General features: G+C 70.2%; 28 protein-coding genes and 2 pseudogenes (2 of these 30 only partly in view). 21 read left to right on the plus strand and 9 right to left on the minus strand.

Annotated elements, in window-relative coordinates; translation table 11 throughout:
- The 8 genes in view from OHA17_RS03785 to OHA17_RS03820 are tightly spaced (at most 54 nt apart) and all read left to right on the plus strand, a layout consistent with a single transcriptional unit that may run on beyond the window.
- Positions 1–789 carry the final stretch of an amidohydrolase family protein gene (locus OHA17_RS03785; protein ID WP_406504020.1) on the plus strand. 972 nt of this gene lie to the left of the window's left edge, so only the last 789 of its 1,761 coding nucleotides appear in the window; its start codon lies off the left edge, out of view; its stop codon occupies positions 787–789.
- Positions 786–1,823, plus strand: coding sequence for an NAD-dependent epimerase/dehydratase family protein (locus OHA17_RS03790; RefSeq protein ID WP_406504022.1), 1,038 nt, complete (start codon positions 786–788; stop codon positions 1,821–1,823). The genes OHA17_RS03785 and OHA17_RS03790 overlap by 4 nt, the downstream gene beginning before the upstream one ends.
- A gap of 37 nt (positions 1,824–1,860) precedes the next feature.
- Positions 1,861–4,482: an aminotransferase class III-fold pyridoxal phosphate-dependent enzyme gene (locus OHA17_RS03795; RefSeq protein WP_406504024.1), complete on the plus strand. Its 2,622-nt coding sequence runs from the start codon at positions 1,861–1,863 to the stop codon at positions 4,480–4,482.
- A complete protein-coding gene (locus OHA17_RS03800; RefSeq protein ID WP_398873379.1) occupies positions 4,479–5,555 on the plus strand; it encodes a 3-oxoacyl-[acyl-carrier-protein] synthase III C-terminal domain-containing protein in 1,077 nt (358 codons plus the stop codon). Before OHA17_RS03795 ends, OHA17_RS03800 begins: the two co-directional genes overlap by 4 nt.
- Positions 5,552–5,806: an acyl carrier protein gene (locus tag OHA17_RS03805; RefSeq protein WP_406504026.1), complete on the plus strand. Its 255-nt coding sequence runs from the start codon at positions 5,552–5,554 to the stop codon at positions 5,804–5,806. Before OHA17_RS03800 ends, OHA17_RS03805 begins: the two co-directional genes overlap by 4 nt.
- Positions 5,803–7,512, plus strand: a complete 1,710-nt coding sequence (locus tag OHA17_RS03810) for an AMP-binding protein (protein ID WP_406504028.1) — start codon at positions 5,803–5,805, stop codon at positions 7,510–7,512. The genes OHA17_RS03805 and OHA17_RS03810 overlap by 4 nt, the downstream gene beginning before the upstream one ends.
- 30 nt (positions 7,513–7,542) lie before the next feature.
- The gene (locus OHA17_RS03815) at positions 7,543–9,699 is read left to right on the plus strand and encodes an MMPL family transporter (protein WP_406504030.1); all 2,157 of its coding nucleotides are present in this window, start codon (positions 7,543–7,545) and stop codon (positions 9,697–9,699) included.
- Between the two features lie 54 nt (positions 9,700–9,753).
- The gene (locus tag OHA17_RS03820; protein ID WP_406504032.1) at positions 9,754–10,725 is read left to right on the plus strand and encodes a class I SAM-dependent methyltransferase; all 972 of its coding nucleotides are present in this window, start codon (positions 9,754–9,756) and stop codon (positions 10,723–10,725) included.
- 42 nt (positions 10,726–10,767) lie between these two features.
- On the opposite strand, the gene OHA17_RS03825 is transcribed toward OHA17_RS03820, so the two are convergent.
- The 5 genes from OHA17_RS03825 to OHA17_RS03845 form a co-directional block, all read right to left on the minus strand.
- A complete protein-coding gene (locus tag OHA17_RS03825; RefSeq protein WP_406504033.1) occupies positions 10,768–11,421 on the minus strand; it encodes a DUF6629 family protein in 654 nt (217 codons plus the stop codon).
- Between the two features lie 158 nt (positions 11,422–11,579).
- Positions 11,580–13,166 (minus strand): purple acid phosphatase family protein, encoded by a 1,587-nt coding sequence (locus OHA17_RS03830; RefSeq protein WP_406504035.1) that lies wholly within the window; start codon positions 13,164–13,166, stop codon positions 11,580–11,582.
- Between the two features lie 245 nt (positions 13,167–13,411).
- Positions 13,412–14,995: a UDP-N-acetylmuramoyl-L-alanyl-D-glutamate--2,6-diaminopimelate ligase gene (locus OHA17_RS03835; RefSeq protein ID WP_406504037.1), complete on the minus strand. Its 1,584-nt coding sequence runs from the start codon at positions 14,993–14,995 to the stop codon at positions 13,412–13,414.
- A gap of 516 nt (positions 14,996–15,511) precedes the next feature.
- Positions 15,512–15,634 carry a hypothetical protein gene (locus OHA17_RS03840; RefSeq protein WP_406504039.1) on the minus strand — a complete coding sequence of 41 codons (123 nt, stop codon included), beginning with the start codon at positions 15,632–15,634 and terminating at the stop codon, positions 15,512–15,514.
- 57 nt (positions 15,635–15,691) lie between these two features.
- Positions 15,692–17,143, minus strand: coding sequence for an amidase (locus OHA17_RS03845; RefSeq protein WP_406510624.1), 1,452 nt, complete (start codon positions 17,141–17,143; stop codon positions 15,692–15,694).
- A 701-nt stretch (positions 17,144–17,844) separates the two neighbouring features.
- Here OHA17_RS03845 and OHA17_RS03850 point away from each other — a divergent pair.
- From OHA17_RS03850 to OHA17_RS03860, 3 genes are all read left to right on the plus strand, one after another.
- Complete coding sequence (locus tag OHA17_RS03850) at positions 17,845–19,353, plus strand: RICIN domain-containing protein (protein ID WP_406504041.1); 1,509 nt, start codon at positions 17,845–17,847, stop codon at positions 19,351–19,353.
- Positions 19,354–19,519: 166 nt separating this feature from the next.
- The gene (locus tag OHA17_RS03855; protein WP_406504043.1) at positions 19,520–20,101 is read left to right on the plus strand and encodes a hypothetical protein; all 582 of its coding nucleotides are present in this window, start codon (positions 19,520–19,522) and stop codon (positions 20,099–20,101) included.
- 77 nt (positions 20,102–20,178) lie between these two features.
- Complete coding sequence (locus tag OHA17_RS03860; RefSeq protein ID WP_406504044.1) at positions 20,179–20,316, plus strand: hypothetical protein; 138 nt, start codon at positions 20,179–20,181, stop codon at positions 20,314–20,316.
- Between the two features lie 207 nt (positions 20,317–20,523).
- On the opposite strand, the gene OHA17_RS03865 is transcribed toward OHA17_RS03860, so the two are convergent.
- Together OHA17_RS03865 and OHA17_RS03870 are read right to left on the minus strand one after the other, a co-directional pair.
- Complete coding sequence (locus OHA17_RS03865; RefSeq protein ID WP_406504046.1) at positions 20,524–20,988, minus strand: hypothetical protein; 465 nt, start codon at positions 20,986–20,988, stop codon at positions 20,524–20,526.
- A 766-nt stretch (positions 20,989–21,754) separates the two neighbouring features.
- Positions 21,755–21,918: pseudogene (locus OHA17_RS03870) on the minus strand (pirin family protein); the annotation flags it as partial.
- Between the two features lie 343 nt (positions 21,919–22,261).
- Between OHA17_RS03870 and OHA17_RS03875 the strand changes: the two are divergent.
- The 10 genes and pseudogenes from OHA17_RS03875 (at position 22,262) to OHA17_RS03920 (ending at position 36,402) form a co-directional block, all read left to right on the plus strand.
- Positions 22,262–22,933: a hypothetical protein gene (locus OHA17_RS03875; RefSeq protein ID WP_406504047.1), complete on the plus strand. Its 672-nt coding sequence runs from the start codon at positions 22,262–22,264 to the stop codon at positions 22,931–22,933.
- Positions 22,897–23,172 (plus strand): tyrosine-type recombinase/integrase, encoded by a 276-nt coding sequence (locus tag OHA17_RS03880; RefSeq protein WP_406510625.1) that lies wholly within the window; start codon positions 22,897–22,899, stop codon positions 23,170–23,172. The genes OHA17_RS03875 and OHA17_RS03880 overlap by 37 nt, the downstream gene beginning before the upstream one ends.
- A gap of 59 nt (positions 23,173–23,231) precedes the next feature.
- A pseudogene (locus tag OHA17_RS03885) lies at positions 23,232–23,339 on the plus strand (IS5/IS1182 family transposase); the annotation flags it as partial.
- Between the two features lie 425 nt (positions 23,340–23,764).
- A complete protein-coding gene (locus tag OHA17_RS03890; RefSeq protein ID WP_406510626.1) occupies positions 23,765–25,375 on the plus strand; it encodes a GMC oxidoreductase in 1,611 nt (536 codons plus the stop codon).
- A gap of 375 nt (positions 25,376–25,750) precedes the next feature.
- A complete protein-coding gene (locus tag OHA17_RS03895) occupies positions 25,751–27,139 on the plus strand; it encodes a glycosyltransferase (RefSeq protein ID WP_406504049.1) in 1,389 nt (462 codons plus the stop codon).
- A gap of 58 nt (positions 27,140–27,197) precedes the next feature.
- Entirely contained in the window at positions 27,198–28,256 is a 1,059-nt protein-coding gene (locus OHA17_RS03900; protein ID WP_406504051.1) for a DegT/DnrJ/EryC1/StrS family aminotransferase, read from the plus strand.
- Positions 28,257–28,368: 112 nt separating this feature from the next.
- A complete protein-coding gene (locus OHA17_RS03905; protein WP_406510627.1) occupies positions 28,369–29,526 on the plus strand; it encodes a cytochrome P450 in 1,158 nt (385 codons plus the stop codon).
- Positions 29,527–29,613: 87 nt separating this feature from the next.
- A complete protein-coding gene (locus OHA17_RS03910; RefSeq protein WP_053723824.1) occupies positions 29,614–29,805 on the plus strand; it encodes a ferredoxin in 192 nt (63 codons plus the stop codon).
- An 80-nt stretch (positions 29,806–29,885) separates the two neighbouring features.
- Entirely contained in the window at positions 29,886–35,114 is a 5,229-nt protein-coding gene (locus OHA17_RS03915; RefSeq protein WP_406504054.1) for a beta-ketoacyl synthase N-terminal-like domain-containing protein, read from the plus strand.
- Between the two features lie 163 nt (positions 35,115–35,277).
- On the plus strand, positions 35,278–36,402 hold the full coding sequence (locus tag OHA17_RS03920) for a tyrosine-protein phosphatase (protein WP_406504056.1): 1,125 nt from the start codon (positions 35,278–35,280) through the stop codon (positions 36,400–36,402).
- Between the two features lie 114 nt (positions 36,403–36,516).
- On the opposite strand, the gene OHA17_RS03925 is transcribed toward OHA17_RS03920, so the two are convergent.
- Positions 36,517–56,976, minus strand: coding sequence for a type I polyketide synthase (locus OHA17_RS03925; protein WP_406504058.1), 20,460 nt, complete (start codon positions 56,974–56,976; stop codon positions 36,517–36,519).
- Positions 56,977–57,121: 145 nt separating this feature from the next.
- A protein-coding gene (locus OHA17_RS03930) for an SDR family NAD(P)-dependent oxidoreductase (RefSeq protein WP_406504060.1) crosses the window boundary here: on the minus strand, positions 57,122–57,671 show its 3' portion. 8,606 nt of this gene lie beyond the right edge of the window; 550 of the gene's 9,156 nt are visible here — the last part of the coding sequence; its start codon lies off the right edge, out of view; it ends in the stop codon at positions 57,122–57,124.

Here is a 57,671-nt window from a genome sequence, read left to right on the forward strand (position 1 = left end):
GTGGTGTTCGAGGAGTTCGGCGCGACCGCCGCCGCGCTGCACCTGCGCACCGAGGCGGAGCGACGCGCGCTGCTCCTCGACGACGGCTTCCGCAAACGGTTCCGGCGCGAATACCGGCGCCCCCTGCCACCCCGCGCCTGGCACCGCGACCTGTACGACGCCGAGATCGTCTCCTGCCCCGAACCCGGCCTCGCGGGCCGGAGTTTCGGCGCGGTCGCGGACGAACGCGGGCAGCACGTGGTGGACACCTTCCTCGACCTGGTCGCCGCGCACGGCACCCGGGTGCGCTGGCGGACCACCCTCGCGAACCACCGCCCGGCCGTCCTGGACCGCCTGGCGGCAAGCCCCGTCGTGCAGTTCGGGTTCGCCGACTCCGGCGCCCACCTGCGGAACATGGCGTTCTACAACGCGCCGCTGCGGCTGCTGAAGCGGGTGCGGGACGCCGAGCGCGCGGGCCGTCCGATCCTGTCCGCGGAGGCCGCCGTGCACCGCCTGACCGGGGAGCTCGGCGCCTGGTTCGGCCTGCCCGCGGGCACCCTGCGCGAAGGGGACCGGGCCGACCTGGTGGTCGTGGACCCGGCCGGCCTCGACGACGAACTGGCCGCCTATCACGAGGCGCCGGTGGCGGCGTACGGCGGTCTTTCCCGCATGGTCAACCGTAACGACGCCGCCGTGGACGCGGTCTGCGTCGCCGGCGAGGTGGTCTTCGAGGCGGGCAAGTTCGCGGACGGCTACGGCACCACCCGGGCCACCGGACGGTTCCTGCGGCACGGCGAGGTCACGCGATGAGGGTCCTGGTGACCGGCGGGGGCGGCTTCCTGGGGGGAGCGGTGTGCGCCCAACTCGCCGCGCGCGGCGACCGCGTGCGCTCCTTCCAGCGCCACCACCAACCCGCCCTGGCGGAGCTCGGCATCGAGCAGCACCTCGGCGATCTGCGCGACGCGGACGCCACCGCGCGAGCAGTCGAGGACCAGGACGCCGTGATCCACTGTGCCGCGCTGGCCGGGACGTGGGGCCCGGCCCGCACCTACTTCGCCGTCAACGTCACCGGCACCGCGCACATCCTGGACGCCTGTCGCTCCCGGGGCGTCGGGCGTCTGGTCCACTGCTCAAGCCCGGCGGTGGTGCACACGGGCGGCGACCTGGAGGGCGCCGACGAGTCGCTGCCGTACGCGGCCCGGTTCCTCGCCCCCTACCCGCACAGCAAGGCGCTCGCCGAACGGCTGGTGCTGGGCGCGAACTCCGCGCACCTCGCCACGGTGGCGCTGCGCCCGCACATCGTGTGGGGGCCCGGCGACCCGCACTTCGTGCCCCGCCTCGCCGAGCAGGCGCGGCGCGGCCGGCTGCGGCGGATCGGCGCGGCCACGAAGCGGATCGACACCGTCTACATCGACAACGCGGCCGAGGCCCATCTGCTCGCCCTGGACCGGCTCGCCCACGGCGCTCCCCCTGCTGGGCGGGCGTACTTCATCACCCAGGGCGACCCCCGCCCGGTCGGCGAGACCATCGACCAACTGCTGTGGGCGGCCGGAGTCGGGCCGGTGACCCGCGAACTGCCCGCGTGGGCGGCCCGCCCGCTGGCCGCCGCCCTGGAGTACGGGGCGCGGGCCCTGCGGACGGGCGAGCCGCCGCTGACCCGCTTCCTGGCCAACCAGCTCACCACGGCCCACTGGTTCGACATCACCGCCGCCCGGCGCGACCTCGGCTACGAGCCCCGGGTCACGACGGACGAGGGGCTCCGGCGGCTGCGCGCCGCGCTGCACCGGGCGAGGCGTGCCGAATCCGGGGAGCGGCCGCCGAAGCACGCCCCGACCGCCGAGTGAGCGACCGCGCGGTGACCGAAGCCAAGGAGGAGGACCGGTGAAGGCTGTCCTGGAGAGCTTCCGTGTGGCCTGGTGGACGGCGGTGCTCGTCGTGGGGTTCGGGCTCGGGCGGCGGGACAGAGTACGGGCCGCACGGCTGCTGCGACGGTATCTGCTGCGGATGGGGCCGCTTTACATCAAGGCCGGGCAGGTGCTTGGCACCCAGTCGGGGCTGCTGCCGCGTCAAGTGACCGAGCAGTTCCGGGAGTTCTTCGCGCAGCTGCCGCCGATGCGGGACGCGGCACTGGAAAGGGTGCTGCGGCGGGCGCTGGGGCGGCCGCCGGAGGAGGTGTTCGACTCCTTCGAGCGCACCCCGGTCGCCGCCGGTTCGGTGGCGCAGGTGCACCGGGCCGTCTTGAACGGGCGGCCCGTCGCGGTGAAGGTCGTGAAGGCAGGCGTGCGCGGTCGCTTGGAGGCGGGCTCGGCGGTGATCGGCCGGCTCGCGGCAGTCGCGCACCTGCTGCCCCGGCTGCGCGGCTACGACCTGCCCGGGCACTTCGGCGAGCTGCGGCCGCTGCTCGTCGGGCAGTGCGACCTGGTCCAGGAGGCCGCCCGGCAGCGGGAGATCGGCGAGAACTTCCGCAACCACCCGTTCGTAGGGGTGCCGTGGGTGCACGAGGAGTCCTACGGCCCGGATCTGCTGGTCATGGAGTACGTGGACGGGGTGCCGGGCGACCGCGTGGACGAAGTGACGCTCGGGCGGCCGGAGTTGGCGGCGCGCCTTCAGGACGCCTTCTACTGCATGGTCTACTTCCACGGCGTCTTCCACGTCGACCCGCACCCCGGCAACATCCTCTTCCGCCCGGACGGCCGGATCGTGCTGCTCGACTTCGGGCTCGTCGGGCGGCTTTCCGAGGACGACAAGTGGGACCTCGCGTCCTTCTACTACGCGTGCATGCGCGGCGAGTGGGACCTGGCGGTGCGGCGCTTCACCCGTGCGTTCGCGGTGCACCCGCAGAAGGTGCTCGGCCACGGGGCGTACGAGGCGGAGCTCGGCGAGGTGCTGCGGCGGCACTTCGAGGAGGAGGCCTCGCGCTGGTCGACGCTGGCGTTCCTCGACGACGCGATCCGGCTGCTCGGCCGGCACGGCACCAGGATCACGACGACGTTCTCGGTGCTCGCCCTGTCCCTGCTGACCGGCGAGGGCTTCATCTCGGCCGTCGACCCGGACATCGACCTGTGGGCGACGACCCGCCGCTTCACGGGCCGCTTCTCGCCGTACCTGAACGACGACCTGCGCCAGGCCTTCCGCACCGAGATCGCCGAGCGCTCGCCGCGCACGGCGGCCCTGCGGGAGGAGGCCGCCCGGCATCTGGTCGCGCCCACGCACTTCGACCGGTTCGTGCTGCCGAGCCCGTTCCCGCTGGCGGTCGCCGGGGCGAGCGGCTCGCGGCTGCGGGACCTGGACGGCAACGAGTACATCGACCTGTCCGGCGGGTACGGGCCGCACATCCTCGGCTACGCGCACCCGGCGGTGGTGACGGCGATCCAGGAGGCGGCGGCCCGGGGCGCGGTCAACGCGATCGGCAACCCGGACGAGGTGCGCCTCGCCGCGCTGATCGCGGAGGCGTTCGGCGCCGACCACAAGGTGGTGCTCGCCAATTCGGGCACCGAGGCCGTGCAGATCGCCCTGCGGATCGCCCGCGCGTACACGGGCCGCCAGCAGGTCGCCAAGTTCGAGGGCCACTACCACGGGTTCTCCGACCAGGGCCTGGTCAGCTCCTGGTTCCGCTACCGCGGCGAGGCCGAGGCCCCCGAGCCGGTCGGCAACTGCGCCGGCATGCAGCAGACGGTGGTCGACGACACGCTCGTCCTCCAGTACGGCGAGCCGGCCTCGCTGCGCCGGATCGAGGCGTACGGCGACCGGCTCGCGTGTGTGATCGTCGAGCCGATGCCGTCGGCGCTCGGCGACTTCGACGCGGCGTTCCTGCGGGAGCTGGCCCGGGTGTGTGCGGCGCACGGGGTCCTGGTCGTGCACGACGAGGTGGTGACCGGGTTCCGGGTCCATTACGGCGGGGTGCAGCACCTCGCCGGGGTGCGGCCCGACCTCACCTGCCTCGGCAAGATCATCGGCGGTGGGCTGCCGGCCGGAGCGGTGGTGGGCCAGGCGGATCTCGTCGACACCGCGCGCACCAGCGGTGACCCGTTCCGGGACGTCGACAGCCGGGCGTTCGCGGGCGGCACGATGAGCGGCAACTCGGTGACCTGCGCCGCGGGCGCCGCGACTCTGAGCGTGCTGCGCGACCGCCCGGAGGTCTACGCCCGGCTGCGCGAGCGGACCGCGTGGCTGGTCGCCGACCTCACCGCGCAGGCCGCCGACTGCGGGGTGCCGTGCGCGGTGCGAGGCCGGGACTCGATCTTCTCGGTCGCCTTCGACCACGCCGCGCCGCACCGGGTCCGCGACCGTCTCGCGGGCCTGGACGTCACGGCCACGCTGGCGCTCGCCTACCACATGCGCCGCTACGGGGTCTTCCTGCCGGAGCTGCACACGATGCTGCTCAGCGCCGCACACTCCGACAGCGATCTGGAACAGGTTTCGACGGCATTCGGCAAGAGCCTGCGCGACATGCTCTCGACCGGTTTTTTCGACGCTCATCAGAACTCAGGGGGGATCGAGTGAAATTCCTGGCGATCGAGCACAGCTTCCCGACCCGGGTGGTCACCAACGAGGAGGTGCAGGCGCGGGTCCGGGAGGCGAGCGCCCCGCATCTGTCCACGTCCGAACTCGCCACTGTGGAGAGCTTGGTCGAGGCGTGCTTCGCCTCCAGCGGCACCACCGTGCGCCGCCACCGGGCCCCGGGCGAGACGCCGAGCGGCTTGGCCGTGGACGCCGGGCGCCGGGCGCTCGCGTCGGCGGGCCTGGACCCGTTGGACGTCGATCTGCTGCTGTACGCGGGGATCGGCCGGGGCGTGATCGAGCCTGCCTCGGCGACCACGTTCCAGGATCTGCTGGGCCTGCGCCGGGCCAGCGCCTTCGACGTACTGGAGGCGTGTGCGAGCTGGGTGCGGGCCCTCCAGGTCGCGGACGCCTTCCTGCGCACCGGCCGCTACCGCACCATCATGATCGTGAACGCCGAGTTCGGGGCGGCCGACGTCTACCGCTACGAGCTGCGCTCGCTCGCGGAGTTCGCGCACTGGCATCCGACGGTGACCCTGGGCGAGGCGGCCACCGCCACCATCGTCACCGCGCAGCCACCGGGCGAGGAGGACGACGGATTCGACGCGGACTTCCGCACCCATGGCGAGGCACGCGACCTGTGCTTCGTGCCGCTGCCCGGTTTCGACGCCTACTTCGCCAAGAAGCCGGCGGCCGCGGGCGAGCCGCGCCCGCTCCAGTTCGTGTCGTTCGGGCTGAGCCTGATGGAGTTCGGCACCCGCAAGCTGATCGAGCACTACCGGGAGGAGCCCCGGTTCGAGGAGTTCAAGGCGGACCTGGTCTTCGGGCACTCCGCGAGCGACGGGGCGAGCCGGCACGTCGTGACGGAGTGCGGCATCGACGCCGCGAAGTACCGCTTCCACCATGCCCGGCACGCCAACACGGTCGCGGCCGCGGTGCCGGTCAGCATGTCCGAGGCGTTGCGGGACGGCGAGTTGGCGGAGGGCGACCGGGTGCTGCTGCTCGTGGCCTCGGCGGGGATCACCACGGCGCTGGCCAGCTTCGTCTTCCACGGACCGCGAAGGGATGCGGCATGACCAAGAACATGATCTTCGAGCGGCTCGTCGAGACTGTCTCGGCCGTGGACGACGGCGTCGACACCTCGGTGCTCCGGCTAGACGAGACGCCCTTCCAGGCCTACGGGCTGAACTCGCTGAGCCAGTTGCGCGTCGGCGTCAGGCTCGCCGAAGTGTGCGGCGTGCCCTTCGAGGACAGCGACTCGCTGCTCGCGATGTCCCCACTGGGCCTGGTGACCCTGGTCGAGCGACGGCTGGCAGGTGCGGCATGAACTTCCTGGACGCGGTCCGCGATGCCGTACGGGACGCCGATCCCGGCAGCGGTGTGCACTTCTTGTCCCCCGGCAGGCCGGAGGTGTTCCTCTCGTACGACAGGTTCCTGCGCACCAGCGCGCTGCTCGGCCGCAAGCTGCCCGAGGACCGGGTGGTGGTGATCGCGGCCGATGATCAACTGCCCACGCTGCAGGCGTTCTTCGCCGCGCTGTGGGCCGGCGGGCGGCCGCTGATCCTGCCGTCACCGCGCGCGCTCGGCGGCGAGGAGGCGTTTCGCCGGCACATCGAGCGGACGCTCGCGATGTTCCCGCCGGGCCAGGCGGTCCTCGCACTTCAGGAGGGCCTGACCGAGACCGAGTTCCCGGACCCGGTGGTGATGCTGCCCCGCGAGGCCGACCGGTACGACGCCCTCGACTTCCTTCCCGCGGCGGCCGGGCCCGGCGGTGACGCGGTCGCCTTCCTCCAGGCCACCAGCGCCTCCACCGGCGACTCCAAGCTCCTCGCCGTCTCGCACGCCAACGTCTGCGCCAATCTGCGCGCGCTGTACGTCTCCCTGCACGCCGGGCACGACGACCGGGTGGTGTCGTGGCTGCCGCTCTTCCACGACATGGGCCTGGTCGGCATGGGACTGCTGAGCTTCTTCCACGCCTGGCCGCTGTACATGATGAAGCCCACCGACTTCATCGTGCGCCCGCACCTGTGGGCGCAGGCGCTCAGCACCTACCGGGGCACGATCACCGCAGCGCCGAACTTCGGCTACGACCACGCCCACCGGGCCGTCGACCCCGGCGAGTTGGAGGGCTGCGACCTGTCGGCGCTGCGCTGCGCGGTGATCGGCGCGGAGCCCATCCGGCTCACCACCATGGCCGGCTTCCACCGCGCCTACACCCCCTACGGCCTCCGCGACGGCAGCCTGATCCCCAGCTACGGCATGGCCGAGTCGACGCTCGCCAGTTCCATGTGGACGCCGGGCGAGACCCCGCGCTACGTGGTCGTCGACCCGGTCGGCCTGGAGAGCGGTGCCTCGCTGCGGCTCCTCGGCGAAGGTCTCCTCGGCGAGGAGCCACCGGCGGGCCCGGGCATCCCGGTGTTCTCCGTGGGACGGGCCCTCGACGGACTGACGGTCACGCTCATCGACGAGGAGAGCCGCCCGGTCGAGGCGGAGGGCGTGCTCGGCGAGATCATCCTGCGCGGCACGAGCGTGGCCCTCGGCCGGCTCGACCCGGCGACCGGCAGCCCCGAGCCCTTCCCCGAAGGACTGCCCACCGGCGACCTGGGCTTCTGGCACCGGGACGAGCTGTTCGTCCTGGAGCGCCGCAAGCACGTCATCATCCGGCAGGGCCGCAACCACCTCGCCACGCTCCTTGAGGAGCAGGTCTCGCGCATCCTGGACCACCCCGCCCACGAGATCATCGTGTTCGAGGCCGACATCCACGACCCGGCGAGCGACATCACCGCGCTCGTGGAACACGACGGCGGAGCCCATGAACTGACGGCTCATCAGGCCAGGCAGCTGCGCCTGCTCGACCTTCCCGTCGACGTCGTCCTGTTCGCCCGCCGCCGGGTCATCCCGCGAACCACCAGCGGAAAGAAGCGCTACCACACCACCCGGCAGCGGCTGTCCGACGGAAGCCTCAAGGCCGAGCGGACGCTACGGACGCTGCTCGAACCGACGGCTCCGCACGGCCCGTCGCACCGCGAATGACGTACACGTACACGAGATGAGGACGTTCCCTTGCCCGACCCACCCCGTGGCCCCTCCCCGCTGTATCGCTGGGGCGGGCTCATGGCCCGGTACCGCGCCGTGGTACTCACCGCCTGGCTCGGTCTGCTGATCGCGTCGGCGCTGTTCTACCCGAGCGTGGAGTCACGGCTGGCCGCTCCCGACTACACGGTGCAGAGTTCGCAGTCCGGTCAGGCACAGCGGCTCATGGAGCGCCACTTCCCGGACGCGGGGGCGGAGCACGGCGTGGTCGTGTTCCGCTCCGCGCGCCTGACGGCCGACGATCCGGCGTACCGGCGCTCGGTCGAACACGTCCTGGCCGCGCTGCCCGCGGACACCGTGCGGCCGACCGGGCCGTACGGCGCGCCGGGGCAGATCTCGGCGGACGGGCATGCGGCGGTGGCGACCTTCCCGATGACGGGCAGCCTCTCGAAGCGCTCCGACCAGGCGGCGGATCTGCAACGCCGCATCCGGGAGGCGGCCGTGGGCCAGCCGGTGGAGGCCTACCTCACCGGCCCCTCGGCACTCACCGACGACCTGTCGGCCGTCGAACTGCGCGACCAGTCCGTCGCCGAGGCCATCGGACTTCCGATCGCGCTGCTCGCGCTGCTGCTCGCGTTCGGCGTGCTGGTCGCGGCGCTCGTGCCGGTGATGATGGCGGTGGGCGCGGTCCTCGTGTGCACGGCGCTGCTCGGACTCCTCGCGGAGCCGCTGAGCCTGGACCGGTTCGTGACGGTCGTCGCGACGGTCATCGGCATCGGGATCGGCATCGACTACGCACTGTTCGTGATCAGCCGGTTCCGCGAGGAACTGGCCCGGCTCGGGGACGACAGGGCGGCCGTCGACACCTCGGTGTCGATCGCACTGCGCACCTCGGGCCGGACCGTGCTGACCGCGGGGCTGATCGTCGGGGTGGCGCTCGGATCGATGGTCCTCATCCGGGGCCACATCTTCATGGAGATCGCCGTCGCGTCCGGCCTGATGGTCCTGTGCTGCCTGTTCACCTCGCTCACCGCGCTCCCGGCGCTGCTCGCGGTGCTGGGTCCGCGGGTGAACAAGGGCCGGCTGCCGCGCTGGCTGCGCATGGCCAACGACCGTGGCCGCTGGGCGAGTTGGGCCTCCATCGTGCTGCGCCATCCCTATCGGCTCGGCGTTCCGGCACTGTGCCTGCTGGTGTTGCTGGCGACGCCGCTTGCCTCGATCAAGCTGGGCGTCGACTGGGGTCTCGCGTCCCTGACCGGCACCCCCTCGGGCAAGGGCCAGCGGATCGTCGCCTCGTCCTTCGGCCCGGGCGCGGTCGGCCCGGTGCAGGTCGTCGCCTGCGGGCCGGCCGCCGAGCCGGGGGTGGGACGGCTGGTCGCCGACGTCAGGAACGACCCGCGGATCGCCCAGCTGTTGCCCGTCGAGCGCTCGGGAGACTGCGCGAGCGTGCAGATCGTGACGACGAAGCGCGTCGACTCCCCCGAGGCCAGCACCTTCGTCCGCGACCTGCGGTCGGGTCCGGTGCGGGCCGCGTTCACCGATTCCGGCACCCAGGTACGGGTGGGCGGGCTCAGCGCGCAGTACGTCGACCTGGCCGACGAGACCTCCGGCAAGCTGCCGCTGGTCGTACTCGTCATCCTGGTCCTGTCGTTCTGCTATCTGCTGGTGGTCTTCCGCAGCGTGCTCGTACCGCTCAAGGCGGTCCTGCTCAACCTGGTGGCGACGGCCGCCGCCCTCGGCTCGACCACCGTGATCTTCCAGTTCGGGTGGGGCGAGCACGTCCTCGGCTTCACCAGTTCGGGCACGCTCCAGGCGTACCTCCCGGTCGCCCTCTTCGCGGTGCTCTTCGGTCTTTCCATGGACTACGAGATCTTTCTCGTCAGCCGGATCATGGAGGAGCGGCTGCGCACCGGCAGCGACCGGGAGGCCGTCCCCGCGGGCCTGGCGCGCACGGCCGTGCAGATCACCACGGCCGCCGCCATCATGGTGATCGTCTTCGGCAGCCTGCTCTTCGCCCGGGTCCTCGAACTCAAGCAGTTCGGCTTCGGCCTGGCCTTCGCGATCCTGCTGGACGCCACCGTCGTACGGCTGTTGCTCGTCCCCGCGGTGATGGCCGTGGCGGGCGGCGCCAACTGGTGGCTGCCCCCCTGGCTGGAGCGGCGGCTTCCGGCCGTGTGGAAGGAATGACCTTCGCCGGGCTTCCCCGGCGCTCCGACCGATCTCCCTGTCGAGAGGTGGACCATGTCCCGTACGAACGGCTATCGCGGCGTCTCCCGGGCGGCCGCGGCCAAGCACTACGACGTCTCCGACGACTTCTTCCGCATCTGGCTCGGCCCGAGCCTGGCGTACGCGAGCGCGCTGTGGGACGGCGAGGACGACACCCTGGAAAAGGCCCAACTCCGCAAGACCGACTACCTCCTGGGCCAGGCGGGTGTGCGTCAGGGCAGCCGGGTGCTCGACGTGGGCTGCGGCTACGGCGGGGAGATGCAGCGGATGGTCGCGGACTACGACGTCGAATCCGTCATGGGGATCACCCTGAGCGAGGCCTCGGTCGCCTGGACGCGGAACCTGGCGATCCCCCGCGTCGACGTACGCTGCGAGAACTGGGCGGACCACCGCCCCGCCCACCCCTACGACGCGATCCTCTGCGTCGAGGCGATGGAGCACTTCGCCCGGCCCGGGATGTCCGGCCGGGCCAAGGTCCGCGGCTACCGGGAGTTCTTCACGCGCGCCCGCGAGTGGCTCGCCCCGGAGGGCAGGCTCGTCGTGCAGACGATCACCTGGGGGCACCGCTTCCCGATGGACCTTGACCTGCTGCGCGGCCTGTACCTGGCCAGCCAGGTCTACCCCGAGTGCAACCCCTCCTACCTGGGCGAGTTGCAGGCCGCGAGCGACGGCCTGTTCGACCTGGTCGCGGTGCGCAACGACTTCGACCACTACGGTCGTACGCTGCAATGCTGGCTGGCCAACCTGGAGTCGGACTACGACCGTGCGGTGGAGTTGGTCGGACGACGGCGGACGGACGACTTCAGGACGTGCATGACGACCGCCGTCCGCGTCTTCGAGGAGGGCTGGTTCTATCTGCACCGGCTGACCTTCCGCCCGGTCCCCCGCCCGGTCGGCCCGGCCCGCCGCTTCCTGGTGAACAACGTCATCGGCCGCGACTCCCTGCCGACACCGAAGCTCTTGCACCGGCGCCCCGGGGCGATCTGACCCGGCCGTCCCCGCGCGGGCCGGTGGCGGAGGCGTCCTCGATCATGCTCGACCCGACCTCGCGCACGCGGGCGGAGGGCCCGGCGGCCGACGCCGCATCGTCCAGCGCAACAGGACCACCGAGCACACCGCGGCGAACGCACACCACGTCGAGACGAACTCCTCCCGCCACAGCACGAAGGACACCACCACGCCGACACCGACCAGCGCACCGAGGAGGACAAGGCCGCCGTCGCCGGACAAGAGCAGGGAGCCGATGGTGGCGAGGAGGTAGCCGGCGAGGATGAGCCCCGCCTGAGCCAGTCCTACGGAGTACCCGACGGTGTGCCCGCGGATCTCGGCCCGCACGGTACGGGTCGCCAGCACATGGACGAGCGCCGCCGAGGTCAGGACTCCCGCTGCCAACGGGAAGAGCAGGCGCCGGTGGGCGTTCGGGAGCGCGGCACACCACACGGCCGCGGGTACCCAGAGCGGCAACAGCGGGAGCGCGATGACCGCCCAGGCGACGGTGGCGGGCCCGGTGCCACCGCCGTTGTGCCAGACCGCGGCCTCGATGATCTGGTGGAGCCCCAGAAGAACGGGGAGCGCGGCCAACGGCACGTCACGGGGGCGCCGGGCCGCCAGGGTCACCGAGGCGGCGCCCACCGCCGTGATGGCCGTGCCCGCCACGAGATCGGCCGTCGCGCTCCAACACATGCCGGCAACGCTACGGCCGCCCTGGGCTGCGAACGGGCCGGACGCCCCGCCGAGGTCCGGGTAAATGGGAGATGCGTGCTCCTGCGAGGACGAGGATCACCGCCAGGAACAACATGCTGGTGCCATGTCAGCCGTGGCGCGCCCACCGGGCCGGGCGGTCACCGCGCGGCCGAAGCCTTGGCGGCCGACCGGTGGTCGGGGGCGGTCCAGCCGTCGCGGCGGTTGCGGTGGACGGTGAAGCGGTCGAAGAGCACCGGCGTCGGGAACGGGTTGGCCGTGGTCGCTTCCTGGGAGTGGTAATAGCTGACGGTGATGCTGGTGCGCCCGCCGGGGAGACGGCCGGGGTCGACGTCGAAGACCGCCATTCCGTAGGGGTGGGCGGTGTCGGGGTCGCGGACCGCCGACCAGGTGGCCTTCTCCTTCGCGTCGGGGTCGGCCTTGAACGGCAGACGCTTGGTGCGCACGAAGGCGTCCGGGATGCCGCTGCCGTCGGAGTCGCCGAGATAGGTGTCGTCGTGCGAGGCCGTTCCGCCACCGCCCAGAATCAGGTGGACCGTGCCCTTGGAGGTGTCGACTTCCTTGAGTCCGTCGTCGACGACACTGGGCCGCAGCAGGCTGCCGGGGTCGGTGCCGCGCACCGGGTGGGTGCGCTCGTAGTCGTGGTCGTGACCGCACAGGACCAGGTCGACCGCGTACCGGTCGAACAGGGGCAGCAGCTGTTCTCGGATGCCGATGTCGCCGCCGTGGCTGGCGGCCGAGGACGACATGGCGAACTGGTGCATCGACACGACGATCCAGTCCACCTCCCGGCCGGCACGCGCCCGCTTCAACGTCCGCTCAAGCCAGTGCAGTTGGGCGCCCTCGCTGTAGCCGCTGATGTAGACGGAACGGCCGGTGGCCGGATCGATGCTGGCGTCGTCCTCGATCGCGATGTCATTGCCGTCGACGGAGAGGAACAGGACCGAGCCGACCTGGAAGCCGTACCAGTTGCCGCAGAAGTCGCGGGTCTGGTTGTCCGGCAGGTCGAAACGGGCGTGGTACGAGGCATAGCCCAACTCGCCGCCTCCTGCCTCGACTTCATGGTTGCCCGGTGCCGGCATCCAGGGCCGGTTGCGCGCCGAGACCGACATGTTGTTCATGAACGCGTCCCAGCACTGCGGCTGGCGGTCCTGGTTGTTGTTGGCGTACGCCAGGTCACCGTTGAGGAGGTGGAACAGCGGGTTGAACTGCTCGACCTGGCGCACCGCGGCGGCGCCGTGGATCGCCGACTTGCTCCAGGAGGCGGACCCGGTGCCGAGGTCGCCGAAGCTGGTGAACCGGAACGCCGCACGCTCGCGGCCGGGGGCGGTACGGAAGGTCCCGCGGACCGGCGAGGCGCCGTCGTGGACGATTTCGTACACGTACGTGGTGTCGGGGCGCAAGCCGTGCAGCTTCGCGTGGTGGGTGTAGGTCTCGACCTTGTTCAGCCCGTCGACGTAGGTACGCGTCTCGGCCGGGACCGTGTGACCCAAGCCGCCGCGGGGTGTGCCCAGTCGGAGCCGGGGCCGGCGCACCGAGGCCCCGCTCGCCCAGGAGACCGTCATCTCACGTGACGGCTCGTTGCCGTACTGCAGGTGCACCTGCTCGGGGCCGGGGGTCCCCGCGACGGCGGGCCGGCTCCACAGCAGGGCCGAGCCCGGCACCGTGGCGAGGGCGCCGGCGGCTGCCGTGCCCCGAAGAACGGTTCTGCGCGAGGGGTGTGTCACTGCGGCCTCCTGAGTCCCGGAAATCGTCCGGAGAGTGACAGCGGAGACCGACAGGTGAGCCAGCGGGGAAGGGACGGACGGCGAACACCGCGTGAACGGGCCTTGCCGGAGCGGCAATTGGCCACGGAGTGGGGCGAGCGGGCTGCTACTTCGGTCTCCGCAGGCCTATCACCGTGCTCCGTACGCAACTTGAGGTGGCTCGGGCTCACACCTGGTGGCCCAACCCCCGCTGGCCAGAGCCTGGCCTATCGCTTGGGGGTCTTGTCCTCCATGGCCCCGGCACCGCCTCGGATGGCGGGCTGCCTCCCTCCCACCTGCACAGGCCGTGTGGCGCCCGACTGCTCCTGCGCGGAGGCGAGTTCGCGTACCGTCGCCATGTCGCTGAACGGAAGCAGCTGTTCGCCGACGATCTGGTACGGCTCGCTCCCCTTCCCTGCGATCAGGACGATGTCGTCCGGCCCGGCGGTGGCCAGGGCGAAAGCGATGGCCCGTCCCCGGTCGGCGTACCGCTCGAAGCGGGTGCCGCTCGTCACCAGGCCCGGCGTGATCTGGTCGAGGATCGCTTCGGGGTCTTCGTTGCGAGGGTTGTCGGAGGTCAGGACGACCAGGTCGGAGTGGGTACCGGCGATCTCCCCCATCTGCGAGCGCTTGGTGGTGTCCCGGTCGCCGCCGCAGCCGAAGACGGTGATGACCTCGTTGGTGGCGAATTCCCGGATGGCGGTGAGGACCTTGTCCAGCGAGTCGGGGGAATGCGCGTAGTCCACGATCACTGACGTACCGCGGGGGGTCTGGAAGCGTTCGAAACGTCCCGGGACCGGTGGCATCCGGTCGAGGGCTGCGACCAGCCCCTCCAGGTCGTGCCCCAGAAGGTGGCACGCCGCCACGGTGGCGAGCGCGTTGGCCACCGAGAACCGCCCGGGGACAGGGATCGCCGCCGGGTACTTGTGCCCGTCGTGGTGGAGGGTGAAGCGCGTACCGAAGGCGTCCATGCTCAGCTCGCTCGCCCGGTAGTCCGCCTCGGCGTCCAGGGCGTACGTGGTGACCTGGCCGGGCATCATCGCCCCGATTCCGGCTCCCACCGGGTCGTCGGCGTTGACCACCGCCCGCCGGCACAGCCCCTGGAACAGGCGCAGCTTCGCGTCCCGGTAGTTCTCCATGGTGCCGTGGTCGTCCAGGTGGTCCTGGGTGAGGTTGGTGAAGATGCCGACGTCGATGAAGGCGTGGTCCACCCGGTGGTTCAGGAGGCCCATCGAGGTGGCTTCCAGGACCACGGTGCTCACCTCACGGTCGCGCATCTGTCCCAGTAGGTACTGGAAGTCCGGCGACTCCGGTGTGGTCAGCACTGATCTCGGCATGGGGATCAGTGCGTCGCCGATCCGGCTGCCGGCCGTCCCGATCACCCCGACCCGTGCGCCTTCGGCGAGCCGCAGCACGGACTCCACCATGTACGAGACCGACGTTTTCCCGTTGGTGCCGGTGACGGCCACCATGTCCATGTCCCGGCCGGGCTCACCGTAGTAGCGAGAGGTGACGACTGCGGCCGCCGTCCGGGTGTCGGGCACCCGTACGACACACACGCCGGCTTCCGTCGCCCGCACCGAGGCCGGGAGGTCGGCCGTCGCAGTGCCGACGAGCACCGCTACGGCGCCGCGAGCCAGGGCAGGACCGATGGCCTCGGGGCCGCCCTCGCGATGCCCCGGCACCGCGATGAACAGGGAGCCGGGCGAGACGCGGTGCGCGTCGAAGCACGTTCCCGCGGTGATCTGTGTGTGCGGATCGCCCAGAAGAACCTCGTGGTCGTGTCCGGCCAGCAACTCGCTCAACTTCACAGGGGGCCTCTCAAGGGTGCGGCCCGGTCGAACGTCCAACCGTCGCCGACAACGGCGACGGCACGCCGAGGGGCCGCGGGAATGGTGCGGGAACATGCAAGGGCTGGGCGACAGGGAGGTGCGGGACAGACGGCTCAGTGGTGCGGGCGACTGCGGAATGCGCACCAACTGGAGAAAAACGGAACTGTGAGAAGGCGCCGGCGCGGCGGCAGAACTCCGCGGGCGGAAAGGACGACCGGAATCGGATCCGTCAGGAACGGCCGGCCCGGGCTAGCCGAAACCGTGCAGCGCACGGCAGCAGGTCCGTGGCGCAGTGGGGCACAGCACGCGCGGGACGCCTCTCAGGCACTCCCTCACCGCATATGTGCAACCCATGGGTGGAGTGTACGTCCCACAGAGCCGCACGAATCCCGCCCCGGGGACGACCGGCCCACCCCGGTGCAGAGCAGGCCGGAGCCCGCCACCCTTTCGGGGTTGGCGGGCTCCGGTCTGTCATGGGCGAGTCCGCGAGCCGGGCTACCGTCCCCGCAGCACCGCCTCGATCACGTCGAGCCCGTGCCCCAATGCGTCCTCGGTGATGTTCAGTGCCGGTGAGAACCGGAGTACTTCTCCGCCGACGCGGGACCGCAGCACACCCATTCGCAGGATCTCGTCGTGGTCCGCGCCTCGCCCTCGACGGACTCCCGGCAGTTCGCCCTAGTTCGGTGCCTGGAAGCCGCCGATCGTCTGCTCAAGCAGTTCGGCCAGCCTCAGCGGGGTGCGGTCCTCGAACATGGGGCCGATGAGCTGCACTCCCACCGGCAGGCCCTCGGGGGACCGACCCGCGGGTATGGCGGTGGCGGGCAGGCCGGGCATGGTGGCCAGGCCAGCCCAGACGAGCTGGTCGAGGTACGGGTACTCGACGCCGTCGATGTCGATTCGCCGTTCCAGCGGATTGGGGTTGTGGTCGTGCGGGAACGCCGGAGTGGGCGTGATCGGGCACACCACGGCGTCGAACTCGGCGAAGAACTGCCGCCAGCCGTGGCGGTGGAGTTCGCGACGGTTGTTCGCCTCCATCCAGTCGCGGTGGCTGAACACCATGGCGCGCAGCCGCGCAGCGTCCAGGCTCTGGTCGTCCGTGCTCAGTCCGGCAGCTCGGGTCCGCAGCTGCTCGTACGATTCGATGGGAAAACGCGCAACGGAGCTGGAGATCAGCAATTGCGTATAGAGCGTCGCGGCCTCGCTCAGGTCGGGCAGCAGCGGACTGTGCCGTACGACGCGGGCGCCGCCGTCGACCAGCGCGTCGGCCACCCGGTTCACGCCCGCACGCACAGCGTCCCCGGTCGCGATGAACGGATGCTGGTCGAGGACCAGGACCCGGAAGTCGCAGAGCCGTTCATGGCGCGCGGGCGGCAGCGTCAAGTCGTACGCGACGCCGAATGTCAGCGGGTCCGGGCCGGCCATGACGTCGAGCAGGAGCGTGAGGTCGCGGGCGGTGCGTGCCATCGGACCGACGACGGCGAGGTCGAGCTCTGACGGCAAGGCCGGCGCGGGCGGCGGGACCATGCCGCGGTTCGCCGCCAGCCCGAGTGTCGGCTTGTGCGCGTAGATGCCGCAGAAATGCGCGGGGGTGCGCAGCGAACCGCCGATGTCGGAGCCGATGGACAGCGCGCCGAATCCGGACGCCAGGGCCGCCGCCGATCCGCCGGACGATCCGCCCGCCGTGCGAGCTTGATCCCACGGGTTGTTGGTGGTGCCGTAGATCTCGTTGAAGCTCTGTATGTCTTGCAGCCCCAAGGGCACATTGGTCTTACCGAGCACCACCGCGCCCGCGGCCTTGAGTCGCGACACCTGCACCGCGTCCTCGGGCGGCATGTAGTTCCGGTGTTGCGGCATGCCCCAGGTCGTGGGCAGCCCGGCGATGTTGTAGGACTCCTTGACCGTCACCGGAATGCCGAGCAGCGGCCGGTCCTCACCGCGGGCACGCGCCTGGTCGGCACCGCGCGCGGCGGCCCGTGCACGGTCGAAGTCCGGCACACAGATCGCGTTGATCGCCTTGTCGTCGCGCTCGATACGGGCGATCGCCTCGTCGGTCAGTTCCGCCGAGGTCACTTCACCAGCACGCAAAGCGGCCGCGAGTTCTTCTGCCGTCTGAAGATTCCAGTCCATGAATCCGACCGTACAGACCTCTGGGACAGGCCATGAAATGCCGCTTCGCGCAACGGGATTGCCGTCTCCATGCTCATCGTCTTCCTCGCCGGATACCGACAATTCCGCCGCCCGCCGGCGATGGCGACATGCAGCGGGCGGTGCCCTGGCCCCGCCCAACATTCCCGACCGCTGCCGAGCGCGAGCGGTCGAAGAAGATGGCCTACGGCCACAAGACCGAGTACCGGCTGCGGAGGGTGGCACGCCGTGCGTGAGCGTGAGCCGCCTTCTCCCGATCGACACTCGGCAGGATCGCCAGCCGCTCACGGGGTGGCTCCCAAGGCGCCCCGGGCGGCGTTCTCGTGGGAGCGGCAGAGGACAGAGCGACAGCTCGCGATGTCTCGCTGAGCATTCCAAACCGTTGTCACTCGCGCGCCGCAATGCACAGACCCGGGTCCTTGAGGGCCAGTGTCAGACGTCAGTCAACTGGCTGACCACCGCCGCCTCACCCCAACTGAAACGACGTCAAACTCGTGCGCGGTGGTGTCCATCCGGAAGGTGCGGGAGACGGGCCGTGCCCTAGATCACGGGGGCAGTTTCGGCGGGAATCTGCCATTCCGGAGTGCGCCGTTCTACGCTCGCCGAGGCGCCAGGACCTCCACAGAAACAGCACAGACCCGACACGGAAAGCGATCATGAAAAGAACCGCGAAACTCTTAACCGTGCCGGCCCTCGCCCTGGCCCTGTTCACGCCCGCCCTTGCGGCCCTCGCCGCTTCGGCCAGCGCGGCGACGACCGACGCCTACACCTTCACCAACACCGACGGCGCACTCAACGCGACGGGCACCGGCGACGGAAACCAGATCTCCGTCACCCCCGACGGCACCAACTACACGAACTGGCGCCTGATCAAGCTCAGCGATCCCGGCACGTTCAACATCGCCAGCACCTCCTCCGGAAAGTGCATCTACGCCTCCCAGCCCGCCGTACAGCAGTCCTGCGGCAAGGACGGCGAGCAGTGGCACTTCCGCCCCGTCGACGGCAAGCCCAACACCTTCGGCATCGTCCGCCGCGACGACAGCAGCGGCACCGAGTACTGCATGGACAACCGGGGTGGCCTCCACCTGTGGGGCATCCTCGCCCAGCCCAACGCCTGCAACGGCAGCGCGAGCCAGGAATGGACGATCCCCGCGTCGAAGGCGGCCGAAGCCAAGAGCCTCGCCCTCGACTACTACGCCGACCTGTGCTCCAAGAAGACCTCCACCTGCTCGTGGACCGAGAAGTCCGAAGGGCAGCCCGCAGCGCTGCCCCGCCAGCCCGCCTCGTCGGTCTGGTACAACGACACCGCTTCGTCCATGAAGCAGGTCTTCACCACGATCTACCACTCCGGATGGTCGCAGGCGTTCTCCGTAGGCCTGTCGTCCTCCGTGGGAGTGTCCGTCCCGCTCCAGGCCATGATCTCCAACCAGCTGACCACGACGACGGTGTACACCTCCGACGAGACGACGATCAACGGCATCGCCGTGGACGTCCCGTCGAAGAACTACGCGTGGGTCGACTTCGCGGCCGTCGGCAAGAAGGTCACCGGCACCTGGACCTTCAACACGGACAACCAGCCGTGGACCACGGACGCGACGGTCACCGTCCCCGTCATCAACTCGGCCGCCGGATCCACGATGTACATCGCCCACACCAGCACCGACCCGTCCGGCAGCAGTGGCAGTACGACCAGCCCTGATGTGAAGCCGCAGACCTTCGCCACGACCACGACGAAGACCTTCAGCCTTCCCGCGGGAAGTCAGGTGACGTCGTCCAACGGCACCGTCACCGCGACGGACACCGACGGCACTGTTGCCACCATCCTCCCCACCACGCTGACGGACACCAACGGTACGACCCACAAGGTCGGCCTGACCGTCTCCGGCAACACGGTGACCCAGACCGTCGAAGGCGTCACCGGCGACACGATCACCGGCACCGTGAGCCCGCCGGTCTTCTCGGTGAAGGCAGCCGCCGCACCGGCCGCCGCGAAGAAGACCATGATGAAGACGGCCGCCATGATGCGGCCTGCCGCGTCCAGCGACAAGAGGGGCCGCATGAACTGCATCGGAGACAAGATGGGCGAGGGAGCCACCTTCGGCCTCCTCGGTGCCGCCCTGGGGCAGCCCGAAGCCGTCCTGGGCGGAGTCTTCGGCGGCCTCATCATCGGCCTCGCCGAATGCACCAGGTGACCTGACCCACTGCTGAACGAAGCGTCCCCCTGCCTGTAACCAGGCGAGGGGACGCCGTGTTTCCGGAGCAAGCCACTGCTCGCGGCGCGGTCGCGATCGTCAGCGACAGCGCGACGACGACGCCGGCCCCGCCGAGTCATTCGCCGCAGGCATCATGGAGATGCTCATGGCGTACGAGGATCTGCGCCCTCACCGCGACCGCGGGTCGATCGGCGAGCGGGACGTCGGCCTGATCGATGGCTTCAACCACGCCCTGCGCAACCTAGCCTCCGGCTACGCATGGCACCCGGACTACCGGGACGAGTTTGAACCCACCGGCATCGAGGCTCACATCATCCACGTACTCAAGGACGGCGCTGTCACCTCCACCGCGACGGGAAAGGAGACAGCCACGCAACGGGGCGATTACCCGCGCGGCCACACCGTCAACGAGCGCGTCAAGCACTGGTTCAACCCAGCCGGGTTGAGCAGCAACGGCGGCCCAGTTTCCGCGCAGGGCATGCGAGCCAGCGGTGCAACCGACCTCGCCGACCGGGGGCAGCAACGAGGACCTGAAGGAAGCGGGCCGGTGGGCGAAGGGCTCGCCCATCCCACGGCGCGTGTACGTACGGCCCGTGAGGAGAGCCGAGCGCGCCCCGTTCGCCAACGTACCAATGTACGGTCGGTACACCACCGGTGCACGGGGCGGCATACGCGGCAACCAGGAGACCGGCACACTGCTCTACCAGTTCATCGCCGACCGGCTTGACCAGCGGATGCGTAACGGCTTCCGCCAGGGTGGGCGGGACGCCGGCCGTGCATACGCCGACGAGCTGGGGCACTGTCATGCGCCTACACCGACAGCTCACCGAGGCTGCGCATGCCGGGCAGGCAGACGAGGAAGCCGAGTTCCTGCGGCAGCTCACCAAGCGGGCCGCAGCCTGGAGCGACGACCACGGCTATCCCCCAACCACCAATACCTAGCAAGCCAGTCCACCCTCGAACGCCAACTCAAGGGCCCTCAGCACGAACACCACCAGCCGCACCGCACTCGTCCGCCCATTCGCCAACTGCACGGTCGAGCCTCGGTATTAGGGGCCAGCGCCTGACCGCTGCTGGATGTGCAGCCTGAGGCCCACGAGCAGGCGAGGCCGGGCCCATGCGGGACCCGGCCTGCCACAAACGAGGGGATCAGTGGTTGGTGCCCGATGCCCAGACCGCGCGGCTGCCGTCATAGATGACGACGTTGCCGTCGTCCTGTATCACCAGGCGTGAGCCCGGGTGACCTTCGGTGTTGGAGGCCCACACCGGATGCCCGGAACGGGTGTAGACGACGAAGTTGCCGTCCCCCTGGAAGTTGGCGGTCCATCCCTGGCCGACGGTATTGGAGGCCCAGCGGGCCCGGTTGAACTCGTCGTAGATGACGAGATTGCCGTCGGACTGCATCACGAGTCGGGCCGTGTTGGAGCTGACCGACTGATCGTGGTTGAGGGTGAAGGGCGCGTAGCGCGTCTGGTCGGAGAAGGCTCCCATCGTCGCTGTCTTGCCAGTGGCGGCGGAGGGGGTGTGGTTCGAGGGTGCCGCGCTCGCCTGTCCGACGAGTGTCAGGCTGGCGATTGCGGCGGTTGCGAGGAGCGTGATGACTCTCTTCCCCACGAGCGAACTCCTTGAGTCAGGCAGTTCATCAATCAGTGCCTCGGTCGGGCACCGCCCCCGGACAGTGGCATCAGGGCCGCGACGGAAGGGTCCACTCCGTACCCATATGACGTGTTCGTGCCACTCTTTGACCTGAACTCGCGGGCGTGAACTGTCAGGGGCGACCAGTCGGCTGGCCCACGGTCGTCCGGAGCCGCCTGCCCGGGATCGCTCCCCGGCCGGAGCCCGTCGGCCGCCTCGCGCCGGTCGATCTCTCCCTCGGCGGCGACACGGAACTCGCCCGGACCTCCCGCACCTTCCACGAGAACTCCAAGATCCGCGCCGCGTTCCGCACGCTTCCCCCGGTCGACGTCGACTATGACCGTCTCCCAGAGGGCTGGGCTGGTCCTGACTGGTACTACGGCCCTCAGAAGGCAGGGGCGGAGCGAGCGTCGATGGCAGCGTGGGGAAGAGCTCGTTGCCATCCCCTGCCGGTCTCGGTCACGCCAGGGGTCGGCAATGGGGCAAGCGTGCCCTCGTCGCGAGCGATTCTCAGGCGCACTGGACGTGCGGCGGCAGACCGGTGTGTCGACATGACGCACCGCCAGAAAGGTCAGCATTGGGTCAGCAATGGGATTACTACACCCTCCCGCACAAGGTCACACACTGGGCAACAGATCTCCTCCCGCGCACCGGGAGTGAGCGACTCCGCACCATGTCGATCGGCCACCTCCAGAGCCGAGTTCCGCGCTCCCCACAGGTCGGGCTGATCGCACAAATGCGCAGATCACCGCACCCGACCCCGCGCTTTCAGGGGCACTGCCGACAGCTCCGGCGCCGGGATCGGCCCCCGTCGCACCCCTTCACCTCACCGAAGCGCGACCCCGTCATCCAGTCCGAACGGGCCTGCTGGATGTCCTCGTTGGAGCGGCCGATGAAGTTCCACCACATACCAAACGCATCGCTGCCTTCCACAGGTCAGGCGCGCCTTGGTCCCTCAGCTGTCAGCAAAACGTCAGCATCGGACCTGGGGAGTCGAAGAGAGCATGGCCACCAAGACCCTCGCCCACGGCATGGGCACCTTCTTCAAGGACTGCACCCGCCCTGAGGCGAAGTGGCCGAAGTGTCCCCACCTGTACAAGATCCAATTTCGTGACACCGCTGGGAAACAGCGCGTTGAGTCCGGGTTCGAGACTGACACGGCAGCGATCACACGTTTGACGGATATCTACAACGCGAAGAGGGCAGCCCCAGCCAGGCGAGCAAGGCGGCTCGGATAGCGAAGTACGGGGCGATGCGGCTTGGGGAGTACGCAGCTGAGTGGCGTGACAGCCAGCGGCATCTGGAGGTTTCCTCGCTGAGGCATCTGGACTCGCTGCTGGAGCACCACGTCTTTCCGGCGTTGGAGAGCCGGCGGATGGACTCGTTCGACCACAAGGTGGTGGACGGGTTCATCAAGACGATGGAGCGCAACGGTGCCGGTCTGGCCACGCAGCCCAACGCCTTCGACAAGCTCAAGTCGATCCTGCTCGATGCCCACCGGCTGGGGATCTACGAGGCCAGGCCCCTGGCGGGCGTGAAGCCACCGCAGTACGACCCAGCCAAGGCCGTCATCCCCTCGCCCGCCCAGTTGGCCGGGATACGGACCGCCGGCGACGACACTTTCCTGTTGATCTCAGATCTGATGAGCGGCTGCGGAATGCGTAACGGCGAGGCCGCGGCAGTGAACGTCCGCAGCATCGTGGCCAACGACGTCTATCGAATCACCGAGCAGGTCAACCAGACCACCCACCAGTACGCGCGCCTCAAGCATCGCAAAGTCGGGGAATACCGGGACGGAACGTTCCCCTGCCGGCCCGCACCCGGCAGTCCATCGACTGGTACGCCGACAAGTACGGCGCAGTCGACGGCTATCTACTGCGCCACCCCCTGGACCCCGGCAAGCCCTTCCCTTACTACTACCTAGGCAACAAGTGGCAGCGCATCAAGAAGGCCGGTGAGGTGGACATTCCCGACGGGATGGTTCTGTACGGATTCCGGCACTTCTTCGCGTCCAACTGCCTCAACCAGGGCATCCCGATCACCCACGTCGCCGAGTGGATGGGACACAAGAGTCTGGACATCACGTTCAAGATCTACAGACACCTCATGCCCGGCTCGATCGGCAAAGCGGCCAAGCTCCTCGACCTCGGACTCACCACGTAAATCGTTTCAGCCCTCGCTAAGACCGTGTCCTATGTGGTGGGGCGGGGTAGGACCTCAATATGGGGCAGGGGGCGTGGAGTTGGATTGTTCCGGACGGGTTGCGGGAGATCGCGAAGCCGTTGATTCCGCCGTCCAAGGTGCGGCCTCAGGACGGCGGAACTCAGGAGCCCCAGTCGGCGGTGCGCAACGAAGACGGTTCGTTCCAGCTGTTCCGCATAGGGGACGCGGTGGCAAGCAGAGATGTCCATGCCGCGATGCCGGATGCCGCCCGCCTCTGCCGAACGATCTGAAACTCGTCGGCGGGCGGCGGGTGAGACAGGTGCCGCGCGCCCGCCGAGGCGACGCCGATCCGGAGGGGCGTCGCATTGTAGGCGGTCAACGGCCCTCGAACCTCTGGCATTTCCCGCAGTCTTTCGTGATGAGGATGGGGGCGCGCGGCGGCTCGGGCCGATGACGGACAGCCCGCGACTCCCACCGGGACGGCCCCGCGGAACAGCCCTGCGGGGAAAGTCTTGTTGGCGAAGATCGAGGTACTATCAGCGTGTTTGACAACCAGCAGAACCAGCATCTGTCGCGGCGCCGTCTGCTCGGAATGGCAGCGCTCAGTAGCGCCGCCGCCGCCGGAATGACCACGATCTCCGCCGCCCCGCGTGCCGCGGCCGCCGAAAAGCGGAGTCCGCAGGCCGACAGCGGCTCGTTCGTACCCGCCGTGGTGATCGGTACGGGATACGGCGCCGCGGTATCCGCGCTGCGGCTCGGCGAGGCCGGGATTCCGACGCTCATGCTCGAAATGGGCCAGCTGTGGAACAAGCCCGCGGACGACGGCAACGTCTTCTGCGGAATGCTCACGCCCGACCGCCGGTCGAGCTGGTTCAAGTCGCGCACCGAGGCCCCGTTGGGCTCGTTCCTGTGGCTGGATGTGATCAACCGGGACATCACCCCGTATGCGGGAGTGCTGGACAAGGTGCACTTCGACCAGATGTCGGTGTACGTGGGGCGGGGTGTCGGCGGCGGCTCGCTGGTCAACGGTGGCATGGCCGTCGTACCGAAGCGCGCGTACTTCGAGGAGGTGCTGCCACACGTGGACGCCTCGCAGATGTACGAGCGGTACTTCCCGCGCGCCAACTCCATGCTCAAGGTGAACCACATCGACCAGGGCTGGTTCGAGAAGACGGAGTGGTACAAGTTCGCGCGGGTCTCGCGTGAACAGGCGGGCAAGGCGGGCCTGAGCACCACCTTCGTCCCCAACGTCTACGACTTCGGCCACATGCGACGCGAGGACGCCGGTGAGGTGCCCAAGTCCGCGCTGGCGGGCGAGGTCATCTACGGCAACAACCACGGCAAACAGAGCCTGGACAAGACCTACTTGGCCGCCGCGCTCGGCACCGGCAAGGTCACCATCGAGACCCTGCACCAGGTCAAGGCGATCCGTCAGCAGCCGGACGGCAGCTATGTTCTGTCCGTGGACCAGATCGACGCCGACGGCAAGACCGTCGCCGGCAAGGAGATCGCCTGTGGCCATCTGTTCCTCGGCGCCGGCAGTCTCGGCTCCACCGAGCTGCTGGTGCGCGCCCGGGACACCGGTGCGCTGCCCGAGCTCAACTCCGAGGTCGGCGCGGGCTGGGGCCCCAACGGCAACATCATGACCGGCCGGGCCAACCACGTCTGGAACCCCACCGGTGCTCACCAGTCGTCGATTCCCGCCCTGGGCATCGACGACTGGAACAACCCCGCCGCCCCGGTCTTCGCGGAGATCGCGCCGATGCCGGCCGGCCTGGAGACCTGGGTCAGTCTCTATCTGGCGATCACCAAGAACCCCGAGCGCGGCACCTTCGTCTACGACAAGGCCAGCGACCGGGCGGTGCTGCGCTGGACCCGGGACCAGAACAGGCCCGCGGTCGACGCCGCGAGGTCGCTCTTCGACCGGATCAACAAGGCGAACACGACGATGTACCGCTACGACTTGTTCGGGCCGCAGCTGAAGAACTTCTCCGACGACTTCTGCTACCACCCGCTCGGCGGCTGCGTCCTGGGCAAGGCCACCGACGGGTACGGCCGGGTCGCCGGCTACCGCAACCTCTATGTCACGGACGGCGCGCTCATCCCGGGGTCCATCGGAGTCAACCCCTTCGTGACCATCACGGCCCTGGCCGAGCGGAACATCGAGCGGATCATCGCGGAGGACGTCAAGACCGCGTCCTGAACGCTCCGCTGGAATGGCGGTCCGTTCGCTGCGGGTCGTCCGCGGCCGATCGCGCGGTTCCCGTGCCCCTTCGCGGGGCGCGATACCGCAGCGGGCCGATGCGCCGCCGCATGGCAGGGGTTCGCAGCCCACCATGCGGCGTTCGCGGTGGCGGAGGTCCCGCGTACGCCGGCACCTTGCCGCGCCGGTCTCCGGCACCGCACCCGGTCTCCGCCTCCGGTACGGCATCCGGCAGTCGGTTCGCCCCGCCCCGAAATGCCGGACGGGTTCTACGGATTTTCCGGTGGGCGGCGTGAGATCAAAGGGGGGTGCGGCCAGTCGATCCGCACGAGGGGGTGCTCGCCGAACCCCATCCGTCCGCGTGAAAGGGAATCCATGGAATCCGCCCGACGGCCGATCCTCTTCGTCAGTCTTCCGGAGAGCGGGTTGGCCAATCCACTGCTCGTGCTCGCCGAAGAGCTCTCCCGTCAGAACGTTCCGGATCTCTGGTTCGCCACCGACGAGCCCCGGCGCGAGGATGTGAAGCGGATATCGGTCGGGTCCGAGGTTGAGTTCGCCTCGCTGGGTGAGGTGGTCACCGAGTTGTCGGCGGTGACGTGGGACGACGCGGTCTATCGCGAGATCACTCAGCCCTCGCGATTCAAGGCGCATCGCGCGGTGATCCGGCAGTCCTACAAGCCGGGGCGGCACGAGGAGAAGTTCCGTAAGCTGGCGACCATTGTCGACGAGGTGCGGCCGGCGCTGATGGTCATCGACTGCATCAGTTCTTTCGGGATCGAGTTGGCGATTTCTCGGAAGATTCCGTTCGTGCTGAGTGTGCCGTTCGTGCCGAGCAATGTGCTGACGGCGTTCACTCCCTTCTCCAAGGGCTACACGCCGGGGGACTTCCCCGTACCGCACACGGGGCTGCCGCACCCGATGACACCCGCCCAGCGGATGAGCAACGCGCTCTTCAAGTGGCGGACGCTGGCGATGTTCTGCACGCCGCGGATGGGCAAGGTGGTCGCGGAGGACAACCAGCGGCGGAAGGCGCACGGGCTCGGGCCGCTCAGTCCGATGGCGCGCATCGAGCACGCCGATCTGGTGCTGTGCAATTCGATCGCCGAGCTGGACTATACCTTCGACATTCCGGAGAAGGTGCGGCTGGTCGGTGCGATGGTGCCGCCGTTGCCGGAAGCATCACAGGACGACGTTCTCTCGCAATGGCTGGATGAGCAGTCCTCGGTCGTCTATGTGGGGTTCGGGACGATCACCCGGCTCACCCAGCACCAGGTCAATTCCATGGTGGAGGTCACCCGTCGGCTTGAGGGTCGGCATCAGGTGCTGTGGAAGCTGCCGTCGGAGCAGCAGCATCTGCTGCCGCCGAAGGAGTCCTTGCCGGCGAATCTCCGTATCGAGAACTGGGTGCCCTCGCAGTTGGACGTGCTGGCCCATCCGAACGTGAAGGTGTTCTTCACCCACGGTGGCGGCAACGGCTACAACGAGGGCGTGTATTTCGGCAAGCCGCTCGTGGTCCGGCCGTTGTGGGTGGACTGCTACGACCAGGCCGTCCGCGGCCGGGACTTCGGTATCAGTCTGACCCTCGACCGGCCTCGGGACATCGATGTCGACGACGTGCTCGACAAGCTCACGCGGGTGCTTCAGACCCCTTCCTTCCATGAGAACGCGAAGCGGCTCGGTGCCCTGCAGCGTGCGGCCGGCGGCCGGGAGACCGCTGCCGAGCTGATCCTCGGGCATTCGGCCCTGGCTCCGGCTCCGGCGTAAGGCCGCGCGCACCCACATACGTACCAGGACCACGAGGAAGACCAGGAAGAGGCAGCGGATGTCTTTCAAGTACCCGGTTTCCAGGCCCGCTCTGGACGGCAGGGAGTTGGAGTATCTGACCACCACCGTCGAGGACGGCTGGATATCTTCTCAGGGCCCGATGGTCCAGAGGTTCGAGCGTGCCTTCGCCGAATACAACGGGATCGCGCACGGCGTTTCCTGTTCGTCGGGGACGGCGGCGCTCACGCTCGCGCTGCGGGCATTGGGAATCGGCCCGGGTGATGAGGTCATCGTCCCGGAGTTCACGATGATCGCTTCGGCGTGGGCGGTCACCTATACCGGTGCGACGCCCGTGTTCGTGGACTGCGGGGACGATCTCAACATCGATGTCACCCGCATCGAGGAGAAGATCACGGCGCGTACGAAGGCCGTGATGCCCGTTCATATCTATGGCAGGCGTTGCGATATGGACGCCGTGATGGATATTGCGTACCAGTACAACCTGCGGGTTGTGGAGGACAGTGCCGAGGCCCACGGCATCCGTCCGGTCGGGGACATCGCGTGCTATTCACTGTTCGCCAACAAGATCATTACGGCGGGTGAGGGCGGCATCTGCCTCACCGATGACCCCAAGCTGGCCGGGCAACTGGCGCACCTGCGGGCCATGGCCTTCACCAAGGACCACAGCTTCCTGCACAAGAAGGTCGCCTACAACTTCCGCATGACGGCCATGCAGGCCGCCATTGCGCTCGCCCAGGTCGAGCGGATCGATGACATCCTCGAAACCCGGCGGGAGATCGAGCGGCGTTATGACGAGGGCCTTGCCGGCGTTCCTGGTATCACGTTGATGCCGCCGAGGGACGTGTTGTGGATGTACGACCTGCGGGCCGAGCGCCGTGCGGAGCTACGGGAGTTCCTGGCCGGTGAGTCGATCGAGACTCGGCTGTTCTTCAAGCCGATGAGCCAACAGCCCATGTACTTCCATCCCGACTGGCCCTCGCTCAAGGCACATGCGTTTGCCGAGGACGGGCTGTATCTGCCCACCCACACCGAACTCACGGCCGCCGACCAGGACTTCGTCATCGACAGGGTCCGCGCGTTCTACGGCGCCAGCTGACGGACCGTTCGAGAGGGGATACCGACCCATGACGCACACAGGCCCGGCCGTGCCGCGGACCTGCCCGGCCTCGGCCCAGGCAGGTCCGGCCACGGACACGACGGATTCGCCGATGGTCGAATTTCCGCTGCGCCAACCCGGCGTGCCGTTCCCACCACCCCATTACGCCGACTACCGCGACCAGCAGGGGCTGGTCCTCTCGCACCTGCCCGACGGCAAGCGGGTGTGGCTGGTCACCCGGCACGAGGACGTTCGCGCCGTACTGACCAACCCCAAGATCAGCTCCAACCCCGAGCACGAGGGATTCCCCAACGTCGGGGAGACCGTGGGAGTGCCCAAGCAGGATCAGATCCCGGGCTGGTTCGTGGGGATGGACTCCCCCGACCACGACCGGTTCCGCAAGGCCCTGATCCCGGAGTTCACCGTGCGGCGGGTACGGGCGATGCGGCCCGCGATCGAACGCACGGTGGAGGCGCGCCTGGACGAGATGCTGGCCGCGGGCAACACCGCGGACCTCGTCGCCGACTTCGCGCTGCCCATCCCCTCTCTGGTGATCTCCTCGCTGCTCGGAGTGCCGCCCACGGACCGTGAGTTCTTCGAGTCCAGGACCCGCGTCCTGGTCTCCCTCCGCAACTCCACCGAAGAGCAGCGCAAGACGGCCGGCAAGGAACTGCTGCGCTACATCAACCGACTGATCTCCATCAAGGAGAAGTGGCCCGGCGACGACCTGGTGAGCCGACTGCTGGCCAACGGCGTCATCGCCCCCCATGAGCTGTCGGGCGTGCTGATGCTGCTGCTCATCGCCGGCCACGAGACCACGGCCAACAACATCGCGCTCGGCGTGGTCACCCTGCTGACGCACCCCCAGTGGATCAATGACGAGCGGGCCGTGGAGGAGACGCTGCGCTTCCACTCCGTCGCCGACCTGGTGTCCCTGCGGGTGGCGGTCGAGGACGTGGAGATCGCCGGCCAGCTCATCAAGGCGGGCGAAGGCATCGTGCCGCTGGTCGCCGCGGCCAACCACGACGAGTCCGTCTTCGAATGCCCCCACACGTTCGACCCCTCCCGGTCCGCCCGCAGTCACGTGGCCTTCGGCTACGGCGTGCACCAGTGCCTGGGGCAGAACCTGGTGCGGATCGAGATGGAGGTCGCCTACCGGAAGCTCTTCGAGCGCATCCCCAACCTCCAACTCGCCACACCGGTCGAGGGGTTGAGCATCAAGTACGACAGCGTGCTCTACGGGCTGCACGAGCTTCCGGTCCGCTGGTAGCCGCCCGGCCCGTCCGTCCGGGGCGCGTGCCACCGACCACCGGGCGGGCCCACCTTCACCGCAGGAGAGACCAGGAGAGACATCGATATGCGTATCACCGTTGCCCCCGACCGCTGTGTGGGGGCGGGCCAGTGCGTGCTGAACGCGCCCGCGCTCTTCGACCAGGACGATGACGGACTCGTCACCCTCCTCGCCGACCCGACCGCCGACCAGGAGACCACGGCCCGACTGGCGGGTGCCCTGTGCCCGTCCCGGGCCATCACCGTGCACGAGGGCTGAGGCCCGACCGGGGCAGGAGCCCGGCTCCGCACCCCGGCGTTGTCCCCCCACCAGACGAGAGTGCTTGAGACCCGGGAGTGATGGTGCCCGTCCACACAGATGACTACGTGATCCAGCCGCCCACCGACGCGGCGGAGGTACTGGGCGGCTACACGCTGTCCGATGTGTTCGAGGCCGCCGTGGGATCCGCTCCCGACTCCGTGGCCGTCGTCGACGGGGACCGCTCGTGGACGTGGACACAGTGGCGAGCGGACGTCGACGCGCTGGCCCGCGGTCTGCAGGAGTCGGGCGTCGCGCCCGGCGACGTGGTGGCGGTGCAGCTGCCGAACTGCTGGGAGTTTCAGACCCTGCACCTGGCCGTCGCGGCCGTCGGAGCGGTGCTGCTGCCCGTCCACCAGGGCACCACGGCCTCCGAGGTCCATGCGCTGCTGACCCGGGCGGAACCCGTCCTGTTCGTTCTGTCGGCCTCCGGGAGCGAGAGTGCCGCGACGTCCCGTTCGCTCGTGGAGAGCGTGCCGTCACTGCGCGGCGTGCTGCTGACCGGGGCATCGCAGGAGGCGTGTCAGGAGACGGGTGCCGAGTCGCTGGACGGGCTGCTGGCGGCCTGGGCGGGCAGCGGGCCCCGGCCGGTGGACGTCACCCCTGACCAGCCGCTCGTCCTGATCGCCTCGTCCGGGACGACGTCGGCACGGCCCAAGCTGTGTGTGCACAGCCACGACGGTCTGCTGTCGAACACCGCCGCCGTCACCGCCGAGGCCGCCGACGCCTTCGACGGAACGGTCCTCACGACCTGCCCGATGACCCACCTGTTCGGTCTCCAAGCCATGCACGCGGCGCTGTTCGCCGCCTGCGGGCAGGTGCTGCTCACCGGCTGGGACACGGACCGCTTCCTGGGACTGGCGCGGGAGCACGACCCCCGGGTCGTCTTCGCGGTACCCGCCCAGCTGCGGGATGTCGTCGGCAAGCTAGCCAGGACGGGCGAGCCGGCGGGCTTCGCGCCGCACCAGGTGCGTACGGCGGGGGCCGCCCTGGCGCCCGCGATCGCCGCTCAGGTACGCGGCGTCCTCGACTGCGAACTGGTCGTGGTGTGGGGCATGTCCGAGATCGGCACCGGCTCCTGCACCCGGGCCCAGGACCCCGACGGCAGCGTGGGCCGGCCGGTCCCCGGTGCGGACGTGCGGGTCGTCGACGAGAACGGCGAGGTGTGTGCGGCGGGCGAGAGCGGTGAACTTCAGTACCGGGCACCCGGGATGTTCCGCGGCTATTTCCGCGAGCCGGAGCTGACGCGCTCGGCCCTCACCGAGGACGGCTGGCTGCGGACCGGCGATCTCGCGGCCGTCGGCGCCGACGGAGTGGTGACCCTGCACGGCCGGACCGCCGAACTGATCAACACCGGCGGCCGGAAGTTCAGCGCCGCCGAGGTCGAGGGAGTGCTCGCGGGTCTTGCGGGTCTGGGCCCGCTGGCCGTGGCCGGCGCACCGGACGACCGGCTCGGGGAGTACCCGTGCCTGATCGTGACGGACCACGCGGACCGCACGATCGGCCTGACCGAAGTGACCGCGTTCCTGCACCGGCTGGGCCTCGCCGACCACAAGATCCCCCTCGAACTTCTCACCGTGCCCGAGCTTCCCCTCTCCCCCGCCGGGAAGCTCGACCGCCGGGCGCTCCATGGGCTGCTCACCGGCCTTGAGGAGGTGTCCGTCCCGGCCCGGCTCGGCGCGATCCCGCCGTACACGGTCGAGGAGGCGCTGGACCTCGTGCGCGACTGCGTCGGCCGGTTGCTCGGGAAGGACGGCACGTCCGTCCCGTTCTCCCCCGAGGCCGACTTCCGGCAGCTCGGCCTCGACTCCATCCTCGCGGTACGGCTGCGGAATCTGCTCCGGGAGGAGACCGGGCTCCTGCTCCCGACCACGCTGGCCTTCGACCACCCCACCCCGCGGGCCGTCGCGCGGCTCCTGGCCGAGCGGGAGGAGCCGACCCGGGAAGAGCCGCGTCGGACCTCGCCGGACGATGCCGACCCGGTGGCCATCATCGGCATGGCCTGCCGGCTGCCGGGCGGAGCCGGCTCCCCCGAGGCCCTGTGGGAGCTGCTCACCGACGGGGCCGACGCCATGTCCCCCTTCCCGGAGGACCGTGGCTGGGACCTGGACCGGCTCTTCGACGAGGATCCCGACCAACCGGGCACCACCTACGCCCGTGAAGGCGGCTTCCTGCGCGACGCGGGCGACTTCGACGCGGGCTTCTTCGGCCTGTCCGACATGGAAGCGACGGCGATCGATCCCCAGCAGCGGCTGCTCCTGGAAGCGGCCTGGGAGACTTTCGAGCGGGCAGGCATCGCCCCGGAGTCGTTGCGGGGGACCCGTACCGGTGTGTTCGCCGGCGCGATGGACCGCGGCTACGGCGCCCACGCGTCCGCCACGCCCAACGCATGGGAAAGCATGCTCACCACCGGGACCGCCGGTAGCGCGACCTCGGGGCGCATCGCCTACACCTACGGGCTCGAAGGCCCCACGATGACGGTCGACACCGCCTCCTCCTCGTCCCTCGTCGCCCTGCACCTGGCCTGCCGGTCCCTGCGGTCCGGCGAGACCGACCTGGCGCTGGCCGGCGGCGTCACCGTCATGGCGACCCCGACGCCCTTCACACACTTCTCCCGGTTGCGCGCGCTCTCCCCCGACGCCCGCGCCATGCCGTACTCCGACTCCGCGAACGGCTCCGCGTGGGCGGAGGGCGCGGGGCTGCTGCTGCTGGAGCGGCTGAGCGACGCCCGGCGCAACGGACACCGCGTCATGGCGCTCGTACGGGGATCCGCCGTGAATCAGGACGGCGCCTCCAACGGGCTCACCGCGCCGAGTGGGCCCGCACAGCAACGCGTCATCCGCCAGGCCCTGGCCGACGCCGGGCTGACGCCGCAGGACGTGGACGCCCTGGAAGGGCACGGCACCGGCACGCCCCTCGGCGACCCCATCGAAGTCCAGGCACTACTGGCCACGTACGGCCAACAGCGCCCCGTGGACCAGCCGTTGTGGCTGGGGTCGGTGAAGTCGAACATCGGGCACACCCAGGCCGCCGCCGGTGTCGTCGGGGTCATCAAGTCGGTTCTCGCACTGCACCACGGCGTCCTGCCGCGGACGCTGCACGCGGACACCCCCTCGGCCGAGGTGGACTGGTCCGCCGGTGCGGTACGGCTGCTGACCGAGGCTCAGCCCTGGCCACGGGAGAGCGGACGCACGCGCCGGGCGGGGGTGTCCTCGTTCGGGCTCACCGGGACCAATGCGCACGTGATCCTGGAGGAGGCGCCGGGCGAGTCCCCGGAGGAGGCGCGGGGTGCGTCCGGGCCGGCGCGGGTCCCGGAGCCGGCCGACGACCCGGCCGCGCCCTGGGTGCTGTCCGCCCGGAGCCGGGCGGCGCTGCGCGCACAGGCACAACGCCTGGCCGAGCACGTGACGGCCCACCCGGACCTGCGCGCCCAGGACGTCGCCCACGCCCTGACCACCACCCGCAACCTGCACCGGCACCGGGCCGTCGTCACCGGCTCCGACCGGACGCAACTCCTTTCCGCAGCGGCGGAATTCGGGCGTGGCGAGCGCGCCCCCGGCGTCATCCTGCACGATGCCGCGCCGGGCGGACTGGCCTTCGCCTTCCCCGGGCAGGGTGGCCAGCACACCGGCATGGGACACGCGGCGGCCGCGGCTTTCCCCGCCTTCGGGCAGGCCCTGCACGAGGTGTGCGCCACGGTGGATCCCCTGCTGGCGCTGCCGCTGACCTCGGTGATGTGGGCGGCTCCCGGCTCCGAAGAGGCAGCCCTCCTCGACGACACCACCTACACCCAGCCCGCGCTGTTCGCCATCCAGGTGGCCCTGTACCGGCTGTTCGAGTCCTGGGGCCTGGTCCCCGATCACCTGGTGGGGCACTCGTTCGGCGAGATCTCCGCCGCCCACGTCGCCGGTGTGCTCTCCCTCCAGGACGCGTGCACCCTGGTGGCGGCCCGCGGCAGGCTCATGGCCGCGCTGCCGCCCGGTGGCGGGACGGTGGCGGTACGCATCACCGAGGACGAAGTGATGCCGTGGCTGGCGGAGTTGAGTGACTGCATATCGATCGCTGCCGTCAACGGGCCGAACTCCGTCGTGCTCTCGGGCGCCGAGGCCCCCCTCATGGCGCTCACCGACCGGCTCCGCGCCGCCGGTCACAAGACCCGGCGGATCGCGGTGAAGGTCGCGGCCCATTCGCCGCTGATGGGCCCCATGCTGGAGGAGTACCGCGCGGTCGCCCGCGGGCTGTCCTACGCCGCGCCTGCCGTTCGGGTCGTCTCCACCGTCACCGGCCGCCCGTTGACCACCGAGGAGGCACTCGACCCGGACCACTGGGTGCGGCACGTGCGGCAGTCCGTACGCTTCGAGGACGCGATCGGCCTGCTACGGGACGAGCGCGTCACCGGGTTCCTGGAGCTGGGTGCCGATCCGACGCTCACGCCGATGATCGACGAGTGCATGGAGTCGGCCGCCCCGCAGACCGGGGCCGCCGTGGTGCCGAGCCTGCGCGCCGGAGTGTCGGAACGGCACGCCCTGCTCGCCGCAGTCGCCCGGATGCACGCCCATGGCGCTCCCGTCGACTGGGACGCGGTGCTGCCCGGGGCCCGGCCCGTGCCGCTGCCGACGTACGCGTTCCAGCGGCGGCGGTTCTGGCTGGCGTCGACTCCTGCGGGACCGACGGGCCTGGCTGCCTACGGAGGCGTCGTGGATGCCGCAGGTGTCGGGGGTGCCCCGGTCGGTATGGGCGGGACGGCGGCCGGTGAAGAGCCGTCGGGGCTGGACGCCCGCCTGTCCGGCCTCGACGAGGCCGCGCAGAACGCACTCGTGCTGGCCCTGGTTCTCGACGAGACCTCGGCCGTGCTCGGCGGCCAGGAGATGCGTGGCGAGGAGGGCAATCGCACGTTCAAGGAGCTGGGCATCGACTCGGTGAACGCGGTCGAACTGCGCAACCGCCTCATCGCGGCCGCGGACATGCGACTGCCGGCCACGCTCGTGTACGACTTCCCCACCCCGAATGCGGTGGTCCGGCTCGTACGTGAGCGCAGCACGGCGCGGCCCGCCTCCCCCGTGCGCGATGTGGAGTCGATCGTGGCCGAGTTGGAGGACCTGCTCATGACCGGCACGGAGGTCTCGGAGGAGACGGTGGCACGCCTGAAGGCGGTGGCGGCCGCGACGGTGGGGGCCGGCGGTGGTACGGGCGACGGCCCCGGTGGGGCACTGGACCTGGCATCGGCCAGCGACGAGGAACTGTTCCAGCTGATGGACGCGGAGAGCTGACGGTCGAGGTGCGGGCCTTCTCCGAAGCCCCCGCACCCACCCGTAGGCAAGCGGGCCGCGCACGCCGGGGAGCCCGGCGTGCGCGGCCCGCTTGCCTACGGGGCCCGACACACTGCGCCAACACTAGAAAATCCCGCATCATTTCGGGCCATAAAGTCCCGTCATGAACTCCCATTCCACGGCGGCGGTGCAAGCCGCCCGCCACCTCGCCGTATCGTTCGTGGCCGCCGTGTCGGCGGTGGGGCTCACCGCGCCCCACGCCTCGGCCGAGCCCCTCGCCGCGCCCGCCGGAACAGCGCCCCGGCACGCGCCGCAGACATCACTCACCGCACCCGGCATTCCGTTCACCGACGCCAAGGTCACCCAGCGGCCGGACGGCTCGTTCGCCGTGTCCTGGAAGGCACCCGCGGCCGGTTCGGTCACCGTCTACGTCGGGGACAGGGTCGTGGCCTACGGCGGCGCCGAGGCCGACGTCACCGTACGTGGACTGCCCCCCGCCGACCGGCAGTGGTTCCGCCTCGTCCCCGACCAGGGCGACCCTCTCACCCTCGCCGACCGCTCGTTACACCTGGAGGGCGCGCCCAACTTCCGCGACGCGGGCGGCCACCGCACCGCCGACGGCCGGTGGGTGAAGATGGGCGTGCTGTACCGCACCAACGACCTGCACGCGCTCACCGACGCCGACCTGGCCAAGCTCCAGCGCCTGGGCATCCGTACGGACGTCGACCTGCGCATGCCGGGCGAACGCGCCGAGGACCCCGACCGCGTGCCCGCGGGCGCACGCTATATCGCCGCCGATGTCTTCGGCGGCGACGTCAAGCGTGAAATGCCCGCCACGGCCGCCGCGTCCGAGCGGATGATGACCCGCTCCTACCGGTGGCTCGTCTCCAGGCCCTCCGCGCTCGACGCCTATCGTTCGCTGTTCAGTCTCGCCAACGCCCCCCGCTCCTCCCCGCTGGCCTACCACTGCGAGGGTGGCAAGGACCGTACGGGCTGGGCCACCGCCGCCCTGCTCACGGCCCTGGGCGTGGACCGCGACACGGTCCTGCGGGACTACCTGGCCACCAACGACTACCTCGCGGCGCGGAACGCCGCCACCCTCGCCGAGCAGACCCCCGAGATGGCCGCCCGCCTCAAGCCGATCCTGGACGCCAGGGCCGAGTACCTGAACACCTCCTTCGACGAGGTCAAGGCCCGCTTCGGCGCCTTCGACACCTATCTCCAGGACGGACTGGGCCTGAGCAGGCAGGCCCTGGAGCGACTGCGGGAGACCCTGCTCGTCGACTGACCGGCCGACTCGTCGACTGGTCGGCCTGCCGGCCGAGAAGCCCTGACGGACTGCACGAAAGAACGCCCCTCCCGGCGCGCTGCCGGGAGGGGCGTCGTGTGTGGTCCCTTCGGTTCAGGAGAGGCCGATTTCGTTGTCGAGGAGGTCGAACACCTCCTCGTCGGAGGCGGACTCGAAGTCGAAGTCCCCGTCGGAACGGGAGTCGTCGTGCCCGGCTGCCGCGGGGGTGTCCCGCAGGGCGTCCCACTTCGCCCTGAGGACCTCCAGGCGGCCGGCTATCTGCTCGTGGACCTCCTCCGTGACGTCGAGCCCGCCGAAGGTCTTCTCCAGCCTTTCGAGTTCGCCCAGGAGTGCCTCCGGTCGGGAGGGCGACTCGGGTGCGATCCGGGCGTGGAGGTGGTCGACGAGCTCCGCCGGCGTCGGGTAGTCGAAGAGCAGGGTCGCCGGCAGGCGGATTCCGGTGAGGGCACTGAGGCCGTTGCGGAGTTCGACCGCGGTCAGGGAGTCGAAACCGAGGTCCAGGAAGGCGCGGTCCGGGTCGATCTCCGTGCCGCTGGCGTGCCCGAGGACCACCGCGACCTGGCCGCCCACGGCGTCCAGTACGACCTCGCGTCCCTCTGCCGCAGACAGGCCGGTCAGCCTCTGCGCGAAGGCAGCCGAGGCGTCGCCCTCCGTCGCGGCCGCCGCCGTGCGCCGACCCGCGGTGCGGATCAGGCCGCGCAGCAGTGGCTGGGGCTCGCCCTGCGCGCGGAGCGCCGCGAGGTCCAGGCGGACGGGCAGTGCCATGGGCTCGGTCGTTCCAAGCGCGGCGTCGAAGAGGGCCAAGCCCTCCTCGACAGACAGCGGCGGCATACCCTGCCGAGCGATCCGCTGGACATCCACATCACTCAGACCACCGGTCATACCACTGTCCTGCGACCAAGGACCCCACGCCAACGACACCCCAGGCAGACCCAACGCACGACGATGACCCGCCAACGCATCCAAGAAAGCATTACCCGCAGCGTAATTACCCTGACCAGCACTACCAACAGTCCCAGCCACCGACGAGAACACCACAAACGCATCCAGATCCACACCCCTGGTCGCCTCATGCAAATGCCACGCCGCATCAACCTTCGGACGCAACACCCCCGCCAACCGCTCCGCAGACAGCGACTCCACCACACCGTCATCCAACACACCAGCCGCATGCACCACAGCCGTCAGCTCATGACGGCCAACCAGATCAGCCACCGCCACCGCATCAGACACATCACACGCCTCGACAACCACCTCCGCACCAAGCAGAGCCAACTCCGCAACAAACTCCCCAACACCCTCCACAGCCAAGCCACGCCGACTCACCAACAACAGACTCCGCACCCCATGCACCACCACCAAATGCCGAGCAACAATCCGCCCCAGACCACCCGTACCACCCGTGATCAGGACCGTACCGGAAGGATCCCATTCGACGCCGGCTGCGGGAGTGTCCTGCCGCTGCACTCGGGCCAGCCGCGCGGCGAGGACCTGTTCGCCGCGCACCAGCAGTTGCGACTCGTCCGATGCCAACGCCGTCGGGATGAGCGTTACTTCGGCGTCGCCCTCCACATCCACCAGACCGAAACGACCCGGATGCTCCGACTGCGCCGACCGCACCAGACCCCACACCGCCGCACCCGCAAGATCCGCACCAGACACCGCACCCCGCGTCACAAACACCAGACGCGAGGACGCCAACCGATCCTCCGCCAACCACGACTGGATCACCCCCAGCGCCCCCACCACCGCGGCATGCACCGACTCCACCGTTCCGGCGGCCCCGATGGCCGGCGGGACGAGCACGATCTCGTGGGCGCCCGCTTCCGCGATGTCGTCGAGATCCGTGTGGGGCTGGAGCGAGAGTCCGTCGAGGATGCCTTCGGCGTCCTTGCCGAGCATGGTGAGGGAGCCCACAGGCTCGCCTGCGAGGTGGATGCCGGTCCAGTCGACCTTGAAGAGGGAATCGCTGGCCTGCAACTGCCCGGCGCTGATCGGACGCACGGTCAGGGACCGTACCGAGGCCACCGGCGCGCCGGTGGTGTCCGCGATCGCGATCGACGTGTCGTTCCCGGTGGCACGAATGCGGACCCGTACCCGGGAGGCACCGGACGCGTGCAGGGTCACCCCGCTCCACGAGAAGGGGACACCCCTCTCGTCCGGTCCTTCGCCACCCAGTAGCGCCGCATGCAGCGACGCGTCGAAGAGTGCCGGGTGCAGCCCGTAGGCGTCGCCGTCCGTGCCGTCGGGAAGCCCGACCTCCGCATAGACGTCATCGCCCACCTTCCAGGCCGCCCGCAGGCCCTGGAACACCGGACCGTAAGCGAACCCGGCGTCCGCGAACCGCTCGTAGCAGCCCGCCACGTCGAGCGGCTCGGCGCCCTGCGGCGGCCACACCGCGGCATCGAACGACGGCGCCTCGGCAGCCGGGGCCAGGACACCACTGGCGTGCAGCGTCCACGGTGCCGCTCCGTCACGCGCGTGCACCGACACCGGCCGGCGACCCCCGTCATCGGACTCACCCACCCATACCTGCACCTGGACCGCGCCGTCCGACGCGGGCAGCACCAGCGGCGCGGCGAGCGTCAGCTCCTCCACCTCGCCGCAGTCGACCTCGTCGGCTGCGCGGAGGACCAGTTCCACCAGTGCCGTGCCGGGCACCAGCACGGACCCCAGCACCACATGATCCGCCAGCCACGGATGCGAGGACACCGACAACCGCCCGGTGAACAACACCCCACCCGAGCCCGCCAGTTGCACCGCCGCACCGAGCAACGGGTGCCCCGCGGAATCCAGACCCGCGAACCGCACATCACCGGAACGCGCCACCCGACCCGACGGCCAGAACCGCTCGCGCTGGAACGCGTACGTCGGCAGGTCCACCCACCGCGCACCCGAGCCGGCGAAGACGGCGGACCAGTCGACGGGCACGCCGCGGGCGTGCAGACGTGCCACAGCCGTGAGGAGTGCCGGTGCCTCCTCCCGGTCCTTGCGCAGTACGGGGGTCAGTACCGACTCGTCCGCCGCGGACTCCGCGGCGAGCGCGGAGAGGGCGCCGTCGGGGCCGAGCTCCAGGTACGCCGAGACGCCCTGCGCTTCCAGTGCGCTGACCCCGTCGGCGAAACGCACTGCTGCGCAGACGTGACCGACCCAGTATCCCGCGGAGCACAGTTGCTCCTCGGTGGCGGGTTCGCCGGTGACGTTCGAGATCACGGGGATGCGCGGCTCGCCGTAGGACAGGCTCTCGGCGACGGCGCGGAAGTCGGCCAGCATCGGTTCCATCAGCGGCGAGTGGAAGGCGTGCGAGACCCGCAGCCTGCTGGTCTTGCAGCCCTCGGCCTCGAAGTGCGCCGCAATAGCCAGCACCGCATCCTCGACACCGGAGACCACCACCGACGACGGACCATTGACCGCCGCGATCGACACCCCACCCGTCAGATGCGGAAGAACCTCCCCCTCCGTCGCCCTGATCGCCACCATCGCGCCGCCGGCGGGCAGGGCCTGCATGAGCCGTCCGCGAGCCGCCACCAACGTGCAGGCGTCAGCCAGCGTGAAGACCCCGGCGACATGCGCGGCAGCGATCTCGCCGACGGAGTGTCCAGCCACGTACTGCGGCCAGACGCCCCAGGACTCCACCAGCCGGAACAACGCCACCTCGATCGCGAACAACCCGGCCTGGGCGTAGGCCGTCTGGTTCAGCAGCTCCACGTCCTCACCCCACACCACGTCCCGCAACGGACGCTCCAGATGCTCATCGAGGGCCGCGCACACCGCGTCGAACGCCGCCGCGAAGACCGGATAGCGACCACACAACTCCCGCCCCATACCCAGGCGTTGCGACCCCTGACCCGAGAACAGGAAGGCGAGCTTGCCGGCGCGGGCCCGGTCCTGTGCCACGACGGCCGTCTCACTGCGGCCCTCGGCCAGGGCTGACAGCGAGCGCAGCAGCTCCTCCCGGTCCCCGGCCAGGATCACCGCGCGGTGCTCGAACACCGCGCGGCCCGTCGCCAGTGAGTAGGCGACATCCGTGACGCGCGGCGCCGGCTCACCGTCCAGTCGGGACAGCAACCGCCCTGCCTGGGCGCGCAGCGCCGACTCGGTCCGGCCGGACAGCGGCACCAGCACCGGCAGCGCGGCCCCGGCCGTCTCGTCCTCGGCGGCGTCCGATGCAGCGCAGGCGTCGGTGTTGGTGTCGGTGTCGGCGGGTTCGGGCTGTTCCAGGATCACGTGCGCGTTCGTACCGCTGATCCCGAAGGACGACACACCCGCACGACGCGGCCCGTCCCCCCGCTCCCACTCAACCGCAGACGTCAACAACTCAACCGCACCAGCATCCCAGTCCACATGCGACGACGGCTCACCCACATGCAACGTCCGCGGCAACACACCATGACGCATCGCCAACACCATCTTGATCACACCCGCAACACCCGAAGCCGCCTGCGCATGACCAATATTGGACTTCACCGAACCCAACAACAACGGCCGACCCACCGACCGCTCCTGACCATACGTCGCCAACAACGCCTGAGCCTCGATCGGATCACCCAACGTCGTACCCGTACCATGCGCCTCCACCACATCCACATCCGCCGCCGACAGACCCGCACTCACCAACGCCTGCCGAATCACCCGCTGCTGCGACGGACCATTCGGCGCCGTCAAACCATTCGACGCACCATCCTGATTCACCGCACTACCCCGCACAGTCGCCAAGATCCGATGCCCGTTACGGCGCGCATCCGACAAACGCTCCAACACCACAATCCCAGCACCCTCACCCCAACCCACACCATCAGCCCCATCAGCAAACGCCTTGCAACGCCCATCCGAAGACAACCCACCCTGACGCGAGAACTCCACGAACGTCGACGGCGTCGACATCACCGTCACACCACCCGCCAACGCCAGCGAACACTCCCCCAGACGCAACGACTGCGCCGCCAGATGCAACGCCACCAACGACGACGAACACGCCGTATCCACCGTCACCGCCGGACCCTCAAAACCAAAGGTGTACGACACCCGACCCGAAGCGACACTGCCCGCGCTACCGCTGCCCTGATAGCCCTCGAACTCGCGCCCGGACAGCAGCGTCGAGTAGTCGTGATACATCACGCCGGCGAAGACGCCAGTACGGCTGCCGCGCAGGGTGGCCGGGTCCATACCGGCGCGCTCCAGCGCCTCCCAGCTCGTCTCCAGCAGCAGTCGCTGCTGGGCGTCGGTGGTCAGGGCCTCGCGGGGGCTCATCCCGAAGAACTCGGGGTCGAACTCCGCCGCGTCGTAGAGGAATCCACCGGAGCGGGTGGCGATGGCGCCCTCCCGCTCGGGATCGTCGCTGTCCTCGATCTCCCAGCCTCGGTCGGTGGGGAAGGCCGAGACGGCGTCCACCCCCTCGGACACCAGGCGCCACAGGTCCTCCGGCGAGGCGACGCCGCCGGGGAAGCGGCAGCTCATGCCGACGATCACCACCGGGTCGTCCGTCAGGGACGGGAGAGCGGACACCGGGAGCGGCGTCTCGGTCTCCGTGCCGAACAGCTCGCCCAGGAGGTGGCCCGCCAGGGCGTCTGCCGTCGGGTAGTCGAACACGGTCGTCGCCGGGAGCCGCAGTCCGGTGGCTCGGCCCAGCAGGTTGCGGAGTTCGACGGCGGTCAAGGAGTCGAAGCCGAGGTCCTGGAAGGCCCGGTCCGGATCGATCGTCTCCGGGCTCGCATGTCCCAGGACCACCGCGATCTGGGCGCGTACGACATCGAGCAGCGCCTCGCGCCGCTCCGCCGTGGACAGCCCAGCCAGGCGCTGCGCGATGCCGGCTGCCGCGACCGCGCCGGATCGGCGGGTCCTCGTGCGGATCAGGCCGCGCAGCAGTGGCTGGGGCTCGCCCTGAGCGCGGAGCGCCGCGAGGTCCAGGCGGACGGGCAGTGCCATGGGCTCGGTCGTTCCAAGCGCGGCGTCGAAGAGGGCCAGGCCCTCCTCGACAGACAGCGGCGGCATACCCTGCCGAGCGATCCGCTGGACATCCACATCACTCAGACCACCGGTCATGCCACTGTCCTGCGACCAAGGACCCCACGCCAACGACACCCCAGGCAGACCCAACGCACGACGATGACCCGCCAACGCATCCAAGAAAGCATTACCCGCAGCGTAATTACCCTGACCAGCACTACCAACAGTCCCAGCCACCGACGAGAACACCACAAACGCGTCCAAGTCCACACCCCTGGTCGCCTCATGCAAATGCCACGCCGCATCCACCTTCGGACGCAACACCCCCGCCAACCGCTCCGCAGACAGCGACTCCACCACACCGTCATCCAACACACCAGCCGCATGCACCACAGCCGTCAGCTCATGACGACCAACCAGATCAGCCACCGCCACCGCATCAGACACATCACACGCCTCGACAACCACCTCCGCACCAAGCAGAGCCAACTCCGCAACAAACTCCCCAACACCCTCCACAGCCAGACCACGCCGACTCACCAACAACAGACTCCGCACCCCATGCACCACCACCAAATGCCGAGCAACAATCCGCCCCAGACCACCAGTACCACCCGTGATCAGGACCGTACCGGACGGATCCCAGGCCATCCCCTGCTCGGACTGGGTGTGGGCCAGCCGCGGTACCAGCACCTCGCCACCGCGCACCAGCAGTTCGGGCTCGTCGGTCGCGAGCCCTTGCGCCAGCACGGTCACATCGGAGTCGTCGGCCAGGTCCACCAGGCCGAAGCGGCCCGGGTTCTCCGACTGCGCCGACCGCACCAGGCCCCGCACGGCGGCACCTGCGAGATCCGCGCCGGCGACGCCCCCGCGGGTGACGAACACCAGGCGCGAGGCGGCGAACCGGTCGTCGGCCAGCCAGGACTGCACCATCTCCAGCGCCCAGGCAGCCGCGAGGTGTACGGACTCCACCACTCCGGCGGCGCCGGCGGGCGGCGTGACCAGGACCGTACCGGGCACGGTCGCCCCGGCCAGGGACTCCAGATCCGCGAGAGTTCGCCATGGTTCGCCCTCCGGACCGGTGCCGAGCTCGACACGCTCGTCCGTGAGCGGGACGGGAACCCAGTCGACCTTGAAGAGGGCGTCACGGTCGGCGGCCTGCAACTGCCCGGCCGAGAGCGGACGCACCACCAGCGACTCCACGGAGGCGACCGGCGCACCGGAGGTGTCCGCCATCGCGATCGACATTCCGTTGGCCGTGCCTCGGATTCGAACGCGGAGGTGGGAGGCTCCGGAGGCGTGCAGGGACACTCCGGTCCACGAGAAGGGGACTCCGCCCGCCTCCACTCCACCCCGTGCCGCCGCGTGCAGGGCGGCGTCGAAGAGCGCAGGGTGCAGCCCGTAGGCGTGGCCGTCCGTGCCCTCCGGGAGCCCCACCTCGGCGTATACGTCCTCACCGAGCTTCCAGGCCGCGCGCAGGCCCCGGAACACCGGGCCGTACGTGAGCCCGGCATCGGCGAGTTCGTCGTAGCAGTCCGCCACGTCCACCGACTCCGCGCCCTTCGGAGGCCATACCGCGGCGTCGAAGGAGACCGCCTCGGCTCCCGTGGTCACCACACCGCTGGCGTGCAGCGTCCAGGGGCCCTCGGCCTCACGCGCATGCACCGACGCCGGGCGGCGGCCCGAACCGTCCGGCTCCCCCAGCCAGACCTGTACCTGCACACCGCTGTCCGACGCGGGCAGCACCAGCGGTGCGGCCAACGTCAGTTCCTCCAGCAGGTCGCAGTCGACCTCGTCGGCTGCGCGGAGGACCAGTTCCACCAGCGCCGTGCCGGGCACCAGCACGGACCCCCGCACCACGTGATCCGCCAGCCACGGGTGCGAGGACACCGACAACCGCCCGGTGAACAACACCCCACCCGAGCCCGCCAGTTGCACCGCCGCACCGAGCATCGGATGCCCCGCGGAATCCAGACCCGCGAACCGCACATCACCAGAACGCGCCACCCGACCCGACGGCCAGAACCGCTCGCGCTGGAACGCGTACGTCGGCAGGTCCACCCACCGCGCACCCGAGCCGGCGTACAGCGCCGCCCAGTCCACGCTCGCGCCCCGGACGTAAAGCTGCGCCAGGGCACCCAGCAGTGCCGTCTCCTCGGGCCGGTCCTTGCGCAGTACGGGAGCAAGCACGGCGTCGTCCGGTAGCGACTCCTGTGCCATCGCGGACAGCACACCGTCCGGGCCGAGTTCGAGGAAGCGCGTCACCCCTTCTGCGTGCAGAGCCCGTATGCCGTCCGCGAAACGCACGGCTTCGCGGACGTGCTGGGCCCAGTAGTCGGCGTGGCCGAGCTGTTCGGGTTCGGCGAGTCGGCCCGTCAGGTTCGACACGACGGGGATCGTCGGCGTGCCGAAGGACAGCCGTGCCACCACCGCGCGGAAGTCGGCCAGCATCGGTTCCATCAGCGGCGAGTGGAAGGCGTGCGAGACCCGCAGCCTGCTGGTCTTGCGGCCCTCGGCTGTAAAGCGCGCCGCGATAGCCAGTACCCCATCCTCGACACCGGAGACCACCACCGACGACGGACCATTGACCGCCGCGATCGACACCCCACCCGTCAGATGCGGAAGAACCTCCTCCTCGGTCGCCTGGAGCGCCACCATCGCCCCACCAACGGGCAGTTGCTGCATCAACCGGCCCCGGGCCGCCACCAGCGCGCAGGCGTCCGGGAGGGAGAAGACGCCCGCCACGTGCGCCGCGGCGACTTCACCGACCGAATGCCCCGTCACGAAGTCGGCGCGCACGCCCCACGATTCCGCCAGCCGGTACAGCGCCACCTCGATCGCGAACAACCCGGCCTGGGCGTACACGGTCTGGTTCAGCAGCTCCGCGTCCTCGCCCCACACCACGTCCCGCAACGGACGGTCCAAGTGCTCGTCGAGGGCGGCGCAGACCGTGTCGAACGCCGCCGCGAAGACCGGATAGCGACCACACAACTCCCGCCCCATCCCCAGGCGTTGCGACCCCTGACCCGAGAACAAGAAGGCCGTCTTCCCCGCACCGGACGAGCCCTCCGCCAGTCCGGCGTCGGCCTCGCCCACCGCGAGTGCGGACAGGGCGAGCACCAGTGCTTCGCGGTCCTCACCCCACACCACCGCGCGGTGCGGGAAGCTCGACCGTCCTGTCACCAGTGAGTGGCCGATGTCCTGCGCGGACCGCCCGTCGCGGCCGGCGACGAGGGGCAGCAGGCGCACCGCCTGGCCACGCAGCGCGGCCTCGTTCTTACCGGAGAGCACCCACGCCAGCGCGCCGGGCACGATCACCGGGGTGTCCGATTCGGTGTCGGCGGGGGCGGGTTCGGGCTGTTCCAGGATCACGTGCGCGTTCGTACCGCTGATCCCGAAGGACGACACACCCGCACGACGCGGCCCGTCCCCCCGCTCCCACTCAACCGCAGACGTCAACAACTCAACCGCACCAGCATCCCAGTCCACATGCGACGACGGCTCACCCACATGCAACGTCCGCGGCAACACACCATGACGCATCGCCAACACCATCTTGATCACACCCGCAACACCCGAAGCCGCCTGCGCATGACCAATATTGGACTTCACCGAACCCAACAACAACGGCCGACCCACCGACCGCTCCTGACCATACGTCGCCAACAACGCCTGAGCCTCGATCGGATCACCCAACGTCGTACCCGTACCATGCGCCTCCACCACATCCACATCCGCCGCCGACAGACCCGCACTCACCAACGCCTGCCGAATCACCCGCTGCTGCGACGGACCATTCGGCGCCGTCAAACCATTCGACGCACCATCCTGATTCACCGCACTACCCCGCACAGTCGCCAAGATCCGATGCCCGTTACGGCGCGCATCCGACAAACGCTCCAACACCACAATCCCAGCACCCTCACCCCAACCCACACCATCAGCCCCATCAGCAAACGCCTTGCAACGCCCATCCGAAGACAACCCACCCTGACGCGAGAACTCCACGAACGTCGACGGCGTCGACATCACCGTCACACCACCCGCCAACGCCAGCGAACACTCCCCCAGACGCAACGACTGCGCCGCCAGATGCAACGCCACCAACGACGACGAACACGCCGTATCCACCGTCACCGCCGGACCCTCAAAACCAAAGGTGTACGACACCCGACCCGAAGCGACACTGCCCGCGCTGCCGTTGCTGCGGAAGCCCTCGAACTGGTCGCCGACGAGGAGGTCCTCGTAATCGGTGTACATCACACCCGCGAAGACGCCGGTACGGCTGCCGCGCAGCGACGTCGGGTCGATGCCCGTCCGCTCGATGGCCTCCCAGGTCGTCTCCAGCAGCAGCCGCTGCTGCGAGTCCGTCGCCAGCGCTTCCCGGGGGCTCATCCCGAAGAACTCGGGGTCGAACTCCGCCGCGTCGTAGAGGAATCCACCGGAGCGGGTGTACGAGGTACCGAATGCCTCGGGGTCCGGGTTGTGGAGGGCCGCCACGTCCCAGCCGCGGTCGGTGGGGAAGTCGGAGACCGCGTCCACGCCTTCGGACACCAGGCGCCACAGGTCCTCCGGCGAGGCGACGCCGCCCGGGTAGCGGCAACTCATGCCGACGATCACCACCGGGTCGTCGGCCGTACCCGTCGAGGACGGCACCCGTGTCGGCAGCTCGACCTGCACGTGCTCGCCGAACAACTCGTCCAGCAGAAAGTCGACCAGCGCGCCGGCCGTGGGGTAGTCGAAGACGGTGGTGGACGAAAGCCGCATGTCCGTGGCCTTGTTGAGCCGATTGCGCAGCTCGACGGCGGTCAGAGAGTCGAAGCCGAGGTCCTGGAAGGCCCGGTCCGGATCGATCGTCTCCGGGCTCGCGTGCCCCAGGACCACCGCGACCTGGGCCCGCACCAAGTCCAACAGCGCCTCGCGGCGTTCCACCGCGCCCAGTCCGCTCAGGCGACTCACCAGGCCGGAGACGGTGGCCGAGCCGGCGACCACCGAGCGTCGGGTGCGGGTCCTGATCAAGCCGCGCAACAGGGGAAGCACCTCCCCTTGCTCGCGTAAGGTCGCCAAGTCGAAGCGCACGGGAAGGAGTTGGGCGTCGTCGGCCGCCAGCGCGGCGTCGAGGAGGGCCAGGCCCTCCTCGACAGACAGCGGCGGTATACCCTGCCTGGCGATCCGCTGGACATCCACATCACTCAGACCACCGGTCATACCACTGTCCTGCGACCAAGGACCCCACGCCAACGACACCCCAGGCAAACCCAACGCACGACGATGACCCGCCAACGCATCCAAGAAAGCATTACCCGCAGCGTAATTACCCTGACCAGCACTACCAACAGTCCCAGCCACCGACGAGAACACCACAAACGCGTCCAGATCCACACCCCTGGTCGCCTCATGCAAATGCCACGCCGCATCCACCTTCGGACGCAACACCCCCGCCAACCGCTCCGCAGACAGCGACTCCACCACACCGTCATCCAACACACCAGCCGCATGCACCACAGCCGTCAGCTCATGACGACCAACCAGATCAGCCACCGCCACCGCATCAGACACATCACACGCCTCGACAACCACCTCCGCACCAAGCAGAGCCAACTCCGCAACAAACTCCCCAACACCCTCCACAGCCAGACCACGCCGACTCACCAACAACAGACTCCGCACCCCATGCACCACCACCAAATGCCGAGCAACAATCCGCCCCAGACCACCAGTACCACCCGTGATCAGGACCGTACCGGACGAGTCCCAGGTCATCGCCTGCTCAGACCGGGCACGGGCCAGCCGCGGTACCAGCACCTCGCCACCGCGCACCAGCAACTGGGGCTCATCCGACGCCAATGCCCGCGGGAACACCGCCGCTGAGGCGTCGCCCTCCACATCCACCAGGCCGAAACGGCCCGGATGCTCCGACTGCGCCGACCGCACCAGACCCCACACCGCCGCACCCGCAAGATCCGCACCAGACACCGCACCCCGCGTCACAAACACCAGACGCGACGACGCCAACCGATCCTCCGCCAACCACGACTGGATCACCCCCAGCGCCCCCACCACCGCGGCATGCACCGACTCCACCGTTCCGGCGACCCCGGAATCGGCCGTCACCGCCGCCAGCACGGTGCCGGACGCACGGCCGGATGCGGCCAGGGAGGCCAGATCCGCGTAGTGCTCGACCGGGTCCGCGCACCACGCGGCCGTCGAACCCACGGGGAAGCCGATCGCCGCGACGGTCTCCGCTGTCCCGGCCTGGGGCAGGTGTACGGGGTTCCACTGGACGCGGAACAGCGCATCGTGGCCGATCGAGTTGGTGCCGCTCTCCCACTGGTCCGCGGAGATCGACCGCAGGACGAGTGCGCCGATGGTGGCGACGGAGCCGCCCTCGGTGTCGGCGACGTCCACGGACACCGTGTCGCTGCTGTGCCGGGTGACCCGGACCCGTACGGCCGCGGCGCCGGAGGCGTGCAGCGAGACGTCCTCCCAGGCGAAGGGCACGACCTGCTGGTCGACTCCGTTGAGGGTGACGACGTGCAGGGCCGCGTCGAGCAGTGCCGGGTGGAGGCCGTAGGCCGGTGCCTCGCCTTCGGCCGCGGCGGGCAGGGCGACCTCGGCGAAGACCTCGTCGCCACGGCGCCATGCGGTGCGCAGGCCCTGGAAGTGCGGGCCGTAGTCGAATCCGCGGTCAGCGAAGCGCGGATAGAAGCCGGTCAGATCGACGGGCTCGGCGTCGACGGGCGGCCAGGGCGCCGAGGCGAAGTCGGCGGCGGCCGGCTGCGGGTCGACGGCGAGTACGCCGGTGGCGTGCTGCACCCACGGGCGGTCGCCGTCGCCCTCCATCCTGGAGCGCACGCTGAAGGTGCGGCGGCCCGCCTCGTCGGCGGGGCCCACGTGCAGTTGGAGGTGCACGCCGCCGTGCTCGGGCAGGACGAGCGGGGCGGCCAGGGTCAGTTCGTCGACGCGGTCGCAGCCCGCCTGGTCGGCGGCGCGGACGGCGAGTTCGACGAATGCCGTGCCCGGCAGCAGGACCGAACCCATGACGACGTGCCCGGCCAGCCACGGATGGGTGGCGAGCGACAGGCGCGTGGTGAACAGCACACCGTCGCCGTCCGGCAGTTCCACGGCCGCGCTCAGCAGCGGGTGCCCAGCCGCTTCGAGACCGACGGCGCCGATGTCCCCGGTTCGGGTGTGGTCGGGGGTCGGCCAGAACCGCTGGTGTTGGAAGGCGTACGTCGGCAGGTCGACAGCGCGGGCGTCCCGGCCGGCGGCGGGGAACGCGCTCCAGTCGATCGTGGCGCCGCGTACGTGCAGTTGTGTCAGGGCCGCGAGGAGGGTCTCCTCCTCGGGGCGGTCCCGGCGCAGGGCGGGGACGAGGACGGTCTCCTCGGGAGCGCTCTGGCCGGTGGCGTCGTCGTCCGGCAGCGACTCGCGGGCCATGGCCGTAAGCGTGCCGTCGGGGCCCAGTTCCAGGAAGCGCGTCACGCCCTGCGCGCTCAGGGTGCGGATGCCGTCGGCGAAGCGCACCGCGGCCCGCACGTGGGTCACCCAGTATTCGGGGGTGCGCAGCTGGTCCGGGGTGGCGAGGTCGCCGGTCACGTTCGATACGACGGACAGTTCCGGCTCGCCGTAGGACAGGCTCTCGGCGACGGCGCGGAAGTCGGCCAGCATCGGTTCCATCAGCGGCGAGTGGAAGGCGTGCGAGACCCGCAGCCTGCTGGTCTTGCAGCCCTCGGCCTCGAAGCGCGCCGCGATGGCCAGCACCGCATCCTCGACACCGGAGACCACCACCGACGACGGACCATTGACCGCCGCGATCGACACCCCACCCGTCAGATGCGGAAGAACCTCCCCCTCCGTCGCCCTGATCGCCACCATCGCGCCGCCGGCGGGCAGGGCCTGCATGAGCCGTCCGCGAGCCGCCACCAACGTGCAGGCGTCGGCCAGCGTGAAGACCCCGGCGACATGCGCGGCGGCGATCTCGCCGACGGAGTGTCCAGCCACGTACTGCGGCCGGACACCCCAGGACTCCACCAGCCGGAACAGCGCCACCTCGATCGCGAACAACCCGGCCTGGGCGTAGGCCGTCTGGTTCAGCAGCTCCACGTCCTCGCCCCACACCACGTCCCGCAACGGACGCTCCAGATGCTCGTCGAGGGCGGCGCAGACCGTGTCGAACGCCGCCGCGAAGACCGGATAGCGACCACACAACTCCCGCCCCATACCCAGGCGTTGCGACCCCTGACCCGAGAACAAGAAGGCGTCCCGGCCGGTGTGCGCCGTGCCGGTGTCCAGGGCGGGATCGGCCTCGCCCGCGGCCAGTGCGGTCAGGGCTCGCAGCGCGGTGGCGTGGTCGTGGGCACGGACGGCCGCGCGGTGGACGAGGGCCGTGCGGTGCGTCATCAGCGTGTGGGCGACGTCGGTGAGGCGGGGTGCGGGCTCGTGGTCCAGGTGGGAGCGGAGTCGGGCCGCCTGGGCGCGCAGGGCGTTCTCGCCCTTGGCCGAGAGCAGCAGCGGTACCGTCCCGTCGGGGGCGGTGGTGGGCGGTTCGGGTTCGGTGGCCGGGGGCAGTTCCAGGACCACGTGTGCGTTGGTGCCGCTGATGCCGAAGGCGGAGACGGCCGCGCGTCGCGGGCGGCCGGTCTCGGGCCAGTCGGTGTTCTCGGTGAGCAGTTCGACGGCGCCCGCGGTCCAGTCGACGTGTTCGGTGGGTTCGTCGACGTGCAGGGTGCGCGGCAGCATCCCGTGCCGCATCGCCAGCACCATCTTCATCACGCCCGCCACACCGGCGGCGGCCTGGGTGTGCCCGAGGTTGGACTTCACCGCGCCGAGCAGCAACGGCTGCTCCGCCGGCCGCTCCTGGCCGTAGGTGGCCAGCAGTGCCTGGGCCTCGATCGGGTCGCCGAGTGTCGTACCGGTGCCGTGTGCCTCCACGGCGTCGACGTCACCGGCGGCCAACTGGGCGTTGGCCAGGGCCTGTCGGATCACCCGCTGCTGGGACGGGCCGCTGGGTGCGCTCAAGCCGTTGGACGCGCCGTCCTGGTTGACGGCGGAGCCGCGTACGACGGCGAGTACCTGGTGGCCGTTGCGGCGGGCGTCGCTGAGCCGCTCCACCAGCAGCAGGCCGACGCCTTCGCTCCAGCCGGTGCCGTCGGCGGCGGCCGCGAACGGCTTGCAGCGGCCGTCGGGGGCCAGCCCGCGCTGCCGGGCGAACTCCACGAAGGACGACGGGGTGGACATCACGGTCACACCGCCCGCGACCGCCAGGGAGCACTCGCCCTGACGCAGCGCCTGCGCCGCCATGTGCAGAGCCACCAGCGAGGAGGAACACGCGGTGTCCACGGTGACGGCGGGTCCTTCGAAGCCGAAGGTGTAGGAGACCCGGCCGGAGACGACGCTCAGGGCGTTGCCGGTGAGCCGGTGCCCGCTCGCTTCGTCCTGTGCCGTGTCCAGGACGGCGCCGTAGTCCTGGGTGTTGGTGCCCGCGAAGACCCCGGTGCTGCTGCCGCGGAGGGACTCCGGGTCGATGCCCGCCTGTTCGAGCACCTCCCAGGTGGTTTCCAGGAGCAGTCGCTGCTGCGGGTCCATGGCGAGAGCCTCGCGCGGCGAGATGCCGAAGAAGTCGGCGTCGAAGCCGGCCACACCGGCCAGGAAGCCGCCGTCGCGGACGTAGGTGGTGCCCTGGTGGTCGGGGTCGGGGTGGTAGACACGGTCCAGGTCCCAGCCCCGGTCGGTGGGCATGGGGGCGATGGCGTCGCCGCCCTCGGCCAGCAGCCGCCACAGGGCCGCGGGCGAGTCCACGCCGCCGGGGAAGCGGCAGGCCATGCCGACGATCGCCACCGGTTCGTCGAGGGCGGCGGCCGATGCCTGTACGACCGTGGCGGGCCCCGTGGCGCCCAGGACTTCGGCGCGCAGGTATGCGGCGACCGCGGCGACACTGGGGTGGTCGAACAGCAGGGTGGCGGGCAGCCTCAGTGCCGTCGCGGCGGAGAGCCGGTTGCGCAGGTCGACCGCCATCAGCGAGTCGAATCCCTGCTCGCGGAAGGCGCGTTGGGCGTCGATGGTGTCCGGCGTGGGGTGGCCGACGGACTTGGCGGCCTCTTCCCTGACCAGGGTCAGGAACGCCTGTTCCTGTTCGGCGGGCGGCAGTGCGGCGACCCGGTCGCGCAGGAGGGAGCCTTCGCGGCGCGGGCCGTCCGCGGGGCGGACCGCGCGGCGGGCCTCGGGCAGGTCGCCGATGAGGGGGCTGGGGCGGACGGCGGTCAGGGCGGGGGCGTAGGCGCTCCAGTCGATGTCGGCCACGGTCACGTGGGTCATGCCCTGGGCGAGGGCCTGGCGCAGGGCGGCGAGCGCGGGGGCCGCGGCCATGGGCAGCAGTCCGTCGCGGCTCATCCGGTCGGCGACGTCACTGTCGACGGCCATACCGTCGCCCGCCCAGGGGCCCCAGGACACGGAGGTGGCCGGGAGGCCCTGCTGGTGGCGCTGTTCGGCGAGGGCGTCCAAGTAGGCGTTGGCGGCGGCGTAGTTGCCCTGTCCGGCGTTGCCCAGGACGCCGACGATCGAGGAGAACAGCACGAAGTGGTCCAGGTCCAGGTCCTGGGTGAGCTCGTGCAGGTGCTGTGCGGCCTGCGCCTTGGGGCGCAGTACGGTCTCGAAGCGCTCGGGGGTGAGCGCTGCCAGTACGCCGTCGTCCAGCACGCCCGCTGCGTGCACGACGCCGGTCAGCGGCAGGTGCGGCGGGATGTCTGCGAGGACGGCCGCCAGGGCGTCCCGGTCGGCGACGTCGCAGGCAGCGAGGGTCACCTCGACGCCGCGGTCGGTGAGTGCGGCCGCGAGTTCGGGTGCGCCGGGGGCCTGGGGGCCGCGGCGGCTGGTGAGTACGAGGTGTTGGGCTCCGGCGTCGGCCAGCCAGTGGGCGAGGTGTGCGCCGAGGGCGCCGGTGCCGCCGGTGACCAGGACGGTGCCGTGGGTGCTCCACTGGGCGTCGGTGTCGCCGCCGGGTGCGGTCCGTTCCAGGCGGCGGGTGAAGACCCCGGCCGGGCGGATCGCGACCTGGTCCTCGTCGCCGGCGAGGGTGCTCAGCAGCGCGGAGACGGTCCGCCCGTCCAGGTTCTCGGGGAGGTCGACGAGCCCGCCCCAGCTCTGCGGGGACTCCAGCGCGGCTACCCGGCCCAGGCCCCAGGTCTGCGCCTGTACGGGGCTGTTGAGCGCGTCGTGCCGGTCGACGGCGACGGCGCGGCGGGTCACGCTCCATAAGGGTGCCTGGATGCCTGCGGCCTCCAGGGCGCGCAGCAGCGCGGTGGTGGCGGTCAGGCCGCGCGGCACGGAGGGCAGCTGCGGGTGGGGGCGCTCATCGAGGGCCAGCAGGGAGAGCACGCCGTCGACCGGGGTGTCGGCCCCGGCGAGGGCGTCGCCGGGATCATCGGTGTCGGGTAGTTCCCGTACGTCGGTGTGCAGACCCTGGTCGCGCAGGGCGTCCAGGAGGCGGACGGTCCACGGGTCGTCGGTGGCGCCGTCGGGCAGGACGACGAGCCAGTGGCCCGTGGCGACGGGGTCGTTGGAGACGGTGCGCGGGGTCCAGTGGGTGCGGTAGCCGAAGCGGTCCGCGGCGGCCTGGATGCGGCGTTGCCGGCGCCAGGAGGAGAGGGTGGGCAGGAGGTTGCCGAGGGAGTCCGCGTCGCTGCCGTCGATGGCGAGGACGGCCGACAGCTCCTGGAGGTCCTCGCGTTCGACGGCGGCCCAGAATCCGGCCTCGCCCGCCTCGGCGGCGGCCGCTTCCGCCGGCTCGTGTTCGGCCGGGTCCAGCCAGTACCACTGGCGCTGGAAGGCGTAGGTGGGCAGTCCCACGTGGGGAGCGCTGCGGGCGCCCAGGCAGGCGGACCAGTCGACGTGGGCGCCGTGCGCGAAGGCGGTGGCGACGCCCGTGGTGAGGGTGGGTGCTTCGGGGCGGCCGGTGCGCAGGAGGGAGACCAGGACAGGGGGGAGGGGCTCGTCGGGGGCGGTCAGACAGTCCTGGACCATGGGTGTGAGGACGGCATCGGGGCCGATCTCCACGAAGGTGGTGACGCCCTCGGCTTCGAGGGTGCGCACGGCGGCGCAGAAACGGACCGCTTCTCGGACCTGCCGGACCCAGTAGTCGGGCGAGCACAGTTCGTCGTCGGTGGCGAGCTCGCCGGTCACCGTGGACACCACGGGGATGCGGGGGGCATGGAAGGTCAGGCCGCCGGCGACGCGCCGGAAGTCCTCCAACATGCCGTCCATGTGCGGGGAGTGGAAGGCGTGACTGACCCTCAGACGTTTGGTACGGCGGCCCTGCGCTGCCCAGTGGGCCGCGATCTCGGTCACGGCCTGTTCGTCGCCCGAAATGACGGTGGAGTCGGGCCCGTTGGCGGCGGCGACGGAGACCTGCCCCTCGTGGCCCGCCAGGCTGTCCCGGATCTCCTCCTCGGTGGCCTGGATCGCCACCATGGCGCCGCCTTCGGGCAGTGCCTGCATCAGGGTGCCCCGCGCGGCGACCAGTCGTGCGGCGTCCTGGAGGGTCAGCACGCCGCTGACGTGGGCGGCGGTGATTTCGCCGATGGAGTGGCCGACGACGGACTGGGGGGTCACGCCCCAGGATTCGACGAGCCGGAACAGGGCGGTTTCCAACGCGAAGAGGGCGGCCTGGGTGTAGGCGGTCTGGTCGAGGAGGGCGGCGTCGGCGCTGCCTTCGTCGGCGAAGACGACGTCGTGCAGCGGCCGGTCCAGGTGCGGGTCGAGCTCGGCGCACGCCGCGTCGAAGGCGGCGGCGAACGCGGGGTACGCGGCGTGCAGTTCGCGTCCCATGCCCAGGCGCTGGGAGCCCTGCCCGGCGAAGAGGAACGCGGTGGCGGTCTTGGCGGCGACGCCGCTGACCAGGCCGGTGGTGGTGCGGCCCGTGGCCAGGGCGTCCAGGCCGTCCAGGAACGCGTCCCGGTCGTCCGCGACGAGTACCGCGCGGTGCCCCATCAGGGCCCGGGTGTCCACGAGGGCGTGGGCGACGGCGGCCGGTTCGAGGTCGGCACGCTCCCGTACGTGGCGGCCGAGGCGTTCGGCCTGGGCGCGCAGGGCCCCTTCGGTGCGGGCGGACAGGATCCAGGGCAGCGTGCCCGACCGGGCGGCCGGCTCGGAGGCGGCTTGGGCCTCGTGGGCGGGCGCCTGTTCCAGGATGACGTGGGCGTTGGTGCCGCTGATGCCGAAGGAGGAGACGGCGGCGCGGCGGGGCCGACCGGTGCTCGGCCAGGGTTCGGCCTCGGCGAGGAGCCTGGCATGGCCGTCGCTCCAGTCGACGTGCCCGGTGGGCTCGTCCAGGTGCAGGGACTTGGGCAGTTGCCCGTGCCGCATTGCCAGGACCATCTTCATCACACCGGCGATACCGGCGGCGGACTGGGTGTGCCCGATGTTGGACTTCATGGAGCCGATCAACACGGGCCGGTCCGCGGGGCGCTGCTGCCCGTACGTGGCCAGCAGGGCATGCGCCTCGATGGGGTCGCCGAGGGTGGTGCCGGTGCCGTGCGCCTCCACGGCGTCGATGTCCGCGGTGGTCAGGCCCGCGCCGGTCAGGGCCTGGCGGATGACGCTCTGCTGCGAGGGGCCGTTGGGGGCGGTCAGGCCGTTCGAGGCGCCGTCCTGGTTGACGGCCGAGCCCTTCACCACGGCGAGTACGGGGTGGCCGTTGCGCACCGCGTCGCTGAGCCGCTCCACCAGCAGCAGGCCGACGCCCTCGCTCCAGCCCGTGCCGTCGGCGGTGTCCGCGAACGGCTTGCAGCGGCCGTCGGGGGCCAGGCCGCGCTGGCGGGAGAACTCCACGAACAGCTGCGGCGTGGACATCACGGTCGCGCCGCCCACCAGGGCCATGCCGCACTCGCCGCGCCGCAGCGCGTGCATCGCCAGGTGCAGGGCGACCAGCGACGAGGAGCAGGCCGTGTCCACGGTCAGTGCGGGGCCTTCCAGACCGAGGACGTAGGAGATCCGGCCGGAGGCGATGCTGATGTGGTTGCCGGTCAGCAGGTGTCCGCCGACCTCGTCGGTGCGTCGGCCCGCCTCGGCGTCGTAGCCACCGTAGTCGGTGCCGACGAAGACGCCGGTGCGGCTGCCGGCGAGGGATTGCGGGTCGATGCCGGCGCGTTCGACGGCTTCCCACGCGGTTTCCAGCAGCAGTCGCTGCTGGGGGTCCATGGCGAGCGCCTCGCGCGGGGAGATCCCGAAGAAGGCGGGGTCGAACTCGCCTGCGTCATGCAGGAATCCGCCCTCGCGGGCGTAGGCGGTGCCCTGGTGGGCCGGGTCGGGGTGGTAGAGCCCCTCCAGGTCCCAGCCACGGTTGCGGGGGAACGAGGAGATCGCGTCGACTCCGTCGCGTAGCAGTTCCCAGAGCTCTTCCGGCGCGCGGACGCCGCCGGGGAAGCGGCAGGCCATCGAGACGATCGCGATCGGCTCTCGCTGCTTCGCCTCCGTCTCGTCCAATTGCTGACGAGTCTCGTGAAGGTCTGCGATCGCGCGCTTGAGGTACTCGCGCAGCTTCTCCTCGTTCGACATCAGGACGCCAATCGTTCGGTGGAATGCCGGACTTCGGGAACAGAGCGTCGACACGCACGTCCGACCGGTTCCCCGCCATCTTCCACGCGGTGGACTGCGGGTTTCCGTAGTTGAGTGCCGGAATGCGCCGCGGCGGGCGGCCCGGTGGCCGCCCGCCGTGACGTTCTGTTCGTGTGCGCTGGTCAGGTGTGTGCCGTGGTTACGCCTCGCCGAGGGTGGCGAGCCATTCCTTGACGATCCGCGCGGTCTCCGGAGCGTCGTCGCGCACCATGGAGAAGTGGTCGGCTTCCACGAGGCGCACCTCGGCCGTCGGGAACGCCTTGCTCTTCGTGTCCTCGGCCGCAGCGGCCGCGATGGCCTCCAAGGCGACGGTCTCCTGGGTGGCGCGGACGACCAGCACGGGGGCGGTCGTGTGCGATACCTCAAGTTGGCTGAGCAGGTTCATCCACCGTCCCATGCCGGACAGCCTGGAGTTCGTCATCCGCACCGGCGATTCCTCGTCGACCCGGAAGTTGTGGTGCATCAGCCTGTCGTAGTCGATCTCGTCCTCGTCGTCGTGCCGGATGCTGACCGAGTCCAGCAGCACCACCGCTGCGGGCTTGATGCCCCAGGTGGCCTCCAGCAGACCGGCGGCGGCGTAGGCGTAGGTACCGCCGGAGGAGTGCCCGGTCAGGATGAACGGGTTGCCGTCGCTCGCGCGCAGGGCGCTCTCCGCGATGGTCCTGACCGCGGTCATCACCGTGGTCGGT

This window comes from Streptomyces sp. NBC_00212 (assembly GCF_045206365.1).
Taxonomy (GTDB): domain Bacteria; phylum Actinomycetota; class Actinomycetes; order Streptomycetales; family Streptomycetaceae; genus Streptomyces.

Coding starts and splice junctions, on each gene's coding strand:
- OHA17_RS03790 (WP_406504022.1), top strand. CDS start 786: ATGAGGGTCCTGGTGACCGGCGGGGGCGGCTTCCTGGGGGGAGCGGTG.
- OHA17_RS03840 (WP_406504039.1), bottom strand. CDS start 15,634: ATGGGTGTGCTGCGGTCCCGCGTCGGCGGAGAAGTACTCCGGTTCTCA.
- OHA17_RS03910 (WP_053723824.1), top strand. CDS start 29,614: ATGCGTATCACCGTTGCCCCCGACCGCTGTGTGGGGGCGGGCCAGTGC.
- OHA17_RS03900 (WP_406504051.1), top strand. CDS start 27,198: ATGTCTTTCAAGTACCCGGTTTCCAGGCCCGCTCTGGACGGCAGGGAG.
- OHA17_RS03855 (WP_406504043.1), top strand. CDS start 19,520: ATGGCGTACGAGGATCTGCGCCCTCACCGCGACCGCGGGTCGATCGGC.
- OHA17_RS03895 (WP_406504049.1), top strand. CDS start 25,751: ATGGAATCCGCCCGACGGCCGATCCTCTTCGTCAGTCTTCCGGAGAGC.
- OHA17_RS03845 (WP_406510624.1), bottom strand. CDS start 17,143: ATGGACTGGAATCTTCAGACGGCAGAAGAACTCGCGGCCGCTTTGCGT.
- OHA17_RS03805 (WP_406504026.1), top strand. CDS start 5,552: ATGACCAAGAACATGATCTTCGAGCGGCTCGTCGAGACTGTCTCGGCC.
- OHA17_RS03825 (WP_406504033.1), bottom strand. CDS start 11,421: ATGTGTTGGAGCGCGACGGCCGATCTCGTGGCGGGCACGGCCATCACG.
- OHA17_RS03915 (WP_406504054.1), top strand. CDS start 29,886: ATGGTGCCCGTCCACACAGATGACTACGTGATCCAGCCGCCCACCGAC.
- OHA17_RS03810 (WP_406504028.1), top strand. CDS start 5,803: ATGAACTTCCTGGACGCGGTCCGCGATGCCGTACGGGACGCCGATCCC.
- OHA17_RS03820 (WP_406504032.1), top strand. CDS start 9,754: ATGTCCCGTACGAACGGCTATCGCGGCGTCTCCCGGGCGGCCGCGGCC.
- OHA17_RS03875 (WP_406504047.1), top strand. CDS start 22,262: ATGCGGCTTGGGGAGTACGCAGCTGAGTGGCGTGACAGCCAGCGGCAT.
- OHA17_RS03890 (WP_406510626.1), top strand. CDS start 23,765: ATGGCAGCGCTCAGTAGCGCCGCCGCCGCCGGAATGACCACGATCTCC.
- OHA17_RS03920 (WP_406504056.1), top strand. CDS start 35,278: ATGAACTCCCATTCCACGGCGGCGGTGCAAGCCGCCCGCCACCTCGCC.
- OHA17_RS03905 (WP_406510627.1), top strand. CDS start 28,369: ATGGTCGAATTTCCGCTGCGCCAACCCGGCGTGCCGTTCCCACCACCC.
- OHA17_RS03860 (WP_406504044.1), top strand. CDS start 20,179: ATGCGCCTACACCGACAGCTCACCGAGGCTGCGCATGCCGGGCAGGCA.